Source organism: Achromobacter sp. Bel, from assembly GCF_012928505.1.
Lineage (GTDB): Bacteria > Pseudomonadota > Gammaproteobacteria > Burkholderiales > Burkholderiaceae_B > Achromobacter.
Map to the genome: position 1 here is coordinate 1 of NZ_JABBJN010000011.1, position 57,671 is coordinate 57,671.

At 64.3% G+C, this 57,671-nt stretch carries 53 protein-coding genes (1 of these 53 running past the window's edge); 27 read left to right on the forward strand and 26 right to left on the reverse strand.

Translation table 11 applies throughout. The annotated features are described in order from the left end of the window. The coding region (locus HG262_RS09360; RefSeq protein ID WP_169270745.1) for a non-ribosomal peptide synthetase at nt 1–5,782 on the forward strand (5,782 nt) is incomplete at its 5' end. A gap of 117 nt (nt 5,783–5,899) precedes the next feature. Here HG262_RS09360 and HG262_RS09365 read toward each other — a convergent pair. The 8 genes from HG262_RS09365 to fhuF all read right to left on the reverse strand — a co-directional run bounded on the left by HG262_RS09365 (nt 5,900) and on the right by fhuF (nt 15,860). Next, nucleotides 5,900–8,320 (reverse strand): TonB-dependent receptor, encoded by a 2,421-nt coding sequence (locus HG262_RS09365; protein ID WP_169270746.1) that lies wholly within the window; start codon nt 8,318–8,320, stop codon nt 5,900–5,902. 102 nt (nt 8,321–8,422) lie between these two features. Beyond that, a complete protein-coding gene (locus HG262_RS09370) occupies nt 8,423–9,439 on the reverse strand; it encodes a FecR domain-containing protein (RefSeq protein WP_169270747.1) in 1,017 nt (338 codons plus the stop codon). 5 nt (nt 9,440–9,444) lie between these two features. Continuing rightward, nucleotides 9,445–10,083 (reverse strand): RNA polymerase sigma factor, encoded by a 639-nt coding sequence (locus HG262_RS09375; RefSeq protein ID WP_211187088.1) that lies wholly within the window; start codon nt 10,081–10,083, stop codon nt 9,445–9,447. 110 nt (nt 10,084–10,193) lie between these two features. Continuing rightward, on the reverse strand, nt 10,194–11,144 hold the full coding sequence (locus HG262_RS09380) for an alpha/beta hydrolase (RefSeq protein WP_169270748.1): 951 nt from the start codon (nt 11,142–11,144) through the stop codon (nt 10,194–10,196). A 6-nt stretch (nt 11,145–11,150) separates the two neighbouring features. Then, nucleotides 11,151–12,584 carry a diaminobutyrate--2-oxoglutarate transaminase gene (locus HG262_RS09385; RefSeq protein WP_169270749.1) on the reverse strand — a complete coding sequence of 478 codons (1,434 nt, stop codon included), beginning with the start codon at nt 12,582–12,584 and terminating at the stop codon, nt 11,151–11,153. A gap of 29 nt (nt 12,585–12,613) precedes the next feature. After that, entirely contained in the window at nt 12,614–13,915 is a 1,302-nt protein-coding gene (locus HG262_RS09390) for a lysine N(6)-hydroxylase/L-ornithine N(5)-oxygenase family protein (RefSeq protein ID WP_169270750.1), read from the reverse strand. Nucleotides 13,916–13,934: 19 nt separating this feature from the next. Beyond that, a complete protein-coding gene (locus HG262_RS09395; protein WP_169270751.1) occupies nt 13,935–14,981 on the reverse strand; it encodes a GNAT family N-acetyltransferase in 1,047 nt (348 codons plus the stop codon). Nucleotides 14,982–15,107: 126 nt separating this feature from the next. Next, nucleotides 15,108–15,860, reverse strand: coding sequence for a siderophore-iron reductase FhuF (gene fhuF, locus HG262_RS09400; protein ID WP_169270752.1), 753 nt, complete (start codon nt 15,858–15,860; stop codon nt 15,108–15,110). Between the two features lie 196 nt (nt 15,861–16,056). On the opposite strand from fhuF, the gene HG262_RS09405 reads away from it, so the two are divergent. From HG262_RS09405 to HG262_RS09415, 3 genes are all read left to right on the forward strand, one after another. Further along, nucleotides 16,057–17,709 carry a cyclic peptide export ABC transporter gene (locus tag HG262_RS09405; protein ID WP_169270753.1) on the forward strand — a complete coding sequence of 551 codons (1,653 nt, stop codon included), beginning with the start codon at nt 16,057–16,059 and terminating at the stop codon, nt 17,707–17,709. A 163-nt stretch (nt 17,710–17,872) separates the two neighbouring features. Next, nucleotides 17,873–18,394, forward strand: coding sequence for a sigma-70 family RNA polymerase sigma factor (locus tag HG262_RS09410; RefSeq protein WP_169270754.1), 522 nt, complete (start codon nt 17,873–17,875; stop codon nt 18,392–18,394). Continuing rightward, complete coding sequence (locus HG262_RS09415) at nt 18,391–18,528, forward strand: hypothetical protein (RefSeq protein WP_169270755.1); 138 nt, start codon at nt 18,391–18,393, stop codon at nt 18,526–18,528. The genes HG262_RS09410 and HG262_RS09415 overlap by 4 nt, the downstream gene beginning before the upstream one ends. Before the next feature lie 71 nt (nt 18,529–18,599). Here HG262_RS09415 and HG262_RS09420 read toward each other — a convergent pair whose 3' ends face one another. Further along, nucleotides 18,600–19,331: a GntR family transcriptional regulator gene (locus tag HG262_RS09420; RefSeq protein WP_169270756.1), complete on the reverse strand. Its 732-nt coding sequence runs from the start codon at nt 19,329–19,331 to the stop codon at nt 18,600–18,602. Nucleotides 19,332–19,542: 211 nt separating this feature from the next. Here HG262_RS09420 and HG262_RS09425 point away from each other — a divergent pair, with 211 nt between their 5' ends. From HG262_RS09425 to HG262_RS09475, 11 genes are all read left to right on the forward strand, one after another. Next, nucleotides 19,543–20,409: a fumarylacetoacetate hydrolase family protein gene (locus HG262_RS09425; RefSeq protein ID WP_169270757.1), complete on the forward strand. Its 867-nt coding sequence runs from the start codon at nt 19,543–19,545 to the stop codon at nt 20,407–20,409. After that, complete coding sequence (locus tag HG262_RS09430) at nt 20,402–21,400, forward strand: ornithine cyclodeaminase family protein (RefSeq protein ID WP_169270758.1); 999 nt, start codon at nt 20,402–20,404, stop codon at nt 21,398–21,400. Before HG262_RS09425 ends, HG262_RS09430 begins: the two co-directional genes overlap by 8 nt. A 57-nt stretch (nt 21,401–21,457) precedes the next feature. After that, nucleotides 21,458–22,558 (forward strand): AraC family ligand binding domain-containing protein, encoded by a 1,101-nt coding sequence (locus HG262_RS09435; protein ID WP_169270759.1) that lies wholly within the window; start codon nt 21,458–21,460, stop codon nt 22,556–22,558. A 37-nt stretch (nt 22,559–22,595) separates the two neighbouring features. Beyond that, the gene (locus HG262_RS09440; protein WP_169270760.1) at nt 22,596–23,087 is read left to right on the forward strand and encodes an aromatic-ring-hydroxylating dioxygenase subunit beta; all 492 of its coding nucleotides are present in this window, start codon (nt 22,596–22,598) and stop codon (nt 23,085–23,087) included. A gap of 21 nt (nt 23,088–23,108) precedes the next feature. Next, nucleotides 23,109–24,377 (forward strand): aromatic ring-hydroxylating dioxygenase subunit alpha, encoded by a 1,269-nt coding sequence (locus HG262_RS09445; protein WP_169270761.1) that lies wholly within the window; start codon nt 23,109–23,111, stop codon nt 24,375–24,377. Nucleotides 24,378–24,379: 2 nt separating this feature from the next. Then, nucleotides 24,380–24,700, forward strand: coding sequence for a non-heme iron oxygenase ferredoxin subunit (locus tag HG262_RS09450; RefSeq protein WP_169270762.1), 321 nt, complete (start codon nt 24,380–24,382; stop codon nt 24,698–24,700). Continuing rightward, on the forward strand, nt 24,697–25,926 hold the full coding sequence (locus HG262_RS09455) for an FAD-dependent oxidoreductase (protein ID WP_169270763.1): 1,230 nt from the start codon (nt 24,697–24,699) through the stop codon (nt 25,924–25,926). Before HG262_RS09450 ends, HG262_RS09455 begins: the two co-directional genes overlap by 4 nt. 8 nt (nt 25,927–25,934) lie before the next feature. Continuing rightward, nucleotides 25,935–26,366, forward strand: coding sequence for a nuclear transport factor 2 family protein (locus HG262_RS09460; RefSeq protein ID WP_248293301.1), 432 nt, complete (start codon nt 25,935–25,937; stop codon nt 26,364–26,366). Nucleotides 26,367–26,415: 49 nt separating this feature from the next. After that, nucleotides 26,416–27,216 (forward strand): 2-oxo-hept-4-ene-1,7-dioate hydratase, encoded by an 801-nt coding sequence (gene hpaH, locus HG262_RS09465; protein WP_169270765.1) that lies wholly within the window; start codon nt 26,416–26,418, stop codon nt 27,214–27,216. A 102-nt stretch (nt 27,217–27,318) separates the two neighbouring features. Next, entirely contained in the window at nt 27,319–28,302 is a 984-nt protein-coding gene (locus HG262_RS09470; RefSeq protein ID WP_169270766.1) for a tripartite tricarboxylate transporter substrate binding protein, read from the forward strand. A 269-nt stretch (nt 28,303–28,571) separates the two neighbouring features. Continuing rightward, a complete protein-coding gene (locus HG262_RS09475; RefSeq protein ID WP_248293302.1) occupies nt 28,572–29,141 on the forward strand; it encodes a methyltransferase domain-containing protein in 570 nt (189 codons plus the stop codon). Nucleotides 29,142–29,168: 27 nt separating this feature from the next. Here HG262_RS09475 and HG262_RS09480 read toward each other — a convergent pair whose 3' ends face one another. Continuing rightward, entirely contained in the window at nt 29,169–30,533 is a 1,365-nt protein-coding gene (locus tag HG262_RS09480) for an ATP-binding protein (protein ID WP_169270768.1), read from the reverse strand. Further along, nucleotides 30,530–31,201, reverse strand: coding sequence for a response regulator (locus HG262_RS09485; protein WP_169270769.1), 672 nt, complete (start codon nt 31,199–31,201; stop codon nt 30,530–30,532). Before HG262_RS09485 ends, HG262_RS09480 begins: the two co-directional genes overlap by 4 nt. Nucleotides 31,202–31,429: 228 nt before the next feature. Here HG262_RS09485 and HG262_RS09490 point away from each other — a divergent pair, with 228 nt between their 5' ends. From HG262_RS09490 to HG262_RS09510, 5 genes are read left to right on the forward strand one after another with little or no spacing between them, the layout of a single operon-like run. After that, a complete protein-coding gene (locus HG262_RS09490; RefSeq protein ID WP_248293303.1) occupies nt 31,430–31,954 on the forward strand; it encodes a thermostable hemolysin in 525 nt (174 codons plus the stop codon). Then, entirely contained in the window at nt 31,951–33,444 is a 1,494-nt protein-coding gene (locus HG262_RS09495) for an AMP-binding protein (protein ID WP_169270771.1), read from the forward strand. Before HG262_RS09490 ends, HG262_RS09495 begins: the two co-directional genes overlap by 4 nt. After that, nucleotides 33,441–34,112, forward strand: coding sequence for an iron-containing redox enzyme family protein (locus HG262_RS09500; protein WP_169270772.1), 672 nt, complete (start codon nt 33,441–33,443; stop codon nt 34,110–34,112). The genes HG262_RS09495 and HG262_RS09500 overlap by 4 nt, the downstream gene beginning before the upstream one ends. Beyond that, complete coding sequence (locus HG262_RS09505; RefSeq protein WP_169270773.1) at nt 34,109–34,912, forward strand: SDR family oxidoreductase; 804 nt, start codon at nt 34,109–34,111, stop codon at nt 34,910–34,912. The genes HG262_RS09500 and HG262_RS09505 overlap by 4 nt, the downstream gene beginning before the upstream one ends. Beyond that, nucleotides 34,909–35,580, forward strand: coding sequence for a hypothetical protein (locus HG262_RS09510; protein ID WP_348984377.1), 672 nt, complete (start codon nt 34,909–34,911; stop codon nt 35,578–35,580). Before HG262_RS09505 ends, HG262_RS09510 begins: the two co-directional genes overlap by 4 nt. Nucleotides 35,581–35,608: 28 nt before the next feature. On the opposite strand, the gene HG262_RS09515 is transcribed toward HG262_RS09510, so the two are convergent. The 4 genes from HG262_RS09515 to HG262_RS09530 all read right to left on the reverse strand — a co-directional run bounded on the left by HG262_RS09515 (nt 35,609) and on the right by HG262_RS09530 (nt 39,482). After that, nucleotides 35,609–36,868 (reverse strand): putative Na+/H+ antiporter, encoded by a 1,260-nt coding sequence (locus HG262_RS09515; RefSeq protein WP_169270774.1) that lies wholly within the window; start codon nt 36,866–36,868, stop codon nt 35,609–35,611. A 42-nt stretch (nt 36,869–36,910) separates the two neighbouring features. After that, a complete protein-coding gene (locus tag HG262_RS09520; RefSeq protein WP_169270775.1) occupies nt 36,911–37,405 on the reverse strand; it encodes a hypothetical protein in 495 nt (164 codons plus the stop codon). Between the two features lie 67 nt (nt 37,406–37,472). Then, nucleotides 37,473–38,993, reverse strand: coding sequence for a tripartite tricarboxylate transporter permease (locus HG262_RS09525; RefSeq protein WP_169270776.1), 1,521 nt, complete (start codon nt 38,991–38,993; stop codon nt 37,473–37,475). 3 nt (nt 38,994–38,996) lie between these two features. Then, nucleotides 38,997–39,482, reverse strand: a complete 486-nt coding sequence (locus tag HG262_RS09530) for a tripartite tricarboxylate transporter TctB family protein (protein WP_348984378.1) — start codon at nt 39,480–39,482, stop codon at nt 38,997–38,999. A gap of 116 nt (nt 39,483–39,598) precedes the next feature. Between HG262_RS09530 and HG262_RS09535 the strand changes: the two genes are divergently transcribed. From HG262_RS09535 to HG262_RS09545, 3 genes are read left to right on the forward strand one after another with little or no spacing between them, the layout of a single operon-like run. After that, a complete protein-coding gene (locus HG262_RS09535) occupies nt 39,599–39,796 on the forward strand; it encodes a hypothetical protein (RefSeq protein WP_169270777.1) in 198 nt (65 codons plus the stop codon). Between the two features lie 29 nt (nt 39,797–39,825). Continuing rightward, nucleotides 39,826–41,211, forward strand: a complete 1,386-nt coding sequence (locus HG262_RS09540; protein WP_169270778.1) for an ATP-binding protein — start codon at nt 39,826–39,828, stop codon at nt 41,209–41,211. A gap of 14 nt (nt 41,212–41,225) precedes the next feature. Beyond that, complete coding sequence (locus tag HG262_RS09545; protein WP_248293305.1) at nt 41,226–42,518, forward strand: sigma-54 dependent transcriptional regulator; 1,293 nt, start codon at nt 41,226–41,228, stop codon at nt 42,516–42,518. A 131-nt stretch (nt 42,519–42,649) separates the two neighbouring features. Here HG262_RS09545 and HG262_RS09550 read toward each other — a convergent pair whose 3' ends face one another. The 5 genes from HG262_RS09550 to HG262_RS09570 all read right to left on the reverse strand — a co-directional run bounded on the left by HG262_RS09550 (nt 42,650) and on the right by HG262_RS09570 (nt 46,456). Further along, complete coding sequence (locus HG262_RS09550; RefSeq protein WP_169270780.1) at nt 42,650–43,384, reverse strand: helix-turn-helix domain-containing protein; 735 nt, start codon at nt 43,382–43,384, stop codon at nt 42,650–42,652. Between the two features lie 179 nt (nt 43,385–43,563). Beyond that, entirely contained in the window at nt 43,564–44,217 is a 654-nt protein-coding gene (locus HG262_RS09555; RefSeq protein ID WP_169270781.1) for a response regulator transcription factor, read from the reverse strand. Beyond that, the gene (locus HG262_RS09560) at nt 44,214–45,302 is read right to left on the reverse strand and encodes a PAS domain-containing sensor histidine kinase (protein ID WP_169270782.1); all 1,089 of its coding nucleotides are present in this window, start codon (nt 45,300–45,302) and stop codon (nt 44,214–44,216) included. The genes HG262_RS09555 and HG262_RS09560 overlap by 4 nt, the downstream gene beginning before the upstream one ends. 145 nt (nt 45,303–45,447) lie before the next feature. After that, a complete protein-coding gene (locus HG262_RS09565) occupies nt 45,448–45,972 on the reverse strand; it encodes a flavodoxin family protein (protein WP_169270783.1) in 525 nt (174 codons plus the stop codon). A gap of 28 nt (nt 45,973–46,000) precedes the next feature. Beyond that, nucleotides 46,001–46,456, reverse strand: coding sequence for a CBS domain-containing protein (locus HG262_RS09570; RefSeq protein WP_169270784.1), 456 nt, complete (start codon nt 46,454–46,456; stop codon nt 46,001–46,003). 171 nt (nt 46,457–46,627) lie between these two features. On the opposite strand from HG262_RS09570, the gene HG262_RS09575 reads away from it, so the two are divergent. Continuing rightward, nucleotides 46,628–48,028 (forward strand): MBL fold metallo-hydrolase, encoded by a 1,401-nt coding sequence (locus HG262_RS09575; RefSeq protein WP_169270785.1) that lies wholly within the window; start codon nt 46,628–46,630, stop codon nt 48,026–48,028. On the opposite strand, the gene mgtA is transcribed toward HG262_RS09575, so the two are convergent. The 5 genes from mgtA to HG262_RS09600 all read right to left on the reverse strand — a co-directional run bounded on the left by mgtA (nt 48,021) and on the right by HG262_RS09600 (nt 54,758). Beyond that, entirely contained in the window at nt 48,021–50,564 is a 2,544-nt protein-coding gene (gene mgtA / locus HG262_RS09580) for a magnesium-translocating P-type ATPase (RefSeq protein WP_169270786.1), read from the reverse strand. The two genes, HG262_RS09575 and mgtA, sit on opposite strands and share 8 nt — an antisense overlap. Nucleotides 50,565–50,580: 16 nt before the next feature. Then, on the reverse strand, nt 50,581–51,039 hold the full coding sequence (locus tag HG262_RS09585; protein ID WP_169270787.1) for a universal stress protein: 459 nt from the start codon (nt 51,037–51,039) through the stop codon (nt 50,581–50,583). 65 nt (nt 51,040–51,104) lie between these two features. Continuing rightward, nucleotides 51,105–53,489, reverse strand: coding sequence for a phosphoketolase family protein (locus HG262_RS09590; RefSeq protein WP_169270788.1), 2,385 nt, complete (start codon nt 53,487–53,489; stop codon nt 51,105–51,107). Continuing rightward, nucleotides 53,486–54,322 carry a L,D-transpeptidase family protein gene (locus HG262_RS09595; protein ID WP_169270789.1) on the reverse strand — a complete coding sequence of 279 codons (837 nt, stop codon included), beginning with the start codon at nt 54,320–54,322 and terminating at the stop codon, nt 53,486–53,488. The genes HG262_RS09590 and HG262_RS09595 overlap by 4 nt, the downstream gene beginning before the upstream one ends. 10 nt (nt 54,323–54,332) lie before the next feature. After that, nucleotides 54,333–54,758, reverse strand: a complete 426-nt coding sequence (locus tag HG262_RS09600; protein ID WP_169270790.1) for a universal stress protein — start codon at nt 54,756–54,758, stop codon at nt 54,333–54,335. 243 nt (nt 54,759–55,001) lie between these two features. Here HG262_RS09600 and HG262_RS09605 point away from each other — a divergent pair, with 243 nt between their 5' ends. From HG262_RS09605 to HG262_RS09615, 3 genes are all read left to right on the forward strand, one after another. Next, on the forward strand, nt 55,002–55,427 hold the full coding sequence (locus HG262_RS09605; RefSeq protein WP_169270791.1) for an Hsp20/alpha crystallin family protein: 426 nt from the start codon (nt 55,002–55,004) through the stop codon (nt 55,425–55,427). 97 nt (nt 55,428–55,524) lie between these two features. Further along, nucleotides 55,525–56,361 (forward strand): universal stress protein, encoded by an 837-nt coding sequence (locus tag HG262_RS09610; RefSeq protein WP_169270792.1) that lies wholly within the window; start codon nt 55,525–55,527, stop codon nt 56,359–56,361. A 59-nt stretch (nt 56,362–56,420) separates the two neighbouring features. Further along, nucleotides 56,421–56,870, forward strand: coding sequence for a universal stress protein (locus HG262_RS09615; RefSeq protein ID WP_169270848.1), 450 nt, complete (start codon nt 56,421–56,423; stop codon nt 56,868–56,870). Nucleotides 56,871–56,914: 44 nt separating this feature from the next. Here HG262_RS09615 and HG262_RS09620 read toward each other — a convergent pair whose 3' ends face one another. Then, on the reverse strand, nt 56,915–57,671 hold the end of the coding sequence (locus HG262_RS09620) for an adenosylcobalamin-dependent ribonucleoside-diphosphate reductase (protein ID WP_169270793.1). The gene runs 1,040 nt beyond the window's last position; the window shows 757 of its 1,797 coding nt (coding positions 1,041–1,797); its start codon lies off the right edge, out of view; it ends in the stop codon at nt 56,915–56,917.

Below are 57,671 nucleotides of genomic sequence, written 5' to 3' on the forward strand. Positions count from 1 at the left end.
GGTCGGCGCCAAGCTGGCCGTCGCGGAGCCGGGCGAACACCGCGACCCGCAGGCGCTGGCGGCGCGGATCGCCGCGCATGGCGTCACGGTCTTGCACTTCGTGCCCTCGATGCTGTCGGCCTTCCTGGCCGGCGGCGTGTCGCAGGATCAAGTGCCCACGCTGCGCCGCATCGTTTGCAGCGGTGAAGCCCTTCCGGGCGAGCTGCGCGACCGCTGCTTCGCCGCCTTGCCCGGCGTGGCCTTGAACAACCTGTACGGCCCGACCGAGGCGGCGATCGACGTCACCTTCCACGACTGCGTCGCAGGCGAAACGGGCGCCGTTCCCATCGGTGCGCCCATCATCGGCACGCAAGTTTATGTGCTGGATGCGGACCTGAACCTGGCCCCGCCGGGGGTAGCGGGCGAGCTGTACCTGGGTGGCGCCGGGCTGGCGCGCGGCTACCTGTCGCGCCCGGGCTTGACGGCCGAGCGCTTCGTGGCCAACCCCTTCGGCGAAGGCCGTCTGTACCGCACGGGCGACCGCGTGCGCTGGACCGACGCTGGCGAACTGGACTATATGGGGCGCCTGGACTTCCAGGTGAAGATCCGGGGACTGCGGATCGAACTGGGGGAAATCGAATCCAGGTTGCTCGGCCAGCAGGGGGTGCGCGAAACCGTGGTGGTCGCCGTCGACGGCCCCGGCGGCGGACAACGTCTGGTGGCCTACGTGGCGCCCGCAGCCAATGTCGACACCGAGGCGTTGCGCACCGCGCTTGCCCGGGAACTGCCGGACTACATGGTGCCTTCCCGGATCATCGCGCTGGACGCGCTGCCGCTCAGCGCCAACGGCAAGATCGACCGCAAGGCCTTGCCGGCTCCGGTATTCGACGATCACCCTGACGCCGCGCCGCCCGAGGGCCCGACCGAAGCCGCCATCGCCGCCATCTGGGCTGATGTCCTGGGCGTCGCCACGGTCGGCCGCGACGCGAACTTCTTCGAACTGGGCGGGGACTCCATTCTTAGCCTGCAGATCGTGGCGCGCATCCGCCAGGAAGGGTGGAGCATCAACCCGCGCGACGTCTTCGAACATCAGACCGTGGCGCGGTTGGCCGGGGTGGCTGTGCTGACAGGGGTAGACGACGGCGCGGCGGTCGACGCCCCACAAGGCAAGCTGTCCGATTATCTGGACGACGACGGATTGGCGCGTTGCGGTGTGGACGCCGCCACCCTGGAAGACGTGTATCCGGTGTCGCCGGTGCAGGAGGGCATGATCTTTCACTCTCTGGAGTCGCCGGGCAGCGGCCTGTACGTCAACCAGTTGTCCGTGCCGGTAGACCATATCGATGTGGCGCGCTTTGCGCAGGCATGGCGGGTGCTGGTGGCGCGCCATCCCGTCCTGCGCACCGGCATCCTGTGGCAGGGCGGTCTGGCTCGCCCCCTGCAACTGGTCTACCGGGAAGTCGAGGCCGTCGTGCCCGTGATGGACTGGCGGGGGCAGGACGCAAGCGATGCGCGCATCGCGGCCTTTGCCCAGGCCGAACTGACACGCGATTTCGACTATGCGCGTGCGCCGCTGGCCCGCGTTTGCCTGCTGCGCCTGGACGACGACCGCTATCAACTCGTCTGGACCCAGCACCACGCCTTGATGGACGGCTGGAGCGAATCCCGCCTGATGGGCGAGTGGCTGCGCGCGTATGCGGGGCAGACGCTGCCCGCCACAGGGCCTGGCTACGGCGCGTATGTGCGGTGGCTGGCGCGCCAGGACGCCGGGCGCGGCGAGGCCTGGTGGCGCAACCTGCTGGCCGGGCTGGACGGCCCCTCCTTGCTGGCGGCGGCCGGCCGGCCCACCGGGCAATCCGGCTACGCAAAACGCTACACCCGCCTGGATGCGGCGGCGACGGCCCGGCTGGCGGCCTTCGCGCGGCGTCAACGGGTCACGCTCAATACGCTGGTGCAGGCCGCCTGGGCCTTGGTGCTGCAACGCTACACCCGCAAGGACACGGTGGCCTTCGGCTCCACGGTCGCGGGCCGCCCGCACGGCCTGCCCGGCGTGGAACGCATCATGGGGCTCTTCATCAACACGATTCCGGTGCCGGTCGCGCACCGCCCCGAGCAATCCGTGGGCGAGTATCTGCGCAACCTGCAAGCCCTGAACCTGGACTTGCGCGAACACGAGCACACGCCGCTTGCAGACATCCAGCGCTGGGCCGGGTCCGCGGGCAGATCGTTGTTCGACAGCATCATCGTCTTCGAAAACCATCCGGTCGATGCGGTCCTGCGCGGCGATGAACGTTACGGCCTGGACTTCGGCGATGCCGACCGCCAAGGCCTCACGGGCTATGCGATGGACTTGCAGGTCATGTGCGGCGAAACGCTGCAGATCGAATATTGCTACGGTTGCGACGCCTTTGACGCCGGCTTCGTGGAGACCCTGCGCGACCACATGGAGCATGCCTTGTCGGCCATGGCCGACGACGCCTCGCGTCCGGTCGGCGATCTGCCCTGGGTGACACCGGCGCAGCGCGCCGAGATCTGGGCCTGGGGCGGCCACCGCCGGGGCGCATGGCCCCGCCAGGCGTCCCCGACCGTGCACGCCCGCATCACGGCGCATGCGCGGCGGCGTCCGGACGCGCCCGCCGTCATCATGGGCGCCCGCTGCCTGGACTACGGCACCCTGGACGCCGCGGCCAACCGGTTGGCCCACCGGCTGATCGCTCAAGGCGTCGGTCCGGAAACCCGCGTAGGTGTGCTGATGGAACGCACGCCGGAGGTCTTCGTGGCCCTGTTGGCCGTCTTGAAGGCTGGCGGCTGCTACGTGCCGATGGACCCCGCGTATCCCGCCGAACGGCTTGGGTACATGATGGCCGACAGCGGCATGGCGCTGCTGCTGTCCCAAACGCGGCCGTTGGCGCGCGACAGCGTGGCCGCCGCGCTGCCTGCCGGTTTGCCCGTGCTGACGCTGGACGGGTTGCCCGAGCCCACGGGGCCCGATCACGATCCGGCCGTGCCGTTGTCCAACGACAATCTGGCCTATCTGATCTACACGTCGGGCTCCACGGGCCGCCCCAAGGGCGTCTGCGTCACGCACGGGCCGCTCAGCATGCACTGCGCCGCGACGGGCCAGATTTACGGCATGGACGAGAACTGGCGCGAACTGATTTTCATGTCCTTGTCTTTCGACGGCGCGCACGAACGGTGGCTGACCTCGCTGATCACCGGCGCCAGCCTGGTGCTGCGCGACGACGAACTCTGGACGGCGGAACAGACACTGGGCGTGCTGGCCCGGCATCAGGTCACGCACGCGGCGTTCCCGCCTGCCTACCTGGGCCAGTTGGCCGAGGGCGCGGGATCCGAGGTGCCGCCCGTCAAACTCTACGTCTATGGCGGCGAGGCGATGCCGCGCGCCACCTACGACAAAGTGCGCCGGGCGTTGCGCCCGCAATGGCTGATCAACGGCTATGGCCCGACGGAAACGGTCGTCACGCCCATGATCTGGAAGTCGCGCGGAGACGAAAGCTTCGCGTGCGCCTATGCGCCCATCGGGCGGGTCGTGGGCGACCGCACGCTGTATGTGCTGGACGCCGACATGCAGGCCGTGCCGGTGGGGCATGTGGGCGAACTCTACATCGGCGGCTACGGATTGGCGCGCGGCTATCTGGGACGCCCCGGCCTGACCGCCGAACGCTTCGTGGCGGACCCGTTCGGCACGCCCGGCACGCGGCTGTACCGAAGCGGCGACCTGGTGCGCTGGATGCCCGACGGCAACATCGAGTACGTGGGCCGCGCCGACCATCAGGTCAAGTTGAGGGGGTTCCGGATCGAACTGGGCGAGATCGAGGCGCGGGTGCGCGAATGCCCCGGGGTGCTGGAGGCCGTGATCACCTTGCATCAGGGGCCGACTGGCGCGCAGTTGCTGGCCTATGTGGTGCCGCTGCCCGGCGTGGGTACGCAAGGCCTGGCCCGCCACGTGCGCGACTATGCCGCCGCGCATCTGCCGGAACACATGGTGCCCGGGCTCGTGGAGCTGCTGTCCGAACTGCCGGTGCTGCCCAGCGGCAAGCTGGACCGCGCGCGCCTGCCGGCGCCTGCCGCGCCGGCGGCCACGGCTTCCGCGTATGTGGCGCCGCGCGATGCACGCGAAATACGCCTGGCCCAGATCTGGGGGCAGGTGCTGCGCGTGGAAAATGTGGGAATCACCGACAACTTCTTTGAACTCGGCGGCGACTCCATCTTGAGCCTGCAACTGGTGTCGAAGGTCCGGCAGGCCAACCTGGGGCTAAGCTTCAAGTTGCGCGACCTGATGCGCCACCAGACGATCGAAGCGCTGTTGGCGCATCTGGACGAAGCCGCGCCCGCCGCACCCGCCGCGCCCGCGATACCGGGCACGCTTGCGATGTCTTCGTCTGGCGCGGTTCCGTCAGCAACGTCTTCGCAAGCGCCAAGCGCGCCGTGCACGCCCATCCAGGCCTGGTTCTTCGAAAGCGACATTCCGTCGCCGCACCATTACAACCAGTCCGTCCTGCTGACGCCCCGCGCGGCACTGGATCCGGCTCTGCTGCAGGCGGCGGCCCAGGCCGTGCAGGCGCAGCATCCCGCCCTGCGCACGCGGTTCTTGCGCGCAACCGGCGGCGACTGGTCGCAGGTGGCCGATCCGCTGGGCGTGCCGGTGGCCCCGGTCAGCGTCACGGACGTGGCCGATGCCGACGGCTTGCGCGAGCAGGCCACGCACGTGCAGCGCAGCCTGCGCTTTGACGGCGATGGCCCCATCTGGCGGTTGGCGCTGTTCCGCCTGCCGGATGGGCAGCAACGGTTGCTGGCGGTGGTGCACCACCTGGTGGTTGACGGGTATTCCTGGCGGGTGCTGCTGGAAGACCTGCAGACCGCCTATCGTCAGCTGGACCAGGGCCTGCCCGTGGCGCTGCCGCCGGCAAGCGCGCCATTCGCGGATTGGGCGCACCAACTGCACCGCACCGTCGCGACGGACGAGATCGTCGATCAGGCGGATTACTGGGCCGCGCAGGTCGCCGGCGCTTGCGGCATCCCGCGCGACCATGCCGATGTGGACACGCCTCGCGGCGCGGACGTACAGGGCATCGACATCGCGCTGGACGCGGACGACACCCGCGCCTTGCTGCGCGCTGCCCAGGGCGTCTATGACGCGGCGATCGACGACCTGCTGCTGACGGCGCTTGGCCGGTGCCTGTCGGATTGGGCGGGCGGCGACGTGCTGGTGGACATGGAGGGCCACGGGCGCGAGGGCGATGCGGCCGATATCGATCTGAGCCGCAGCGTGGGTTGGTACACCACGGTGTATCCGGTGCGCCTGTCGGGCGCAGGCCTGCCGTTGCGCCAGGCGGTGGCAGCCACCCGCGATGCCCTGCGCGCCGTGCCCGGCAAGGGCGTGGGCTTCGGCGTGCTCAAGTACCTGGGCACGGCCGGGCAGCAGGCCCGCCTGCGCCAGGGCGCCGCGCGCGTCACGTTCAACTATATGGGCCAGTTCGACCAGGGCTTCGATGCCGACGCGCTGTACGCGCCGGCCGACGAGCATGGCGGCGCGGAGAAGGACGCGGCCGCGCCGCTTGCCAACTGGCTGGAAGTGGTGGGCCGGGTCTATGGCGGCGAACTGTCGTTCAGCTGGCGCTTCAGCCGCCGCATGTACCAGGCGGAAACCATCGAACGACTGGCCACCGGCTTGCGCCGCGAACTGCTGGCCCTCTTGAGCGAGGACGCGACTCGGCTGCCCGCAACGCAAGCGTCCGCAGCCGAGCCGTCCGCACCGCGCCAGACGGCCGCCACGCTGTAAGGCGCGCCACGCCCAGGCGAAAAAAAACCTCCCCGGCGTTCAGGCACGCCGGAGAGGGAAACGCAGCTTCTTTCGAAGTGCCGGCTTTGATGAATGCCGCGCCGGCGCCAACGCGCCTTAGAAGTCGATCGACGCCGACAGCATCACCGACCGCGGCGAACCCAGGCGCAGATAGCCTTCGGATGCCGAGGACCAGTAATCCTTGCCAAACACATTGTTGACCGCCGCGCGCAGCGTGACCGGGTGGTCGAAGGCGCGGGTGGCGTAGCGCATGCCGATGTCCCAGCGCGTCCAGCCCGGAATGCGGCGGGTGTTTTCCAGATTCTGGTATTGCCAGCTGGTCGACAGCGCGCGAGCGGTCAAGGTCAGGCCCGGCGCGAACGATGGATCCCATTCCATGCCGACGTTGGCCATCCAGCGCGGCACGCCGACGGCGCTGTTGCCTTCGGTGGCCGGGCTGGCGGTGCGGGTCATCTTGGGTTGGATGTAGGTGATGCCGCCCAGCAGGCGCACGCCGCGCGCAAGCTCGCCGAACGCATTCAGCTCCACGCCGCGGTTGCGTTGTTCGCCGCTCATCTCATAGCGGGTCACGCCGTCGCTGACCGTCGTCAGGCCGGAAGGCTGCTTGATCTGGAACAGGCCGAGCGTGGTCGTGACCGACCCGAAATCGACCTTCACGCCGGCTTCGACCTGTTTGGTCTTGATCGGCGCGAAAATCTCGCCGGCGTTGGACGTGCCAGCCGGGGCGATGGGGCCCGCCGTCAGGCCTTCGATGTAGTTCGCGTAGAACGACACGTCGTTCCACGGCTTGACCACCAGCCCGACGGCCGGCGTCACGGCCGACTTATCGTAGTGGGAGGTTTCCTGGCCGGTGGTATAGCTGTAGTTGGTGGACTTCACCGTCTGGTAGCGCACGCCGGCGGTCAACTGGACCCGGTCATCGGCGAACGACAGCGTGTCGGCCAGCGCGATCGTCGGCAGCTTCAGCAGCGAGGTGCGGGGCGGCGAACTCGAGAGGCCGTCGGTGGACGGCTTGGGGATCTCGGCAGGGTCGTACAGGTTCGACGGCGACAGGCCGAAGATGTAGTAATCGTAATAGCCGGCGCGCTGTTCGAAGGTCGAATAGCTCAGGCTGACTTCATGCTTGACCGATCCTGTGTTGAACTTGCCGCGCGCGCCCCAAACGCTGGAGACGTTCTGCTCCCAACTGGGCCAGTAGTACGGGCGCATCAGCAGTTCGCCCTCCGAGCCGACCACGATGGGGTCGGCGTACAGATAGCGGTTGTTGCTGCGCCGGTAGCCTATGCCGCCGAAGACGGTCAGCTGCGGGGTGATGTCGTACTCGGCGTGCAGCACGCCGTAGTTGTCGCGCGACTTGGAATAGCCCCAATCGGGCGAATAGCCCTTGGAGGCGTCCGGGGCGCGCGGCACCGGCAGGTTGTCGCCGAAGATCAGCACGCCGGAATCGCCGGGCGCGTCGATGTTGTTGGTCTGGTGGCCCGCGTCCAGCGAGACGCGCAGCTTGTCGCTGCGGTAGTCCAGCCCGATGACGGCCGTGCCCATCTGGTTGGACTGGTTCTGCACGGCGGTATCGCCGTCGCGGTATGAACCGTTGAATCGGATGCCGAACTCGTTGTTCTCGCCGAAGCGCCGGCCCATGTCGACCATGCCGCCGAAGCGGGAATCGGACTGGTAGGTCGCGGTCAGGCGGGTCAGCGGCTCGTCCCCCGCGCGCTTGGGCACGACGTTGATGCCGCCGCCGACGCTGCCCCGCGGGCTCATGCCGTTCAGGAGGGCGGTGGGGCCCTTGAGCACCTCGACGCGTTCCACGCCGTCCATCGCGATCGTGCGCAGCGGCAGCATGCCGTACAGCCCGTTGAAGGACACGTCCTGGTTGCGCACGGGGAACCCGCGGATCTGGAATTCGTCGCCCGTGCCGGCGACGGAACCCTGGCCGTCGTTCACGGTGCGCACTGAGGAATCGTTGGCCAGCACGTCGGCGATGGTGTTGGCTTGCTGGTTCTGGATGAGTTCGGACGTGTAGCTGGCGATATTGAAGGGCGTGTCCATCACGTCGCGTTCGCCCAGCATGCCGACCCGGCCGCCTCGGGCGACCTGGCCGCCCGCGTAGGGCTCGGACAACTGCGAGCGGCCCGTCACCAGGACTGGCGCCAGCGTGGTCACCGCCGGCCCCGATTCCGGCGCCGTGACCGCGAAGCCGCCGCCGGGCGTGGCGGCACTGGCCAGCCCGGAACCCGCCAGCAGTCTCGACAGCGCGTCCTGGACCGTCATGCGGCCGGAAACGGCGGGCGCATTGTGCGAAGTGACCCGCGAGCCGCCCGCCATGATGGGGGTGTTGGTCTGCCGCGACAGCGCCGTCAGCGCCGTGTTCAGCGGCTGCGCGGCCAGGTTGATGCTGTAGAGCCGTTCGGTCTGGGCCTGGGCCTGGGCGCCGGTGGGCGTGGCGGCCAGCGGCAGGCCGAGCGCGCCCGCCAGCGCCAGGGCCAGCGCAGACCGGCGAATACCGGATTGGTGCATTTCAACTCCGTCTATCGAGAAAATCGTCGCCCCCATGGGCGGCCTATCGATACAGAAGACGGATGAGGCGCCGAAATGGATACACCTCTGGCGAAAATAATTTCAGCGCAGCCGCAATGCCACGTCGCCGTTGGCGCGGGTTTCGGCCCGCAGCGGCAGGATAGCTTCGAGCAGGGCCTGCACGCCGTCGGCGTCGGCGCTGCGGAATCGGCCGGTCAGGCGCAGGGCATTGACGGCCGGGCTGCCGGTGGTCAGCGGCCGGCTGCGGAAGGCGTTGATCGCGGGCAAGGCCTCATCCAGGCGCTGGTTGTCGAACCAGAGCCAACCGTTGCGCCAGGCCGCCACGCTTTCGGGGTCGATGCGGCGGACGGGCTCGACGTCGCCGCCGCGCCAACTGACGGCGGTGTTGGCACGCAGATCCAACGGGGGGCCGCCACGCTTGACCGTATACCAATGGGCGTCGTGCGGCGCGGGGTGGAAGCGGACGTGGCCTTCTTCTACGGCCAGCGATATGGTGTCGCCCCGGTCGCTGACGGTGAACACGGTGCCCACGACCTCGACCTCGCCGCCCCGGGTGCGGACCCGGAACGGGCGCGCGGTGTCGGGCGTCACGGTGAACAGCGCTTCGCCGTGGCTCAGTTCCACCACGCGTTCGTGCCGGTAGAGCCTGACGGTCAGACGCGTCCGCGCGCTGAGGTCGATCCGCGTTCCCAAACCGCCGCCCTGGGCGCGGTCAGGCACCTGGGCCTGCGCAAGCTGACCGGACCCGGTTTCGTAAGACGCCTGGTACAGGGGCTGGCGCCAGTACCAGCCCGCGCCAAGCAACGCCGTACAGGCGCCTGCCGCCCCCCAGCCCAGCAACGCCCGGCGGGACACGCCGCGGTCCGCGGTAAGGGGGATGTCCTGGTGGAAGTGTTCGCGCATTTCCGGTGCAACCACGCCCAGCAGTTTCCAGCGCCGCACGGCTTCGATGTAGGCGGCTTCGTGCTGGGGCGTGCGGGTGCGCCACGCCGCCAACCGCGAGGCGGCCTGGCGCGCGGCGCGCGCAGTTGCGATTTCCGAAGTGGCGATCAGGCTGAGGGCCTGATCGATGAGTCCCTCGTCGGGTACTTGCTGCATGATTGTCAGTTGCCGTCGTCCGTGACCAGATCGTACTCGGTTTGCGGACGGTCGCTGGCGCCAGCGGGGTCGGCGTCCAGGTGCAGGTTGCGCAGGGCGCGGGCGCAATCCAGCGTGCCGCGCACCAGGTGCTTGGCGACGGCGGCTTCCGTGATCCCCAGCTGTTGCGCGATTTCGGCACGGCTGTGGCCATAGGCGCGGAAAAGCAGGAACACCTGCATCCGCCGCGCCGGCAGGGACGCCAGCACCTCGGCCACCCGCTCGGCCATTTGCCGCTGCGACACGATCTGCTCGGATGACGGCGCCGTCTGGTCCGCCTCAAGCGGGGCATGTTCGGTCAGCCAGGTCTGGGCGACCTTGCGGCGGCGCGCTTCGTCGATGCAAAGATTGTGGGCGATGCGAAAGAGCAGGCCGCGCGACGACTCGACGCCGGGGCCGTTCTTGCGGGCCTCGTCCAGGCCGCTGGCGTAGGCGCGTTCAAAACTGGTCTGGGCGATGTCGGCGGCGTCGTCCGGATTGCGCAGATGGTAGCTCAGGTGCCGGTACAGATCCCGGTAGTGGCTGAGCAGGTCGTCGACGAACTCGCGCACTGCCGAGGCGGTGGCGGTCCGTTTGGCGGGACGGATCGGGGAGGGCGCTGACATTGGGGCAAAGAAAACGCCGCCCCGGCCAGCGGAGCGAAAGTAGGGGTCATATTCAAGAATGATTCCCATTATTATTTTTTACTCCGAGGCATGCAAGCAATCGTTTACCCTCACGGCCCGATCAGGACGGAATGCAGCGCGCGCGCCACATCCACGCGCACCTGCGCGGTATCCGGCGCAACATCCGCCAGGCGGGCGAAATCGTGGATCATGCCCGGATACACCCGCACGTCCACGGAAACGCCCGCTTCGCGCAGGCGGCGTGCATACGCCAGGCCTTCGTCATGCAAGGGGTCGTATTCGGGCAGCGCCACCAGCGCGGGGGCCAGACCGTGCAGATCGGCCGCCTCCAACGGCGCGAAACGCCAATCGTGGCGATCGGCGTCGTCCCGCAGGTAGTTGGCGAACATCCATCGCAGCGTGTCGCCTTCCAGCAGGTGCCCCTCGGCGTAGCGCCGGTGCGACCCGGAGTCCTGGCGGGCGCTGGTGCAGGGGTACAGCAGCACTTGCAGCAGCGGCTGCTGCTGGCCCGCGTCGCGGATCGCCAGGCACAAGGCCGTGGCCAGCGTTCCGCCCGCGCTGTCGCCGCCCACCGCGATGCGTGCGGCGTTTACGCCCAGCACCGGGGGGGCCTGCCCGCGCAACCAGGCATGGCTGTCGACGGCATCCTCGAACGCCGTGGGGAAGCGGTGTTCGGGCGCCAGCCGATAGGCCACCGCCAGCACTGCGCAGCCACTGCGCAGCGCCAGGTCTCGGCACAAGGCGTCATGGGAATCCAGGCCACCTACGCAGTAACCGCCGCCATGGAAATACAGCAGCACGGGGCGGACGCCGCCGGCGTGCCGGTAGAGCCGGGCGCCGATGCGCGCGCCGTCGCGCACCGGGATGTCCAGTTCCCGGACGTCGTCCAGTTCGACGGGGCTGCTGTCCAGCATCCGTGCGCTCTGGTCATAGTCCTGCCGCGCCTGGCGGGCACTCATTGCGTGCATGGGCGGGCGGCCCTGGTCGCGGCCCGCCTGGACCAGCTCAAGAAAGGCTTCGATGTCGGGATGCAGCGGCATGGGGGCTCAGTGGGGAAGGACGGCTTGAGTGGCCTGGGCCAGCGCGACCGCCAGGATGTCGCAGACCAGGTCAAGCTCGGCTGCGGTGATGATCAGCGGTGGCAGCAGGCGCAGCACGCTGCCGTGGCGTCCGCCCAGCTCCAGGATCAGGCCATGGCGCAGGCATGCCGCCTGCACCGCGCTGGCCAGCGCCGGCGCGGCAGGCGGATAGCCCAGGGCGTCGGTCCCGCCGTCGGGATCGACCAGCTCCACGCCCGCCATCAGGCCGCGTCCGCGGATGTCGCCGATGCACGGGAATTCTGCCTGCAACCCCGCCAGCCGCCGGCGCAGGTGCGCGCCCAGTTCGGCGGCGCGGTCGGCCAGGCCTTCCTCGCGGATCACGCGCAGCGTCGCCGAGCCCGCGGCCATGGCCAACTGGTTGCCTCGGAACGTGCCGGCGTGCGACCCCGGGCGCCATTGGTCAAGCTCGCCCCGGTAGATCACGACCGACATCGGCAGGCCCCCGCCGATCGCCTTGGACAGCACCAGCACGTCGGGCAGAACGCCCGCGTGCTCGAACGCGTACAGTTTGCCCGTGCGGCCCAGCCCGGTCTGGACTTCATCGATGATCAGCGGCGTGCCGGATGCGGTCGCCAGGTGGCGCAGGCCGCGCGTCCAGGCGTCCGGCGCGCACACCACGCCGCCTTCGCCCTGGATCAGTTCGGCCACGATGCCCGCGGGCGCGGGCACGCCGCTTTCCGGATCGTTCAGGACGGTGCGCAGATACTGCAGCCCCGCCTGGGCGCCGGCGTCTCCGCCCAGTCCGAACGGGCAGCGGTAGTCATAGGGGTAGGGCATGAACTGCACGTTGGACAGCGTGCCATGCAGCGCGGCCTTGGGGCCCAGGTTGCCCATCAGGTTGAGCGCGCCCTGGGTCATGCCGTGATAGGCCCCATGAAACGCCAACACCGTGCTGCGGCCCGTGCTGATGCGGGCCAGCTTCAGCGCGGCTTCGATCGCGTCCGCGCCGGTCGGGCCGCAGAACTGGATTTTGGCGTCGCGGGCAAAGTCGGCGGGCAGCGAATCGAACAGGTCCTGCACATAGCGGTCCTTGACCGGCGTGGTCAGGTCCAGCGTATGCAGCGGCAGGCCGTCGTCCAGCACCTGCTGGATCGCCGCGCGCACCGCCGGATGGTTGTGCCCCAGCGCCAGGGTGCCGGCGCCGGCCAGGCAGTCCAGGAACACGCGGCCGTCCACGTCTTCGACATACGCGCCCGCCGCGCGTCGCAGTGCCAGCGGAATGCGGCGGGGGTAGCTGCGCGCATTGGACTCCTGTTCGCTCTGGCGCTGCAGCAGCGCGTTGGACGTCAGGCTGTAGGGCTGGCTCAGGGCGTGGTGGCGCCGGGCCAGTTCGGTGGCGGATTCAAGCGAGGGCAGGGAAGAAACCGGTAGGCTGGACATGTCTGGGGCTCCGCGGAAGTCGGAAAAAGTCAGTGGGTGGCCAGCGCCGGCGCGCTGCGCGCCGCGTCGTGGCCCTGACGGGCAAGGGCGGCATCCAGCGCGCGGCTGATTTCCGCCGTGCGCACCGATGTGATCGACAGCAAGGTGTCGGACAGGCCGTGCGTGGGTTCGCAGCACCCTTGCAGGTAGATCGCCGGCAGGAACTCGGGGCCGGTACGGATGCGGTAGTTGCGGTCGACATCGAAGTCCCCCAGGTAGGCCGCCATCGGCGCCAGCAGACGCTGATGGGTGACGCGCTGATAGCCCGTCGCCAGCACGATGGCCTGATAGCAGGCGGTGTCGGCGACGCCGCGGTCCAGGTCTTCCAGCGTCAGGCAGATGCCCTGGTCGGTCGCCAGCACGCGTTTCACGTCATGCCGGCGCAGGAACCGGTGCTTGGGGTCGCCAGACACCTTCTGGCGGTAGAGCACTTCATAGATGGCCTGGATCAGGTCCAGGTCCGGCGCGGCGTAATTGGTGTTCATGAACTCCTGGATCAGCGCGGCGCGTTCGCGGTCGCCATGGCCATAGACATAGTCGGTGTATTCGGGGTTGAAGATCTCGTTGACAAAGGGGCTGTCGTCGGACGGCTTGATCGAGCGCGCCCGGGTGATCAGGTCCACCGAGGCCTGGCCGCGGTTGTGCAGGTCAAGGAAGATCTCGGCCGCGCTCTGGCCGGCGCCGATCACCGCGATCTTGTGCGCGCCGCCGTGTTCGCGGATGGCGTCCAGATAGCGGCTGCTGTGGAAGACGCGGGCATCGTCGCCGAACGGCAAGAAGGCGTCGGGCACGTTGGCGGTGCCTCCCACGCTGATCACCAGCGACAGCGTCCGGCGTTCCGTCACGCTGCCGTCGGCCGCGCGGGCGCGGACGCGCAACGCCTGCACGCGGCCTTGGTGGATTTCGGGCACCACTTCCAGCACCTCTTCGCCGTAGGCGCATTGGTCCGTGAAGTGGCCGGCCGCCCACGACAGGTAGTCGTTGAACTCGTGCCGGCTGGGAAAGAAGGTCTTCAGATTGATGAAATCCTGCAGCCGGTTCTTCTCGTGCAGGTAGTTCAGGAACGTATAGCGGCTGGACGGGTTGCGCGGGGTGGCCAGATCCTTCAGGAAGGAAATCTGCATGTGCGCGTGGTCCAGCAGCATGTGCGGGTGCCAGGCGAAGTCCGGCTGGCGTTCGATGAACAGGGCATCGACGTCGCGTCCCCCGGCCTGCGCCTGCTCTTCCAACGCGATCGCCAAGGCGACGTTCGACGGGCCGAATCCAATACCGATCAGGTCATAAGTGTGCATGATGAGTCCGAAGTGAGAATCAGGAAGCGGACGGGGCGGGCGCCTCGGGCGCGCGCAGCCAGGCCGCATCGTCGAAAAAACGTTCGCGCAGAAGCATGCCCAGCGCCGCCCGCTTGTGCGGAAAATCGAATTCCTTAAGAATCGCGTAGCCGCCTTTCAACAGGTTGCGACGCATCTTGTGGTTGTCGGCGCGCGGCTCGATCACCAGCCGCGTCGTGCGCGGATCGTCCAGGAACAGGTAATGCGCCACGCTGGGCTGCCAGGCAGTCACGAAGGGGCGGCCGCGGCAGCCCGCCTCGCCGATCAACACATGCCAGCCGCGGTCATAGTCGCGGGCGTCGTAGTACGGCGCGATGCGGTCTTCTTTGGCCCAGTACGCCTCGACGTAGCCGAACGCGCGGCCGTCCAGGCGCAATACCAGCGGGTCGACGCGGGGATCGGCCAGCAAGCCTTCGATATAGGCGCGCTGCTTGTCCAGGCTGCCTGTTTCCTGCCAGAAATGCGCCACCACCGGATCGTTCATCCAGCGGTGCAGGTCGGGCAGGTCCGATTGCAGGTCGAAGGCGGTCAAGGTGAGCGTCTTGCCCAGCCAGGGGATATGGCGCGCATAGACCTCGCCTTGCGGCCGTTTGGGCCGCGCTGGATGCCGCTTGCCATGGCTCATCGTCCAGCGTTCCGCGTAGGGCGGACGGGGTTGGGCCAGCCACGGCTCGGGCTGTTGCAGCAAACCCGTGCGCAGGACGGTCGTGCGGCCGTCTTCGTCCACGGCCGCGCCCCGGGCCGCCAACGACGCGCACCAGTTGGCGGGCGCATCCAGCGCCAAGCGGCTGTCGCGGGGATGGAACACGAACGCCGCGGCCAGCGCCGCCCAGCCATCGTCGGCAATCGCCTGGCCGTCGCGCCAGTGCAAGGCCGGCATGTCCGCGCCGGCGCGCAATTCCCAACGGCTGTGGAGGTGGCCGTCGGCGCCGGTCACCGTCAGGGCGCCGGCGCGGTTCTCAACGCGCCAGTCGCGCCCGGCGATTCGCACGGCATGGGCCAGCGGCCCGTCTATCGGAGCATCCATGTGGGGCAGGCTCTTGTCTTTAAGCAGGTTCCGGCGCAGGGCGCGCCGAGGCAGTCGTGAAAGGACCATGGGCGAAGGCGTCCGCCTTGGGTCTTCCCCTAACTGACGAATCACGTCGGCGCATGTTTAGGGCAGGGGTGAAATTTCTTTCACCCTCGTCGCTACGCGCGGCGCGGACTGCCGGGCCAAGGGGCAGGCCATGCACTGGGTCTGGCCCGGCAGCAGGTAATACAGGCAACACTCCCGGTACACCGGCCCCTGCGCGTGGGCGGGCGGCGTGCGCACCGGCAGGCACAAGGGGTTGTCGCGGCCATCCCGTGCCCAGGACGCGGTCTGCAACAGATGGCGCCGGTCTGCGGCGACGTCGCAGCCCATGGCGTGCAGGGCGTCGAACAAGGCTTCCAGATACCGCACGGCGCCCGCCCAGACGACCTTGCGGGGAAGGCGGCTGGCCGCATGGATGCCGTCGGCCAGCGGCCGCAGGTGTTCCCAGACCAGTGCGCCGTAGCGCTCCCAGGTATCGGCGTCCGGCCGGTCCCGCCCCAAGTCCGCGACGGTGAAGGCCACGGGCGCGTTAACGCCATCCAGTGCCAACCGCATCGTTGCCGCCGCGCAGGGCAGCACGCGTCTTGCCCCGCTGGCGGCGGCGACGGCAGGCGCCAGCAAGGCCCACAGGTAATGCAGCGACCAGGCCGAGGCCGCGGCGCGCGCATCGGCGCCGGGCCATTGCCGTGCGCGGTAGTGCTCCAGTGTCTGGCGCAGGCGGCCCGGGTCATCCAGCAGCGCGCGCGCGGCCGGGCCGCCTGCGGGGCCAAGCCGCAACGATTCTCCATGGCTGCGCCATTCCCCGGGAAAGTAGGGCGCCAGAAAAGGGATCATGGCATCGCCACGCGCCACCGGAGGGGCGGGGCGGCCTCCGCGCAAAAGACAGTCGACATGACCCATAGACGAACCAGGCCGCAGGAATTTCAGTCTTGGGGGTGGGCCCGCGACGGATGCCCGCAAGCATGCGAACTAAATTTTCCGCGCGCTGCTTCGTCTATTGCTCATACCGATACTTGTCATCGAGGTGCCTGTGCTGTCGTATCTGATTGCCCAGTCGCGCGCGCTGTTTACGGCCGCGACGCTAACCAGCGTCGTGTCCGGCGCTTGCGGCGTGTTGCTCATCGCCCAGATCAATCTGGCGCTGACCGCCGACGCGGCCCAACGGGCGGGGCACTGGCGCATCTTCGCGGGGGTGGCGGTTTTGTCGTTGCTGGCGAACATGGTGTCGGCCGTGCTGTTCGAAAGGCTCAGCCAGCGCGCCCACGCGGCGCTGCGCGGCTATGTGTCCAACCGGGTGCTGGAGGCGGATTTCCGCGGACTCGAACAAACCGGGGCCGCGCGCATCCAGTCGGCGCTGTCCGAGCACAGCGCCAATGTGGCGCAATTCTTCGTCAGCCTGCCGGCCATCCTGACCAACGCCGTCGTGGTGACGGGCTGCCTGGTGTACATGGCCATGCTGTCCTGGCAGGTCTTCCTGTTCGCCCTGGGCGCGATCGGCTTGGGATCACTGGGCTACCACTTCGCCCACTTGCGGGCGATCAAGCACCTGAACCTGGCCGCCGGCGAACAGGACCGGCTCTTCGGCCATTTCCGCGCGCTGACCGACGGCGCCAAGGAATTGCGGCTGAACCGGAGCAAGCGCGACGCCTTTGCCGACCAGGTCCTGGGGCAGGCGATCGAGACCGTGCGGCGCGAGCGCGCGCTGGGCATGTCGATCTTCGTCACCGCTTCGTCGTGGGGAAATTTCCTGATCTACGCCTTCATCGGGCTGGTGCTTTTCGCGCTGGTGGGCGACGCGGCCGACTCCACGCGGGTGATGACCGGCTTTGCGCTGATATTCGTCTATATGGTTGCGCCGCTGGAGGTGCTGCTGATGAACATCCCGCGCGCCAACCTGGCGCAAGTGTCGGCGCGGCAGATTCAGTCCATCGTCGACCAATTACCCGCATCGCCCGCCGCGCCGGTCCAGAAGGCGCCTGAGCCGCTGAGCGAGCTGGCTTTGCGCGGCGTGACGCATCGCTACTACCACGAGCAAAGCGACGACTTCTTCACGCTGGGCCCTATCGACCTGAGCTTTCGCGCAAGCGAAATCGTGTTCCTGGTGGGCGGCAACGGCAGCGGCAAGACCACGTTGGCCAAACTGCTGGTAGGGCTGTACGCGCCCGAAGGCGGCGCGGTCACGCTCAATGGCCGCCCGGTCCAGGATGCCGACCGCGACAACTACCGCCAGTACTTCACCGCCATCTTTTCCGACTTCCATTTGTTCGACCGCTTGCTGGAAACCGGCCGTGCGGACCTGGACAAAGAGGGCAACCGGCTGATCGAGCGGCTGCATTTGCAGCACAAGGTGCAGGTGCGCGACGGCGCCTTCACCACGCGCGCCTTGTCGCAAGGGCAGCGCAAGCGGCTGGCACTGGTGGTGGCGTATCTGGAGGACCGGCCGTTCCTGATCTTCGACGAATGGGCCGCTGACCAGGACCCCATCTTCAAGGACGTGTTCTATCGCGAAGTGCTGCCCGAACTGCGTGCGATGGGCAAGAGCGTGCTGGTGATCTCCCACGACGACCGCTATTTCCATCTGGCGGATCGTCTGCTGCATATGGAAAACGGCCGCTTGCGGCCATCCCCGGCATCCCACGCCGAGACGGCAGGCGAAGCGCTTGCCGATGCGCTGCCGGCCTGAGGGCCACGCGCGGCGCCACCCCGTCCGGCGTTCTGCCGGGCGGTGAAAGATGTAACTTTTTGCCCCGAATCTGTCTTGCGTCAAGCGCCGTCGTTACTCTAGGCTCCGTAATCGGAATGATAACCACTCCTATTTATATTCGTTTCATAAAGAGGTACGCTTCATGAATGTCGAACTCTTGAATCCGGATATCCATAGCACCTTCCTGGCGTACCGAACGAAGCTGCGCCAGGCGGCCTTGAAGATTCTGGGTTCGCGCGAGCAGGCAGAGGATGTGGTGCAAGAGGTCTATCTGAAAATCGTGGAAGCCACCAGCACGTTCAACGTGCGCCAGCCGGTCGCCTACCTGTACCAGACCGTGCGCAATCTATCGATCGATCACCATCGCCGGGCGCAGCTTGAATCGCACATCTTTTCGGAAGAGGACGGGGCGGAAGTCTCAAACGGCACGCACACGCCGGAGCGTATCGCCATCGCCCGGCAAAACCTGCGCCAGATTGTCGCCACGCTGGACCTGCTGCCCGAACGGACGCGCATCGCGTTCGAACTCTATCACTTGTCGGGCCACACGCAGCGGGATATCGCCGCCAAGCTGGGCGTATCGACCACGCTCGTCAACTTCATGCTGCGCGACGCCGGCCAGGCGCTGGAAGAATGCCGTGCGCAGATGCTGCGCGACGATTGAGCTTTAAACAGGCCGCCCACAAGACAGGGGCGGCAATTCAGCCGGTCGAGGGGCCGGCCTTCCATGCGTGGCTGAAAAACGAGATCGACGTCTGGCACGGCGTCATCGCCAGATCCGGCATCTCCCTGAACTGACCTGTTGATCCGATCGGGCGGCTGCCACGGGGTTGAACCGATCATGCCGCCGCGGCGCCAGCCCCTCCGGGCTACGCGCTGTGGTCGGCCAATAGCGGTTGCGCCGACAGGGCGCCCCGTAGCGAATCCAGCAGGACGCGCTTGTTTTCCCGGCTGCGATAGGCGTGTTCGCGCATCAGGTTTTCAGCGCGGACGGCCTCGCGCCGCGCGATGGCGCGCAACAGGTCTTCGTGATCCGCCTGCGCCCGTAGGACAAAGGGCGTCTCCAGCAGTGACGGGGTGGACGGCAGCGTCAGCGCGGCGGGGCCGGCCAGCGGCGTCTTGTTGTTGTGCTCCAGCGCCGACAGCAGAGCCCGGTTGCCGGCGGCTTCGCACAGGATCTCGTGGAAACGGCGGTTGATCTGGCCCCATGCCCGCGCATCCACGGTGGTGTTCGGGTCGCGGCGGGCCGGCGCCAGCAGGCTGCGGCCTTCTTCCACGGCTTGCGACAGTTGTTCAAGCACTTCTTTCGACGCGCCGCGCTCGGCCAGCAGGCGCGCGGCCATGCCTTCCAGCACGCCGCGCACATCCACGGCGTCGCCAATTTCGTCGACGGTGAACGACCGCACGCGGAAGCCCCGGGACGGCAAGCGTTCCAGCAAGCCTTCTTTTTCCAGCTCGGTCAGGGCGATCCGCAATGGCGTGCGCGAGACGCCGAGGCGGGCGGAAAACTGCAACTCCACGATCCGTTCGCCAGGCTGCAGGGCGCCGGAAAGCACCATGTCCCGGAGTTCGGAAATAACTTTGTCGATCTGAGCGGCCATAGCGAAGCGTCGGCGGAATAGGGACGGTAGGGCCTCCAGTGTACCTACAAAATTGCATGCAATAGCGCACAAAAAACCTGTCCAGGTCTTGCGATTCATCAAAATTGCATGCAATAATTCGGAAAAACGGCGCTTGAAGCAGTTTCTGCCTGCAAATTGCATGCAAAGAAAACAACCGCTGCATGCCGAACGGATAGGTACAGGAGACAACATGAAGCTGATCAGCTTCGAGCAAGCAGGCCGCAACGCCTGGGGCGTGGTGCGCGGCACCGAGGTGGTGGTCCTGACGCAGGTCTGGCCCGACCTGGTCGCCGCGCTGGAGGCGGGCACGGACCAGATCGCCCTGGCGGCACAGGCTGACGGCATGCCGTGCAAGCCCTTGGCCGGCTTGCGGCTGCTGCCGCCGGTGCCCGCGCCCCGGAAAATCCTGTGCGTCGGCTTGAACTATGGCCGGCACGTGGCCGAGGCCGGGCGGGAGCTGCCCGCCCATCCCTCGATGTTCGCCCGCTTTGCGGACAGTTTCGTCGGGCACGGCGAGCCCGTGTGGAAGCCCCGCCTGTCCGACAAGTTCGATTACGAGGGCGAGCTGGCGGTAGTCATCGGACGGGCTGGCCGCCACATCGCGGCGCGCGACGCCTTGTCGCATGTGGCGGGCTACACGTGCATGGCCGAAAACTCGGTGCGCGACTTCCAGAAGCACAACGCCCAGGTCACGCCGGGCAAGAACTTCGAACGCAGCGGAGCGATCGGGCCATGGCTGGTCACCGCCGACGAGATCGGCGACCCGGCGCGCCTTCAGGTCATTTCGCGCCTGAATGGCGCCGTCATGCAGCAGGGCGACGTGTCCGACCTGATCTTTCCGATTCCCGAACTCATCGCATACATCAGCGCTTTTACGCCGCTGTCGCCGGGCGACGTTATCGCCACGGGCACGCCCGAGGGCGTGGGGTCCAGCCGCAAGCCACCACGCTTCCTGGCGGCGGGGGACACGCTGGAAGTGGACATTCCCGGCATCGGGACGCTGGCCAACACGGTGGCGGACGAACCCGCCCAGGCACAAGGAGACGCGCATGACTGATGCGCTGCGGTATCTGACGGAACGGGACGTGGTCTCGGTGCTGGACATCCATCGCGCGATCGACGCGCTGCACGCCATGCTGGTCGCGCAAGGCAAGGAGCAGGCGCGCAACCTGCCCAAGGCGTTGGCCACGTGGGGCGACGGCAGCTCGATGCATGCCTTGGGCTCGGTGCAGACCGGGGCGGGCGGATATGCGGGCTTCAAGACCTGGGTCCATACCAAGGCCGGGGGTGGGTCGTTATTCAGCCTGTTCGACGCCGGCACCGGCTTTCTGCGCGCCATCATCGAAGCGCGCGCGCTGGGCATGCTGCGCACGGCGGCGATCAGCGGCGTGGCGACGCGAGCCCTGGCGCCGGAAGACGCGGCGCACGCCGCACTGATCGGCACCGGACCGCAGGCCGTCACGCAGTTGGCAGCCTTGGCCGCGGTGCGGCCTTTGCGGCGCGTCCGCGTCTACAGCCCGACGCCCGAAAAACGCAACGCCTTCGTCGCCAGCGTGGCGGGCAAATACGCGTTCGACATTGAAGCGTCGCCCAACCTGGAACATGCGCTGGCGGGGGCCGAGATCGTGACACTGATCACGCGCGCCGTCGATCCGTTCGTGGACGCCGCCATGCTGGCCGATTGCCGCCACTTGAACGCGGTGGGGGCGATTCTGCCCGCCAAGGCGGAATTCGCGCAGGACGTCTTCGACCTGGCCAGCATGGTGGTGGTGGACGACCTGGAGAACGCCCGCCGGGGCTCGCGCGAACTGCGTGAGCACTATGGCGCAGACGGCGGGCCTTGGCAGGGCGTATCCGTGCTGAGCGGCCTGCTGGCCGCCGGGCAAGCCCGGCCGGCGGATGCGCGCCTGACGATCTTCAAGGGCATGGGTATGGGCCTGTCCGACCTGGCGATGGCGCGCGTGGTGTACGAGCAGGCCCGAGACCAGGGACTGGGTGTGGCACTGCCGCCGCAAACCCGGGAAAACCTGCTGCTTGCGCAGCCCTGAACCGAATCCAATCAACGAGACAGCCGGCCGCCGCGCCGGCGGCAACAGGAGACAAGCATGTTCGTCGACGTCAGCGGGGCCAGCCCCCGCGAACAGAACAAATGGCCGTCGATCGTGATCCCGAAAGAGAGCATCGATCTGGAAATCGCCCGGCTGATCGACGCGCCCCGGCCCGACAACGGCCGCCGCGCCTCACTGATTGTCCACCCCGAGGCGACCGCACCCGGCCTGGGCCTGGCCCCCGGCACGGACGTGACCATCAACGTGGTGAATCCCGGCGAATGCACGTTCAATCTGCGCAAGAACTCCAACATGCTGGAGATCTGTATCAGCGGCGAGGGCGTGGCCACCGTAGCGGGCCGCGATATTCGCGTCGGCCACTGGGACGTCTGGAACACGCCGGCCATGCAAGTGCATGCCTACCGCAACGACGGCAAGACGCCCTGGGTGCGGCTGTCGTACTCCAATGCGCCGTTGCTGGAAAAACTGGAAATCCATTACGTCGAGGAGTTCGAGGGCGATGTCCCGCCGGTGGACGCCAACACGAAGCCCGTGCCGGCCCGCAGCGCGGACGGCCCGCGGTCGCGCGACCTGGCGCTGCGCGAGCAGATCACGCCCGACGGCGCCTGGCTCATGGGTTACGAATGGCTGATCGATATCGACGTGCTGGAATCCAAGGCGCTGCACTGGCCCTGGGCGGACGTGTCCCGCTACCTGCCCACGGTCGAAGACATGGCGCGCGGCTACAACGGCCGCCGGCTTTTCGTGCTGTACAACCCGGCCACCGAACGCCGCATCGGCACCACGCACAGCTTCTTCGCGACCATATCCTCGTCGCCGCCGGACAACCACCATGTGCCGCATCGCCACAGCTCGTCCGCCATCAATTACTACCTGCGGGGCAATGGCTACAGCAAGGTCAGCGGCACGCGCCTGGATTGGAAGGCCGGCGACCTGATCCTGTCGGCGCCGGGCTGGGCCATGCATTCGCATCACTCGGGCACAGAGACTACCTCGGCGTTGACGGTGCAGGACCACCCGCTGCAGATCGCCATGGAATCGTTGATCTGGCAGGAACGCATGCAGGAGCCCATCCTGGCGCTGGGCAGCCAGAGCGGTTTTGAGAGCAACCGCGCGCAACTGGCCGCCGCGTCCTGAGCGGGCGCCTTCCCACGAATCGACTTCCGGAACCCCCATGACCCTGACTGATCACTCCGATGTGTCGTCGTTGCGTGCCCGCCTGCGGGACTTCTATGACGACTATGCCTATTGCCTGGACGAGAACCGGCTTGAAGAATGGCCCGATTTCTTCACCGAGGACTGCCACTACCGTGTGCTTTCCCGCGAAAACCACGACGCGGGCCTGCCGCTGGGCCTGATCTATTGCATGAATAAGAACATGCTGCGCGACCGTGTCACGGCGCTGCGCGAAACCACCATGTTCGAACCGCGCTCGCTGCGCCACTTCATCAGCGGGGTGCGCGTGATGGAGGTGCAGGGCGACCACATCGTGGCGCAGGCCAACTTCGCCGTCATGGAGTCGCTGTCCGACCGGGAGCCCACCTTGAACATGGTGGGACGCTACCTGGATGTGCTGCACGCCGCGCCCGGCGGCCTGGCGCTTGCCCGCCGCGATTGCGTCTATGACAACTACCGCGTGCGCACGTCGTTGATCGTGCCCATTTGAATCCGCTGCTAGGAAAACGCCATGACCTGTTCCGACTCCACCGTGATGGACGCGCCCGCCGAGGCCGTCATCCATATCGAGCGCCGTTGGCCTGAAGAGGGCTATACGCGCATCCCCAACTGGGTCTACACCGATCCGGCCATTTTCCAGAAGGAAATGGACATCTTCTTCGCCGGGCAGACCTGGAACTACGTCGGCCTGGAATGCGAAGTGCCGCAGACGGGTTGCTACAAGCGCAACTGGATCGGCAACCGTCCGGTCGTCATGGTCCGCACCGAAACGGGCGACATCGCAGTGCTGGAAAACCGCTGCGCCCACCGCGGTGCGCAGATCTGCTGGCACAACACCGGCCGCGTGACGGACTTCACCTGCCCGTACCACCAGTGGAACTACGACCTGAACGGCAATCTGCAAGGCGTGCCGTTTCGCCGCGGCGCGATGGGGAAGGGCGGCATGCCGAAAGACTTCGACCCCAAGCAGAACGGCATCCGCAAGCTGCGCAGCGTGAACCGGGGCGGATCGATCTGGGCGACCTTCTCGGAAGACGGACCGGGTTTCGAGGACTACTGCGGACCCGAGGTGCTGGCCGAGATCGACCACATGCTTCCCGGCAAGCCGCTCAAGCTGCTGGGCTATAGCCGCCAGCTGATTCCCAGCAATTGGAAGATGTATCTGGAGAACCTGAAGGACCCGTACCACGCCACCTTGTTGCACACGTTCTACATCACGTTCGGCCTGTGGCGGGCGGATTCCAAGTCAGAGTGCATCCCGACGGGCGGTGGCGCGCACAGCGTCATGGTGTCGCACAACGAAGGCAAGAAAAAGACGGCGGCCACGACGGAAATGAGCCGCTTCCGCGACGACCTGGAACTGCTTGACCTGGAAACCGTGACACCGCGCGCGGAGTTCAACCGGGGCCGCGTGGGCGGCGCCTGGGTGTTCCCGGCGGCCCAGTTCGGCATCCAGGCCAATTCCCTGAAGACCCGCCACGTCATTCCGCGCAGTCCGACCGAACACGAACTGGTGTTCACCTATTACGGCTACGAAGACGACGACGAGGAAATGACCCGGCTGCGCCTGAAGCACGCCAATCTGCTGGGCCCTGCGGGGTTCGTGTCGATGGACGACAGCGAGATGCTGAACCAGGTGCAGATCGGCGTCACCGGCTATCCGGAGGCGCGCGGCATCGTCGAAATGGGCGGACGCGATACCGAGCCGGCCGACTACATGGTCACGGAAGTGCTGATCCGTTCCTTCTACGACTACTACCGCAAGGCAATGGGGCTGTAACCATGGAAACCTGGAAACCCGTCGCCCAGGTCGACGAGATCTCGTCCGACACCGGAACCTTGCGCGTCGTTCTCGACGGCGAGGCGGTCTGCCTGTACGACCTGCAAGGCGAAATCTGCGCTACCCAGGACCGCTGCCCGCATGGCAACGCCAGTCTGGCGGAGGGTTATGTGGAAGACGGCACGATCGAATGCCCACTGCATCAGGGCGTATTCGACATCCGCACCGGCAAGCCGCAATGCCCGCCCGTCACGACGGATCTGCGCCGTTACGCGGTGCGGGTCGAGGCGAACACCATCTACCTGAAGGCGGAGGCCGCGTGAGCGCGGGCGCCATCGTGATCGTGGGCGCCGGGCAGGCGGGCGGCTGGGCCGCCGCCACGCTGCGCGAGCGCGGCTATGCCGGCCGGGTGGTGCTGCTGGGGGACGAACCGCATGCGCCCTATGAACGGCCGCCCTTGAGCAAGGCCGTGCTGGGCGGGCAGGCGGCGCCCGAGAGCACGGAACTGTTCTCGGCCCAGCGGCTGGCCCAGCTGCAGATCGAATTCCAGCCGGGCGTGTCCGCGACGCGCCTGCGGTTGCCGGAATGCCGGGTGGACACGTCCGATGGCGGCTCGCTGGGCTACGACAAGCTGATCCTCTGCATGGGTGGCAGGCCGCTGGTGCCTGCGCTGCCTGGCGTCGACGGCCCCGGCGTGCATGTGCTGCGCACGCGGGACGATGCCATGCGCCTGCGCGCGGGCCTGGGACCCGGCAAACGCCTGATCATCGTCGGCGGCGGATGGATCGGGCTGGAAGTCGCGGCGACGGCGCGGCAGATGGGGGGAATGGTCACGGTGCTGGAGCAGGCGTCGCGGCTGTGCGCCCGTAGCGTGCAACCGGGTGTGTCCGCCCACCTGGCTGCGTTGCATGCCGCGCATGGCGTGGATATCCGGGTCAAGGCCGGATTGCGCGCCGTGGTGGCGCAGGCCGACGGCAAACCCGTGGCTGAACTGGTCGACGGCACCCGTATCGTCGCGGAGGCGGTGGTGCTTGGGGTGGGCTTGCAGGCTAACGATGCGCTGGCGCGCCAGGCGGGCATCGCCTGCGAACGCGGCGTGCTGGTGGACGAGTATTGCCGCACGTCGGCGCCGGACGTCTACGCCGCAGGCGACGTGGCGGTCTCCGTTCACGCCGCGGCCGGCGGCCGGGTCCGCCTGGAATCCTGGCAGAACGCACAAGACCAGGGCAGGGCGGCCGCCTTGTCGGCGCTGGGCGAGACGGCGGCATATGTACCGACCGGTGCCGTCTGGTCGGAGCAGTACGACGCCATGGTGCAGATCGTCGGCTTCCCGGCACTGGCGGCATGCGAAGTATTGCGGCCACAGTGCAATGGCCGGGAGCTGCTGTCCATGGCGCTGGATGACGGCGGCCGCCTCGTGGCGGCCGTGGCGGTGAACGCGGCGCGGGATCTCCGCCAGCTGCGCAAGTGGATCGCGCAAGGCGCGGTCCTGGACCCGGCGTTGTTGCAGCGGCCAGACGTGCCGCTGGCCAGCGCCCAGATCGGATGAGGACGCCTTTGGAACATTCAAACCACTCCGTGCAGGTCAAGGCTGCTTGCGTAGCGGTCGTCCTGGAGTTTTTCCATGCGCTGGACACCCGTCGCCACGAGGCCGCGGCGGCGCTGATGGCGCCGGACGGCGTCTGGGTGCGGCAAGGCAAGCGCCTGTGCGGGCCGCAAGACGTTCTGGCCGCGCTGAACGCCCGCGCGCCCGAGCGCACGACTTGCCATGTGGTCACCAACCTGCGCCTGACCGCGTGGGACGGTGCGCACGCCACCGTTGCCTATTTCCTGACCGCTTACGAGAGCGTGCCGCACGAGCAGGGTGGGGCGCCCAGGCTGGTCGCCATCCGGGACTGCCAGGACGCGTTGGTGGACACCGGCGTCGGTTGGCGCCTGGCCGACAAGCGTAGCCGGCGTCATCTGCCGCCCGAACCCCAACCTGAATAGAAGCCCGCTCTTCAAGAGGCGGGATAAGCAAGAAAGCCAAGGAGACAACATGGATACCCCCACCATCAAGGCGCTGGCGCGCAGGCTGGACGAAGCGGAACAGAGGCGGACCCAAGTGCGTCAGCTATCGCTGGACCATCCGGACATCACGATTGCCGATGCCTATGCGATCCAGCGCGAATGGGTTGCGCAGAAGATCGCGGCCGGCCGTCGGCTGGTCGGGCACAAGATCGGGCTGACGTCGCGCGCGATGCAGCTGTCCTCGCAGATCGACGAACCCGATTACGGCGCGTTGCTGGACGACATGCTGTTCGCCGACGGCGCCGAGATCCCGCGCGACCGCTTCATCGTGCCGCGCGTCGAGGTGGAACTGGCCTTCATCCTGGACCGGCGCCTGCAAGGGCCGGGTGTGACCTTGTTCGACGTGCTGGACGCCGTGCGCTACGTGATTCCCGCACTGGAGATCATCGATGCGAGGTCGCACCAGATCGATCCCGAGACCAAGCGGCCGCGCAAGGTATTCGACACTATCGCCGACAACGCGGCGAACGCCGGTGTGGTGATGGGAGGCCGGCCGGTGCGCGTGGGCGACATGGACTTGCGCTGGGTGGGCGCCATGATGTCGCGCAATGCGGTCATCGAGGAAACCGGATTGGCGGCGGGCGTGTTGAACCATCCGGCCAACGGCGTGGTGTGGTTGGCCAACAAGCTGGCCGAACACGACGTCACGCTTGAAGCCGGCCAGATCATCCTGAGCGGATCGTTCACGCGGCCCGTCTTTGCCCAGGCAGGCGACACCTTCCATGTGGATTACGGTCCGCTGGGTTCGGTGAGCTGCCGCTTCGTGTAATGCAACCGCCAGGAGACGCCTGACCCGTTCGAATCCAACCACGCGCCCGACATACCTACAACGCAGCGGACGCGCGTTTATGCATCCCTCAGGAGACAACCCATGAACCCCTCGAAGACTCTCATCCACTTGGCGGCAGCGGCCTGTGTGTCGCTGACAACAGGCGCCGCGCTTGCGCAGCAGGCCGACTGGCCCGCGCACGCCATCACACTGGTCGTGCCCTTTGCCGCCGGCGGCGGCGGCGACACGCTGGCCCGCCTGGTGGCCGAACCGCTGTCGCGCGAACTGGGCCAATCCATCATCGTGGAAAATCGGCCGGGCGCGGGCGGCAACATCGGCGCTTCCATCGCCGCGCGCGCCAAACCCGATGGATACACGCTGTCCTACGGCACCAACGGCACGCAGGCCATCAACCACTGGCTTTATAAGTCGCCCGGTTATGCGCCCGGCGACTTCGAGCCGATCTCGCGCTTTACCGTCATTGCCGCGGCGCTGGTGGTCAACGGCACGGACGACCGGTTCAAAACGCTGGCGCAGCTGCTTGACTATGCCAAGTCGCATCCCGGCGAACTGACCTGTGGGTCGGCTGGAAACGGCACCTCGTCGCACCTGGCCTGTGAACTCTTGAACCAGATGGCGGGTATCCGTGTCATGCACATTCCGTACAAGGGCGGCAGTGCGGCCATGACGGACCTGCTGGGCGGGCGCATTTCGTTCCTGATCGATGTGATGCCCAATGTATCGGGGCAGATCGCCGCCGGCAAGCTACGCGCGCTGGGCGTCACCACGCCCGAGCGGGTGGGATCGAACCCGGATGTTCCCACGATCAGCGAAGCCGGCGTGAAGGGCTACGAGTTCTTCGCCTGGGATGGCCTGTACGCGCCGAAGGGCACGCCCACGGCCGTGCTGGACAAGCTGAATGCCGCTGTGAACCAGGCATTGCAGCGTCCCGACGTCCGCAAGTCGCTGGAGTCGCGCGGCGCGGTGCCGTCGCCGACGACGCGTCAATCCTTGGCGGACTTCGGCGCCGAGGAATACACGCGGCTGGGCAAAGTGGTGAAGACGGCGGGCGCGGCGATCGACTGATCTCCCCGAAGGGACTTGCAACGCAAGCTGTCAGCGGCGGCCGCCCGCTGGGGTGGCCAGCCGGCCGGCCGCCGCCATTTGATAAGGGTGCTTACGTCCGGTTGCCGGCGGAGGCTGTCCGGTGCAGGTAATGTCTGCGTAGTTCTCCCGTGCCGCGCGGCAGTCCCTCGTGCAAGGAGTCCTGGCATCCAGAGATAAAGGCACCCATGCATTCTTCGTCGTCGTCATGCAAGACCGCCAACCGCCACAGTCATCCGTCTCATTGGCGGATGAGCTGGCTGCAAGAGCGCAAGCAGTTCGTCAAAGCCCTGTTGTCCAACCCCTCGGCCATCGGCGCCGTGTCGCCTTCCGGCCCGGCGCTGGCCGCGGCCATCACCGCCTCGGTGCCTGCCATGGCGGGCAAAGTCCTGGAATTGGGTTGCGGCACGGGCGTATTCACCCGCGAACTGCTGCGAAGGGGCGTCCATCCTTCCCGCCTGGTCCTGGTCGAGCAGGATTCAGGCATGAGCTCCAGCCTGCGGACGCAGTTTCCCGAAGCGGCCGTGCTGGAGGTGTCGGCGCAAGACCTGTCCCGCCATCTGCATCCGGAACTTGACGGTATCGACGCCGCAATCTGTGGCTTGCCGCTGCGCAACATGAGCGGGGCGCACCACCATCAATTGCTGACCGCCGTCTTCGAGGCCATGCGGCCTGGAGCGGCCATGCACTTCTTCACTTATGGCGTACGGTGCCCCATCTCCAGGCACGTGCTTGACGCCTGCGGGCTGTCGGCGCGCAGAGAGCGCTTCGTGCCGCTGAATCTGCCGCCCGCGTCTGTGTACAGCCTGAACCGGCGGTAGACGGCAGAAACCAGATTTGCGGACACGCTAGCCGCTAGCCGCGCGGCTTAATGTCACTCGCAACCCTGGACCGAAATCACTGTCTTTATTGCGCATCGCGAAAGTGATATTCAATCCATGCGTATGTGCGATGCGGCGCGCGATAGACACCCCCAGGCCGCTACCTGCCTCCTCATTTCCGGCGGCTCGCAGAAACCTGTCTCCCAGGCGAGGCAGCACTTCGGGTGAAACACCCGGTCCTTGATCATCGACCGTTATGAGCGAGGGTGAGAACGACAAACGCACCAGACCATGCCGCGGGCCATAACGGATCGCATTGTCCAGGATGTTCTTTAACATAATGATTAGGGCGTCTGTGTCTCCGGCCATCGGTATTGGCAGCTGACCCGGCGCCGGCCATTCGACGGCAATATCAACATCTCGTCGGTTGGCAATCCAAAGACAATCGCTTACCGCCTGCTTCGCCACGGCGCTCCAATCAACCGACCCGCGGAAGTCGGTGTGATTAGCGTTGTCCAACCGAGCCATCGTCAACAACTGCGACACCAGCCGGTCGAGTCGCTCCATCCCCCGGGTGACGCTCGTTTGCACTTGGCGCAGCTCGTCCGGGTCATGCGTGCGCTGCATGACGTCCCATTGCGCGCGCACCGCGGCCAGCGGCGTGCGCAGCTCATGAGCGGCATCCGCCGTCAGCCGCCGTTCTTGGTCGATCAGCGCTCCCACTCGGGCCAGCAATCCATTCATTGCCGCCACGAGCGGCTTGAGTTCGCCCGGGACGTCCATCATCGGCAATGGCGTGGCGTCTTCCGGACTACGCCGTTCCAGCGCGGTCGACAGCCTGCGGACAGGGTGCATCGCCTGGCGCACAGCGTAGATCAGCAGGGCGAGCAGCACCGGCAGCCCCAACAGCCACGGCAGAATCTGACCGGCGACATAGGCGATGACTAAATCGTTGCGTTCACCGATGCGCTGTCCGACGGCTACCCGCGTGTGGCCGGACGGATCGTTCAGGTAGACGAGCCGCCACGGTTCACCATTGACGACGGCAGCGGCGAACCCTTCGCGGTCGCCATCACGGGGAAACTGCATGGCTTCAGGGTCCAGAACCAGCGGAGCGCCTGAGCCGCGCCAAATGGCCACCGACAGATCGCCGAGGCCCGCGTCGCCCGAATCAGCAGACGATGACAATGGTGCCGGCGTCGGTTGCGCCGTGTCAGCAGGGGGGATCAGTGCGGAGATGGCAAGGGTCTGCTGCGCCAGTCGGACCATGTCAGTGTCGTAGAGCTCGTTGATTTCATGCGTGGCGCGCCAGTACGTGCCACCAATGGTGATCAGCCACGCGATGGGCGTTGCCAGCAACACGGCAACGATAAGCCTGCGCTGCAGTGTCATGAATCGGCTTCCACTTGGCCTAAGGCGTAGCCCGAACCGCGCACCGTGCGCACGATCTTGGGATGGATCTTCTTGCGCAAGTGATGGACGAAAACCTCCAACGCGTTGCTCTCGAGCTCGGCGTCCCAGTCGTATAGCTTGTCGCGGATGAAGTCGCGCGTGAGCACGCGGTTTGGATGCGTGAGGAATAGTTCCAGCAGCAGGGCTTCCCGTGTCGTGAGGTCCACCTTCTGGCCCTTCCAATGCACTTCGTGCAGGGCGGGATGGTATTCAAGGTCGCCGTGACGCCAGACGGGCTCCGGCTTGCCTGCCACGCGCCGCGTCACAGCCCGAAGGCGCGCCGCCAGCTCGTCTAGAGTGATGGGCTTGATGAGGTAGTCGTCAGCGCCGGCATCCAGCCCGGCAATGCGACTTGCGACGGCTTCGCGCGCTGTCAGGATGACAACCGGCACGGTGCGTCCGGCCCGGCGCCAGCGGTTGAGCAAGGTCACACCATCTTCGCCGGGAAGGCCAAGATCGAGTACGACGGCATCGTAGTGCACGACGTCCATTGCCTGGTCGCCTTCCCGGCTGTTGGTGAACCAATCCACGGCATAGCCCAACAGCCGTAAGCCGGATTTCAGGCCGTCGCCAATGAGCGGGTCGTCTTCAATGATGAGAATTCTCATTTATCGCGTTCTCGCCTTGTTTGACTGAGATTACCACCGCGCTACTGGTTAATTTCTCATTAAGGTTCGATGCCTAAGCTGCGGCCCATCGTATCGGGAAATCGAGTGCTCAGCATGGAACCAGGCATGCCCCAAAACAAATATTGCGCGCCGTCCACGTGGACGGCAAGGGCGCCCCGACCTCGGGATCTACCCGCAACGCTGCATATCCACCCTGTGGAAGATCCCATGCGCGCGCGCATCGCATCCTACATCCAGCGACGTTACCAACAGCGATTCGGCGCCACGCTCAAAGAATGGCTGCCGATCCTGGTCAGCGTCCAGAAAGACGGAGAAATCCTGGCGGCCGCGGGCTACCGCAGCGCGGACGATCCTTTGTTCCTTGAACGTTATCTGTCTGCGCCTATCGAGCAGTACGTGCGTGACCAGGACGCACCGGTGGCGCGCAACGTCATCGTCGAGGTCGGACAGTTCGCCGCTGTCCGGCCTGGCGCTGGCCGATTGCTCGTGCCGCTGCTGGCACGGCATCTGCACGGCGAGGGGTTTGACTGGGCCGTGAGCACGCTCACCATTGAGCTGCACCATCTGTTCAGCCGGATGGGGCTGGCGCATCAGCCTATTTCGGCCGCCACCTGGGGGCATTTGAACGAGCAGGAACGCAAGGACTGGGGCAACTATTACGCGCATGCGCCCACGGTGTTCGCGGGGCGACTCAATGCCATTCTTGATCGCCTGCCGGAGCTGCACGCATGAACGCCTCCGACTTCTTTACGCTATTGCGAGAACCGGTTCGCGCGCGCACGTTGGCGGTGCAGTCCTCGGCCGAGTCACTGGACTATGCCACCCTGGTGGAGCGGGTGGACAGACAGGCCGGTTTATTGGCGGCGCAACGGGGGGCCGTGGTCGCCTCGTTGATGGACAACGGCCCCGACTGGATCGTCCTGGACCTGGCCTGTCTGCATGCCGGCATGGTTCACGTGCCGTTGCCGCTGTTTTTCACGCCGGGCCAATGGCGCGACACGCTGGATGCCGCGGGTGTGAATACCGTTGTCGGGCCGGCTACGCTGCAGCCCATGCTGCAGGCGTTCGGCTTTGAACGTGCCGCGCAAGGGCTGGCGCAGGCTGCCATGTTCCGTCGCGGCGTTCCCGCCGTGTCGTTGCCGCGAGGTACGGCGAAGATCACATTCACCTCCGGGTCGACGGGTAGCCCCAAAGGTGTGTGCCTGGGCGCCGGCGAGATGCTGGCGGTTGCTGACAGCCTGGCACGCGCGACGCGGCCCCTTGATATCCGTCGCCACGTCACGGCGCTGCCGCTGCCGGTCCTGCTCGAGAACATCGCCGGCGTCTACGCGCCGTTGATTGAGGGCGCCACGGTGTGCGCGAACGCTTTGAAAGACGTGGGACTGCAGGGATCATCCCGCTTTGATCCCGCCGTCTTCCACCGTGTGCTCGTGGCATCCGGGGCGCAAAGCGTCATCGTTCTGCCGCAGATGTTGCGCGCCTATACGGGCTGGCTGGCGGCGGCTGCGATTACGGCGCCTGAAACGTTGCGCTTTGTCGCGGTGGGCGGCGCGGCGGTAGGGACCCACCTGCTGGAAAGCGCTCGCGCTCGCGGGGTTCCCGCCTATGAAGGCTATGGCCTGTCTGAAGCCTGCTCCGTGCAAACCTTGAACCTGCCCGGCGCGGACTGCCCTGGCTCGGCGGGCCGGCCATTGCCTCATGCGCGCGTGCGCGTGGCCACCGACGGTGAAATCGAGGTGGCCGGCACCCATGCGTTGGGGTACCTGGGTCAGCCCGCTACCCCTGCGGCATGGCTGCCGACGGGCGATTTGGGCAGCATGGACGAAGACGGGTTTCTGCATATCCGTGGACGCAAGAAGAATGTGGTGATCACGGGATACGGACGAAATGTGTCGCCCGAATGGGTCGAACTTCGGTTGGCGAACCAGCGCCTCATTGCCCAAGCCGTCGTGCTGGGCGAAGGCCAGGCAGAACTGGGCGCGGTGATCTGGCCGCTGGGCGACCCGGAAGACAGCGATATCCAGGCTTGTATTGACGACGCCAACACTGGCTTGCCCGACTATGCCCGGATCGGGCCCTGGATGCGCGCCCGCGCCGAATTCTCTTCAACGAGCGGCCTTGCGACGGTCAATGGACGACCGCGCCGCGAGGCCGTCGCCAAGCTACATTTTGATCTCTTTTTCAAGGACTTCCGCTCAACCGCTGATGTGGACCCATCATGACCTATTTCGAACAGTTGCTTGATCAAACCCGGGAAGCCCGGGAGTCGTTGGTGGCCACGCCCATCATCCAGGAGTGTCTGCGCGGCCAGGTAGCGCTGCCCGCCTACGTGGCATTCCTGCGCGAGGCCTATCACCATGTCAGCCATACCGTGCCCTTGATGTACGCCTGCCGCGCGCGCATGCCGGCTCGCCTGGACTGGATGCAGGAGGCGATCGATGAATACATCGAGGAGGAAACCGGCCACGACGCCTGGATACTCAATGATCTGCGCGCGCTGGGCCAGGATGCCGACGAGGTCCGCCGTGCGGGTCCTGGCGAGGCCACGGAGGTCATGGTGGCCTACGCGTACGACACCATCGCCCGCAAGAATCCGGTGGGCTTTTTCGGTATGGTGCACGTGCTCGAAGGCACCAGCGTGACGCTGGCCTTGAATGCCGCTGACCAGATCCAGCGCACGCTGGCATTGCCGCAGGCTGCCTTCAGCTATCTGCGGTCGCACGGCACGCTGGATCAGGAGCACACCGCGCATTTTGCCGAGCTGATGAATCGCCTGGATGACGACGGCGACCGGGCCGCAGTCGTCCGCGCCGCCAATATATTCTATGGACTGTATGGAGCAATTTTCCGCGCATTGCCGCAAAGCCAGCCCCATGGGAAGGTCGCATGAGCCCCCGCGATGCCTCTGTCGTGCTGACGGGCGCCGCGGGTGGTCTGGGCAGCGCGATCGCGCGCCGGCTTTTCGAGGAACGCGCCAGCTTGTTGCTGGTCGGCCGTAGCGAAGCGCCGCTGCTGGCGCTGGCGCAGTCGCTGAGCGTCGGGGCTCGCGACCGCTCGCGCGTGGACGCGCTGGTGGTGGACGTGACCACCGAGGCGGGCCGCGCCGCGGTCATCGACGCCGCCGGCGCCCGGAACGCAAACGTGTTGATCAACAACGCGGCGGTCGCTGCGTTCGGGCCTGCGCAGGCCCTGCAATCCGAACAGGTACGCCGGCTGATGGACACGAACGTCGTGGCGCCCATGATGCTGACGGCAGGAATGCTGCCGATGCTGTTGACGCGGCGGCGCGCGCAGGTGCTCAATATTGGATCCACCTTGGGCAGCCTTGGCGTGCCTGGATTTTCGGCCTATGGCGCCAGCAAGGCGGCGCTTCGGATCTACTCCGAGGCCTTGCGCCGGGAGCTTGCGGGCACTAGCGTGCGTGTGCAGTACTACGCGCCTCGGGCGATTGACACGCCGTTCAATTCCGCGGAGGTCCAGGCATTCAATAGAGAAACGGATTCCGCCAGCGATAGCCCCGAGAAGATTGCGCAGGGCGTGTTGCGCATGCTGAAAAGTGAATCTGTTCAACGCTACGCCGGCGGTTTCGAAGCCATCGCGGCGCGATTGAACGGTCTTTGTCCTGAATGGTTGGATGCCGCGTTCGCGAAGCATCGCCGCGCGTTGATGTCCTTGAAATTTCCTACTTGAGCCTCATCATGAAACAATATATTGGCTTGCGCAACGCAACCGCCGGCGTGCTGGCGGGCATGGCGTGTTTCTTCTCCGCGTTTGCGGTGGCGGCGTCCACCGATCTCGACCAGGGCATCCGTGCGCTGCAAGATGATTGGGCCGTGATTCAGTACAAGACCCCTCCCAATGAGCGCGCGGAGCGCTTCGAGGCCTTGTCGGTAGAGGCGCACGCTCTGACCGAGCGATACAGAAACAAGGCCGAACCGCATATCTGGGAAGGCATCATCCTGAGTTCTTGGGCCGGGGCCAAAGGGGGGCTGGGCGCCCTGGGCCTGGCGAAGCAGGCAAAGGCCGAGTACGAAACCGCCATTCAACTCGACAGCAGAGCGTTGGACGGGTCTGCGCTGAACAGCCTGGGCGTGTTGTATTACAAGGTGCCGGGCTGGCCCGTGGGGTTCGGCGACAACAAGAAGGCAGAGGCGTTGCTGAAACAGGCGTTGTCCATCAACCAGGATGGAATCGATCCTAATTATTTTTACGCGGACTACCTGGTGTATCGCAATCGCAAGTCCGAGGCGATTCCCTACCTGGAAAAGGCCTTGAAGGCCCCGTCCCGTCCAGGCCGGGAAGTGGCCGACGAAGGTCGTCGAGAGGAAGCCAGGGCGCTATTGAAAGAGGCCCGGTAATGCGTTGCACGCATTTTCCTTGAGATGTTCACAGGAAAAAAAGGAAAGCTGCCGCGATGACTGTGGGTACCAACGCACCCGCCAGCAAACCGAGCATACTGACCGCGCCGTTGGCAAAGCTGCCGCGCAGCAGCGCGACGCCCGCCGGGTTGGGTGCGTTGGCGATGACCGTCAGCCCACCACCGGCCACCGCGCCGGCCACCAGCATGTATTGTGCCTGGCTGGAGATTCCGTCGATAAGTGATCCCAGGTAGGTCAGCGCGGCATTGTCGGTAATGGCCGTCAGCGCCAAGGCGCCCACGAACAGCACCTTGGGTTCCAGCCCGCTGACGATGGGTTGCAGCCACCATTGCTGCATGCCGCCCAGCACCACCAGGCCGGCAAGGAAAAAGCCCACCAACAAGGCCTCTTTGATAATCAGCGGGCTTTGATGCGCCTTGTACGCTTGCGTGTACCCGATGAAGAACAGGAACAGGCCCAGGAAGATGACTGGGTGATGCGCGCTGAGCACGACAGCGGCCAGGAAGAACAGGTGCACGGCGATGACCACCGGCGACATCGGCGGGGCGGACGCGTTCAGCGACAGCACGTCGCCTGAACGCAAATAGGGCCGCAACAAGACTGTCACCAGCGTGGCGTTGACGACAACCGCCAACGCCGCCTTCCAGCCGAATGTGCCGAACATGAAAGCGCTATCCCACCCCCAGGTCGAGGCCACCATCAACACCGGCGGCGCGGCGTACGACGTCAGCGTGCCGCCAATCGAGATGTTGACGAACAAAACGCCCAGCGCCAGGTACTTCAGCCGTTCTGGCATGTCGCGATGAAACACCTGTGGCGCCAGCATCATTGCGGCAATCGTCATGGCGGCCGGCTCGGTGACCAGCGATCCGGCCAGCGGGACCAGCGCCAGGCACAGCCAAGCCTTGGCGGTCTGGTCTTGTACGGGCAACAGGCGTGCCACGCGTTCGACCAGGCGCATCACGACCGTCAGCACCGGCAAGGACGCCGCGATGACCATCACGACAAAAACGAAAGCCGGTTCGGTATAGTTGCGTGATTCGGCATAGGCAAGGGCCGCGCCGCCAGACGCGGCCAACGCCATCAGGATCAGCAATATCGCCGCCCAGAATCCGAACACGACTTCGACTTCACCCAGCAGGTGCAGCAGGCCGCCATGACGCTTACTGCGATGCGCCAGGCGCAGAAAAATCGGCGCTGAAAAGGTATGCAGCAAGGCGACGGCGAAAACGACGGCGGCAATGATCTCCAGCCCGGACTCTGTCACGTTTCAGTTCCTGTACATATAGACGGTGGATATTCCCGGGGGCTAGCCCCTGGGAGAAGACACTCGTGCAACTTCCACCCACAGGCGCGTCATGACGACGTGCCTGACCAGCTCGAAAAGATGCGCGGGCGCGCTGGCAGGCACCAGTACGCGCCGGATCAGCGCTTGCAAGTCTACCCGCACGCAGGGCAGTGGCGCTTTGCGCCCGCGCTGCCTCGACACCGTGCGCAGGCGCACGCGGCTTTGAGACGGCATGTCGATCTTCAGTTCGGCGTTCTCGGGCGCCAGCACCGCATGATGCAGCGCGTCCACCGTGGTGCAAACATACACCGAACCCGGCTGCGCAGCATCATCTTCGATCTGACGGCGCCATTCCTGCGAGCCTACCAGGGTGGACGTTGAACCTTTCTTGGGCAGGTCGAAACGCAGGTGGCTGAATTCAAGCAATTCAATGAATTCCACAAAGGGAAGCTCACGAACCACGGTCAGCGCCCCGTACGGCTTGTCGCCGGCACTATGCTTGGCCAATTGCCTCATGACACGCTCCCATCAATTGAAAGGGGGCCTGCCCGCGGCCCCGTTCCTGCACGACGTCGGTACGCGATCAAGCTCCGGCCTGGGCCTGCTCAAGCTCGCGGACACGCTTGCGGTTGCGCACCGTCGAGAACACCAGCCAGGCGGCGAGCGCCAGGATGGCGTAGACAAAGCCGGCGCTGATCGGACGATCGATGAACACACTCATGCTGCCGCGCGACAGCAGCAGCGCACGGCGGAAATTCTCTTCGACCATCGGACCCAGCACGAAGCCCAGCAAAAGCGGCGCGGGCGAAAAGCGCAGCTTCAGAAACAGATAACCCACCAGACCCAGTGCCAGCACCATGCCCACATCGAACAGGTTGTTGTTTGTGCTGTACACGCCCACGCACACGAAGAACAGCGCGGAGGGGAACAGATACTTGTAGGGCACCTTCAACAGCCTTGCCCACATACCGATCAGCGGCAAGTTCATCACGACCAGCATGATGTTACCGATCCAGAAGCTGGCAATCAGCCCCCAGAACAGGTCGGCGTGCTCGGTCACCATCTGGGGACCCGGCTGAATGCCATGGATGATCAGCGCGCCCAGCATCAAGGCCATCACCGAGTCGCCAGGAATACCCAGGCTCATGGTGGGGATGAAGCTGGTTTGCGCCGCCGAGTTGTTGGCCGCTTCCGGACCCGCCACACCTTCGATGGCGCCGTTGCCAAAGCGCTTGGGCGTCTTGGACACGCGCTTTTCGACCGCGTAGGACATGAACGACGCAATGGTCGCGCCCGTGCCCGGCAAGATGCCCAGGATTGCGCCGATGGCGCTGCCGCGCGCAATCGGCATGGCCGACTTCTTGATGTCGCCGGGTTCGGGCCGCACCGACATCTTGGGTCCAGCGCCCACGGTGGTGGCCTTGCCGATGCGATTCACATTCGCAAAGAAATCCGCCAAACCGAACAGGCCCATGGCCAGCGCCACCAGCGGCACGCCGTCGCTCAGTTCGATGACGCCAAAGCCGTAGCGGATGGTGCCCGTGTTGACATCGGTGCCCACCACGCCCAATAACAAGCCCAGGAACACCATGGCGATGCCTTTGATGGCCGAGCCTTTTGCCAGCGTGGCGCCTGCGAACAGACCCAGCATCATCATTGAAAAATACTCGGCCGGACCGAACTGAAACGCCACCTCGACCAGCAAGGGCGAGAACAGGATCATGATGATGATACCCACGCTGGCGCCAACGAATGAGGCCATGACCAGCATGAACAACGCTGACCCGGACTTGCCTTGCCGGGCCAGTGGATTGCCGTCCAGGCAAGTCACCGCGTGTGACGGCGTTCCAGGCAAGTTAAGCAGGATGCAGGTGATACCGCCGCCATACTGGGCGCCGTAGTAGATGCCGGCCAGCATCATCAGCGCGGCCACCGGAGTCATCGCGTAGGTCAGGGGCAGCAGGATGGAAATCGCCGCCAGCACGCCCATGCCCGGCAGCACGCCGATCATGTTTCCCATGAATACGCCGAACAGCGACCACAGCAGGTTCTCCCACTGCAACGCTACGGAAAAGCCATGCAATACGTTGTCGAAAAGATCCATTTCCTACCCCCAGCGCAGCATCGGAAACTGCAATTGCAGCGCCCACGAAAACACCACCGCGCCGAACACTGTCATCGCAATGGCGAGGATGGCGGCGGACTTGACGGAGTTCGACGTATCGCCCAGCGCCGAGACGAACACGAGCGCGAACGTAGCGGGCAGGAATCCAAGGAAACTGCCCAGAATGATGAAGAGCGCGATGCCGGCCGCGATGCACGCCATGCCGCGCACGCGTTCGCGGCGCGAGGGTTGAGGCAGCTGTTCTTCGATGAGTTCTTCCTGGACTTCATCGGGGTCCGGGCTAAGCGGAACCAGGATGCCCAGCGCGACCAGAAAGCAACCAATCATCAGCGGAAAATAGCCCGGTCCCATCCGCGCCAGCTCTCCGATGTTGTATGACGTTGCTTCAAGAATGGTTAGCGCCCCGCATAGGGCGATGAATGCTCCGCCCCAAAGATCGCGCTTTCTGGAAAATATGGTGCTGCCCACGGCTTGCTCCCCTGTTTGTTGTCGACATGCTTCGGCGCGCGTGATGCCGCAAGCCGAAGGAGGGGGCACTTTAAGGACGACGCCTTGCAATCCGCTTTCACGGCTTGGCGGGCGCCATGCGGGAAAACCAGCAGGACGAAAGACGCGTGTTCGCACGGCTGAACAAGCGTGAACATCGGTTCACATCGGATGTTCACAAAAGTGAACATCGAGGCGGGATTTGTCGCTGGAAAGCGGGCTGGCATGCTTTTTTCCCGCGCCTCGACCGCTTGCCAATTCTTGCAAATGCGGCGGCCGATCCCGCCCAGGCATAATCGCGTTTTTGTGCTGCTAACGTGTCGCCATGCTTCGACTGCCTCTAACCGCGCGAATTCCGCTTGCGGTCTCGCTGCTCTTCCTGGTGATCTCCGCCGCGCTGATTTCCCTGGCGCTGCACGGCGTGTCCCGCCAGTTCGACAGGCAGGTCGCCAATCTGGGACAGGTCTATCTGGACGGATTGTCCGCCGCGATCCTGCCTGCGGTGCGAGCAGAAGATTCCGTGCAGATGGTCGATGTGCTTAACCGGGCGCTGGATACGCACTTGGGAGTGGTCGACCGAACGCTTGCCGTCGTCACTGCCGATCATCGCCTGCTGGCGCACGTGGCGCGCTACCCCGAGGTTGAGCCGATTCCGCTGGCATCGTTTTCGGACGCGTTCGGCACGCTGGAAAGCCCGCGTTCGGCAGGGGTGTGGACGTGGCGCTTACTCGATGACGATCGGCCGGCGCTGGGCACCTTGGTAGCCAATCTTGATGTCAGTGATTTCCTTCGGCAACGCCAGGAACTGGCCTGGGAATTGGGCCTGGTGGGAATGGCAATCAGCCTGATCGGCGCAGCGCTCTGTTTCGGCATGGCGCGACGGCTTCAACGCCCGATCATTTCCCTGACCGAAGCCCTGCGTGCCGGGCCGGAAGATCGCCTGCGTCCCATGCGCGTGGACACCACGGACCCCGAACTGATGGAATTGCTGGCGGCATACAACTGGATGGTTGAAAGCGTGTTGCAACGTGAAGCGCTTACTGAACGTAGTGCACGCATCGAACGCGAGGCGGTGTTGGGACGGATGGCGGCGGCGCTTGCCCACGAAGTCCGCAACCCCTTGGGGGGGCTGCGCACCGCCGTGCAGACGCTAAGGCAATTCGGTGAGCGGGGCGACGTTCGTAGCGAGTCGCTGGGCTTCATCGAACGCGGCGTCGAAACGCTCCAATCCGTGGTAGATGCGAGCCTGCGCACCTTTCGTCCAGGCAATGCGCGGTTGCGCGAAGCAGACATTGCCGATATTCGTTTGATGGTGGGGGCACAGGCCAGCCGGGGCGGCGTACGCGTCGAACTGCACTGTGGAGGAATGCAAGAACGGCGTCTTGCGCTGCCCGCCGGTGCCGTCCGACAGGTGTTGCTGAATCTGGTGCTCAACGCGATCCAGGCGTCAGCGCCGGGCGAGCGGGTGCTTGTCTTCGCGCGCGCCGGTCGCGATGCACTGACGCTGCATGTGGCCGATGCCGGCAGCGGCTTGCCACCTGGGGCAGGGCGCGCGTTGACGGGCGGCCCAACTGAAGGCGACGGCATGGGTTTGGGCATCGTGGCAGATCTGATAAAAACCATGCGAGGCCGTCTGCGCGTCACGTCCCTCGCGCGCGGCACGCGTATCTCCGTGCGTCTGCCCTTTGGTACACAGGAAGAAACGCCTTGAACGACATACAGGTATTGCTGATCGAAGACGACGAACTGCTGGGCGGCGCGTTGTTGCAGCGGCTACGCCTTGAGGGCATTTCGACGCAGTGGGTGCAAAGTTGCGCGCAAGCGGTCGAACTGTTTCGCAGGACGCGCATGCGGCCGGCGTTTCTGCTGGCCGATATTCGGCTTCCTGATGGCTCCGGCGAAGAGCTTTACCGGCGCTTGATCCCGCATCTTGCCAGCACCACGGTGGTTTTCGCTACGGCCTATGGCGACATCGCCCAGGCCGTACGCCTTGTCTCGGCCGGCGCGAACGATTACCTGACCAAGCCCTACGACACCGACACGCTGGTGGCCCGCATCCGATCGGTCATCGCCGCGCAGCCCGCCGGCCAGCACGACGAGATCCGCGAAAACCCCTTCGCGATACACGAAGAGACCTTTGCGGTGGCGCAGGAGCTTGAACGGCTGGCCGCGAGTTCCCTGCCGGTGCTGCTCGAAGGCGAGACGGGCTCGGGAAAGGATCGAGCCGCTCGCTACATGCACGCGCGCTCGCGCTACTTGTCGGGTCCTTTCGTGGCGGTTAATTGCGCGACGTTGGGGACAGACCTGATTGAAAGCCTGTTGTTCGGACACTTGAAAGGGGCCTTCAGCGGCGCTAGCGCGACGCGAGAGGGCTTGTTTTCCCAGGCAGCTGGCGGCACGCTTTATCTCGACGAAGTGGCTGAACTGACGCCTCGGGCGCAAGCAGCGCTATTGGGGGTGCTTGAGAATGGCCTGTATCGTCCTCTGGGCGACAGCGCCGCCCGACTAACGGATTGCCGGATCCTGGCCAGCACCTGCTCGGACCTGCAAGCGGCGATAACGCAAGGCACGTTTCGCGCTGACCTTTTCTATCGGCTAGCCGTAGCAAGAATCGCGACGCCGCCGCTACGGCATCGGCCCGGTGCATTGCCCGGCCTGGCGCGTGCCATCTTGGCTGCGCAATCCACGGCAGGGGCCTCGCTGTCGTCCGATGCCCTCCAGGCCATGCACGTGTACGCTTGGCCTGGCAACGTGCGCGAGCTGAAGAATCGCATTGCGCGCGCGGCGGTCATGGCGGATGGCGCCATGCTGCAAAGCGGCGACCTCTTCCCTGAAAGCAAACTTGTGGAGAAACCAGACTTGGCTGCTACCCGGTTCGACGCCGAACAGCGCGCCATCCAGCAGGCCATTTCCGAATCCGGTGGCCATATGGGCCAGGCGGCAAGGCTCCTCGGCATTTCGCGAACAACGTTATGGAAGAAGCTGCGAGCAGGGCGGGACGATGGTGGGGAGAATTGAGGCGTTGTTGATCCATCCGATGCACGCCGGCCCACTGCGGTCGGCGTCAGGAACCATTGACGAAAATAGTTTGTGGCTACGGCCATCGCAGTATTGAGGCCATGCTTGTTTTGGAGTTGGAGCGAAGCGGCTTATCCGCAGCTCATCTGCCGCAAGGCGTCTACGTTGCGTATCTTCAGTTGCCTTCTGCTCATCTTGACCATTGACGCCAGCTGCAGACGTGAGAACACGCGGCAGACCGTTTCAACCCTCATGCCCAAATGGTTGGCGATGTCCTCGCGTGTCATCTTCAACGTGAATTCCAGGGGCGAATAGCCATTTGCTGCCATTTGCTCGGACATTCCGATCAGAAATCCCGCGATTCGCTCTTCGGTCGTCATGCAGCCTAGGGTCAGTAAGAGGCGGCAATGTTGGTTGGTGTTACTGACGAGCAGTTTGTTGAATTCTTGCGCCGCGCCGAAGTCATCATGACAGTTATCCATCAGTTCCGCGTAGGGAAGAATGCAGACTAGCGAGTCTTCCAAGGCAATGGCGTCGCAGCTGTATACACCCGTTTCGATCCCGTCAAGACCCAGCAAGGACCCGGCAATGGGGAACGCCGTTATCTGCTCCAGCCCCGACAGACTGGTGACTCGTACCTTTGCTGATCCGGAATGCAGCTGATACAGATTCAGAAATGGATCGCCGGCCCGATAGACGTGCTCTCCGCGATGAATCAACTTCTGGCCATGAAAGGGCGTGGAGCGGAGAGCTTGATGTCCTTCGAGCGCCGGATGGCACAAGCGCGCCGTTACACAATGCTCGCAATTCGAGGGTATGGTCGTCCGCCGTGCTGTGCTGCTAGAGTTGACAACGATATTGTCCATGGCTGCATCTCGCTAGGCTGGTGATCGATCGGGAGATCCTCGTCCGAGGTAAGGAGCGCTGCGTAAAGCCGCAGGCTTGATGCAGTATGAGATACACGCATGGATCGAGCTATCAGCGCATGTCGCCAGTTCTTGGCAGCGGAACCTTACGACTGTAGGAATATTCCTACGATGCCCGCTTAATGATCCGGGAAATCCTGATCGTCGATCAGACGATGCCGGATCGCATAACGAACCAAATCGGTCTGATTGCGCAGGCCCATTTTCACCAAAATCCGACTCTTGTAGGTGCTGACAGTTTTGACGCTCAGAAACAAGCGTTTCGCGATATCCGAATTGTCCAGGCCAGACGCAAGATGCCGGAATACCGAGAGCTCTCGATCTGACAGCAGCAAGTGGGGGAGCGCATTGTTTTTTTTCTGCCGATCAAAAGCGATGTTCTCGGCCAGCGATGGGCTCAGATAGCGGCCTCCGCCGGCGACCTTACGGACGGCCTGAACCAACTCCTCAGCGGCACTGTCCTTGGTTAGAAATCCCGACGCGCCGGCTTTGATTGCCTGGATCGCGTATTGTTGCTCGCCGTGCATGGTAAGCACGAGAATCGGTACTTCCGGGTGGCTATTCTTGATGTGACGGATAAGATCCACGCCGTCGCGTCCCGGCATGGACATATCGAGCACGAGCAGGTCCCATTTTCGCTGGGCCAGCAGTTGCATCGCTTCGTCCCCATTTCCTGCCTCTCCCTGAACGGAGATGTCGCCCGCATGCTCGAGCAAGCGCCGAAGTCCTTCCCGCAGTAATGTGTGGTCGTCCGCCAGTATGACTGTGATCAAGATGCCTCCCAGGGTGATTCCGGATGCTGAGCGGGCATTTGGGCATCCAGGCGGAATCCTCCTCTGTTGCGGGTATTGATCGTTACTTCACCATTAAGAAGTCGAATCCGCTCACGTATGCCTTGCAGCCCCAGCGACATGGGCAACTTCTTGGTCAGACTTTCGGCCGCGGCGCCAACGCCATTGTCTTGCACGGTCAGCGTGCACTGCGTTTCGTCACAGGCCAGACGCACCTGGACTTTGGTCGCCTGGGCATGCTTGGCGATATTGGTCAGCGCCTCTTGCACCACCCGGAACAGGGTAGTGGCCACGCGTTTGGACGGCTCGGTCGGGCCGACGCGTATTTCCGCATCCGTGTCGATGCCATATCGAGATACAAAATTCGCTACGAGCCATTCGACCGCGGCGGCCAAGCCCAGATCATCAAGCATGACGGGCCGCAAGTCGGAGGCAATACGCCGCAGCGACGCAAAGGTGCTTTTGATCACCCGTCGCATTGCGCGGACCCGATCCCGTGCGCTGGCGTCATCCGGACGGAGGTTGGATTCCAGCTGCGCAAGCTCCATGGTCAACGCAGTCAGGCTCTGGCCGAGGTCATCGTGCAGCTCGCGGACGATATGTTTTTTTTCCTGTTCGCGCACGTGCAGCAAGGCGTTGGACAGTCGGGTCAGTTCGTCCCGCGAGGCGCGCAGGGCTTGGTCGATACGCTGTCGCTCAGTAATATCCCGGAGGAATATCGACAGGAATACTCCCGTTTCGGTGCGAGTCTGTGAGATAGAGGCTTCCATCGGGAATTCCTCGCCGTTGGAGCGCAGCCCCCACAGTGGCGCACCCAACCCCATTTTGCGGTCTGACATACCGGTATCTTTGAACCGGCTGACATGTTGCGCATGGACCGAGCGGAAGCGCACCGGAATCAGGATATCCAGGCTTGCACCAATGGTCTGATCGGCTTGGCGCAGAAACACGGCCTCTGCCGCCGGGTTGAACATCACGATGCGTTGATGCTCATCGATCGTGATGATCGGCTCGGTCGCGGAGTGGATGATATCAAGCAGCGGTGGTGCGCTGGGTGAATCTGTCATGGCAAAAGGCGCGATGTGTCCGACCTGACCTGGACAGACGATAAATCATTGCAGCACAGATTGCCGGGTGAAGCCATAGGTGCGACGCCACTGTGCCAAAAGCACTAGTGCTTTAGCAGAAGTGACCATGGGCGGGATGGATGCCTTAGTCGATCGAGGGAAGCAAGGGGAGGGGGTCGCCGCCGCCGGGGCGATCGGCGGCCAGCGTCTGCTCCCTGAAACGGCAGAGGGACGCATCGCATTCTTCGGCGAGCACGTCGTATTGTTTCAAGAGCAAAATGGAGCGTGGCTTCGAGCCTATGATGGCCGCCATATCATCCACGGCGCGGAACCCGCCATCACCCGACATGACGCAGATCACCGAATAGGCGCTGATAAATCGACCCTGCGTTTTCAAGAACGATCGCATGGGCGCGGCCAGCGCACGTAGCCATACGGGCGCAATCAGGACCACGTGGTCGAAGTCGTCCAGGGAAGGGCCGTCATAGTGAAATGCGGGGCTGCGTTTGAGCAGGTTGTCGACGATACAGCGCACATCTCCCGACAAACCGTAACGCGGCGCGGCATCCCGTATTTCGTAGCTGGGCCATCCGCTGACAGAAGCCAAGCGTTCAGCGACGGTTCGGCCCGTTCCTGTACGAGAATAGAAGAAAATGCCGATGCGTGCCATTTTTTGTCTCCTTGCCGCGATCGCGGCGTCACGCCTCTTGAGCCAGCAGCGCCCGCAGAATGTCACGTCGGCTGACCACGCCGACTAATCTTCCGGCTCGGGTGACCGGAACGCGTTTGATTCCACGCTTTAGCAGTACGTCGGCGATAGCGGACAGATCTTCGGTTTCTTCCACCGTGATGGCGGGGCTGGTCATTACCGCGGATGCGGTTTGCTCACTGAGTTGCAGGCTGTGCAGGAATTCCAGATTCAGCGCTTCCCCTTCGGCTAGCAACGCCAGCCAATGGTCCAGTTTCCTCTGGTGCACAGTGTCCTGGCGCCGAATGAGATCACCCTCGGTGACCACGCCGATTAATCCGCCATCGTCGCCAATCACCATTACGGCGCTGATATCGTGGTCCAGCATGGCATGCATGATCTGGGAGACAGGCGTTCTGGCCGTAACACAAAATGGATTGGCGGTCATGAGTTCGTGCGCAAGCATGGCTTTTCTCCGGGGCAGCAGACGCGTACCCTGTGCTAAGGAATTGTTGTTCCTATAGTGATCTTTCATGCGACGCATAACTTGATTTTGGTCAAGCAAGGGTTCTGGGCCTGTCGCGAGAGCGGGGCGGGACGTGCGAAGCTGCTGGTAATCCGAACGCCGGGAGGAAGCATGTCGAAGAACTTGCGGTTGCGTTTCCTTGGGGCGGCCGGCACAGTCACCGGTTCGCGCCACCTGCTGGATGCAGATGGCCGCCTGATATTGCTGGATTGCGGCCTGTTCCAAGGCGTCAAGCCGCTGCGGCTGCGGAACTGGGCGAAGTTTCCGGTCTCACCTGCGCAGATCGAAGCCGTCGTGCTGTCGCACGCTCACCTGGATCATTCTGGCTATCTGCCCAAGTTCGTCCGGGAAGGCTTTCGCGGGCCCATCTATTGTTCCGAGGCCACGCTGGACCTGTGCCGGCTGTTGTTATTGGACAGCGCGCATTTGCAGGAAGCCGATGCAGATTACTTGAACCGGCACGGCATTTCCAAGCACCAACCGGCGCTGCCGCTTTATACCGTGGCCGATGCCCAGCGGGCGATCGCGGCATTGCGCCCCGTCGCTTTCGATACCGCGACGGACCTGCCGGCCGGCCTGCGGTTTGAACTGACCCGGGCGGGCCATATCCTGGGCGCCGCCATCATTGAGCTTACCTATTCGGGCGGAAAGCTGGTGTTTTCGGGCGATCTAGGCCGCTACAACGACCCGCTGATGCCGCCGCCCGAGCGGGTCGAGGAGGCGGATTATCTGGTGATCGAGTCCACCTATGGCAATCGCCTGCACGGGACGGAAGATGTGCAAGACGTCTTGGGCGAAATCATCGTTCGGACCGTCAAGCGGGGCGGCACCGTCGTGATTCCCTCGTTCGCAGTGGGGCGTGCCCAGTTGTTGCTGTTTCATCTGCGGCGCCTCAAACAGATGGGAACCATTCCCCGGGACCTACCGGTGTACCTGGACAGCCCGATGGCCAGCAGTGCGGTGGATCTGTATGTGCGCCACGCCGCTGACCAGCGGTTATCTCCGTCGGACGCCCGCGCCGCCTATGGCGTTGCCGTATGCGTCAGTGACGTGGAGCAGTCCAAGGCGCTTGATGCGTCGCCCATGCCCAAGATCATCGTGTCCGCCAGCGGCATGGCAACTGGCGGCCGCGTTCTGCACCATTTGAAGCACTATGTGAGAGATCCTCGCAACACGGTGGTGTTCGCCGGCTTTCAGGCCGTGGGCACGCGTGGCGCGGCGATGCTTGACGGCGTCCGCACGGTCAAGATCCACGGGGAATACGTGCCCGTCCGGGCTGAAGTGGAAAACCTTTCCATGCTGTCGGCGCATGCGGACGCCGATGAAATACTCCGCTGGCTGCGCGGATTCTCCTCGGCTCCCAAAGAGACGTTCATCGTGCATGGCGAACCGGCCGCAGCCGACGCCTTGCGCCTGCGCATCAAAGACGAGCTCGGTTGGCGCTGTCACGCCGTTGAACAGGAAGAAACCGCGGTACTGGACGCATCGGGAGGGGCACGCGAATCTACCTAGGAGGGATGGCCGAAAAAAACCTGAGTTTGACGGCCTGCACCACTACCAGGTAGCTGATGATCAGCGGCGCAAGCATCAAGTAGAAGGCATCGGGCGGCGGTGTAAATGAAAAGAAATCGGCCAGAGGACTGACAGGCAGCCAGAGCGCGACGGCCACGACGAGGCATGAGGCCGCGACCAGTATCGCGTTGGGACGGCTCTTGAACGGGTTCCCCCGAGTACGGATCACAAAGATGACAAGCACCTGTGTGCACAGCGATTCCACAAACCAGCACGTCTGAAACGTGGACTCGTTCGCATCGAGTACGTGCAGCAGGAGGTAGAACGTAATGAAGTCGAAAACCGAGCTTATCGGACCCACGATCAGCATGAACTTGCGGATCGACGCGATCTCCAGCCGGCGGGGGACAGCCATGTCGCTTGAATCGACATTGTCCAGCGGAATTGGGAGCTCTGAAATGTCGTAAAGCATGTTGTTCAGCAGTATTTGAACGGGCAGCATTGGGAGGAAGGGCAGGAAGAGCGCCGCGCCTGCCATGCTGAACATGTTGCCGAAGTTGGAACTGGTGCCCATCATGAGGTACTTGAATACGTTCATGGAGGTGCGGCGCCCCTCCATGACGCCATCGTGCACTACGCTCAGGCTGCGCCGCAGCAGAATGACGTGTGCAGCATCCCGGGCCACGTCGGCTGCGGACTCGACTGACATCCCCACGTCGGCCGCATGCAGGGCGGGCGCGTCATTGATCCCATCGCCCAAGTAGCCGACGGTGTGCCCTAGATGCTTGCAGGCAAGCACGACGCGTTCTTTCTGGGAGGGTGTCATGCGGCAGAAGAGGGTGGTGCTTTCCACCTTGCTCCGCAACGCCGCGGCGTCCATGGATGCCAGTTCAGCGCCGGTCAGCACGCCCTTGACTGGCAGGTGCAATTGCGCGCACAGGTGGCGCGTCACCAATTCGCTGTCGCCGGAGATGATCTTGATCTGCACACCGCTTGAGCTCAAGGCCTTCAGCGCGGCGGCGGCACCGCGTTTTGGCGGATCCATGAAGGCCGCGTAGCCATGTAGCACCATGTTCGACTCGTCGCTGACGTCGACGGCGTTGCGCGCGTCCGGGATGGACCGCAATGCGACCGCCAGAACACGGAACCCCTCATTCTCAAGGTTGCGAAACGTCTGCGCGGCGCGTTGGCGGGCGGTCTCGTTCAATGCTTGCGGTGCATCGCCTTGCCGTGGCGTGTAAGTAGCGCAGACACGTAGCACGTCTTCGGGCGCGCCTTTGACGATCAGTAGCCGGCCGGCGGGACCCTGCACAAGCACGGCGGCGCGACGCCGTTCAAAGTCAAAGGGCAGTTGGCCCAGGAGCGCCCAGTCGCTGCACGTGGCACCTTCGACTGACAGCACCGCATCATCCAGGGCGGTCTTTGCGCCGCTTGCGAAGCGGCTGTTGACGTACATTAGCGCGGCAACGGCCGGGCTGAGGCCCCCTTCAGGGTCTATCGTGCGATCGAGGCGGATTTTCGCTTCGGTCAGCGTGCCGGTTTTGTCGGAACAGAAGATGTCCATGGTGCCCAGATTCTGGATTGCCGACAACTGCTTGACGATGACATGCTTGCGCGCCAGGCGCATGGCTCCCCGGGCCAGCGTGACGGAAACAATCATCGGCAGAAGCTCCGGAGTGAGGCCGACGGCAAGGGCGACGGCGAACATGAAGGACTCCAGCCAGGGACGATGGAATAAGGCGTTGATCAGTAAGACGAACAAGACCAGAAATAGGGTCAGGCGCATGATGAACATGCCGAATCCCTGTATATCCATATAGACCGCTGTGGGTTTTTCGCGTTTGGCGATATCGGTGCCGATCTGACCGAGTTCAGTATGGGAGCCCGTCATAACGGCAATGGCGATTGCACTGCCGCTATGGACGGCGGAGCCGGCGAATACCGCGTTCGGGGCGTCCATTGCCGTCTGCCCGGGGTTAGGGATGACGCCGGAGCGCTTCTCCACAGGGAAGGACTCTCCGGTCAGCGGCGCCTGGTTGACCAGCAGATTGTCCGCCGTCAGGAGTCTGGCGTCGGCCGCGACAATGTCACCTGCGCGTAGCTGCAGCAGATCGCCAGGAACGACTTGCGCGGCAGCGATGCGGATCGGCTGACTGTCTCGCACCACCGTCGTCCAATGCGCCAGCGACTGTTTCAGCCGCTGCGCGGCGGCTGCGCTTCGGGCCTCCTGATACGCGTCCAGCATGACGCTGATCAGGATGATGCTTCCAATAATGACGAAGTTGGCGATTTCCCCAAGGAAGGCCGATATGGCGCCCGCGATCAGGAGGATGAGTACGAGCGGGTTGGCGAAGCGGCGCAATAGCGCCATCACCCCGAGCCGCACGGAGGCAAGCAATGACAGGGGAGGCTGTGGAGGTTCCTGACGCAGTGCTGCGGCCTCGGCACTCAGGCCTGCGCGCGTGCAGCCCAACCGAGTCAGGAGCGTGTTGTCGTCCTGTTCCCACCAGCGGGGGCTGTCGTTTGGGGCTTGCATCGCATGTCGGACGCGGTCACGACGTGCCGTCTGGCGCGCGCACCAGCAGCACGGGAACCGTTGCGGTTCGCAGGATGCCCTCAGCGCTGCTGCCCAGTACCATGCGGCGCACCCCGCGGCGGCCGTGCGTGCCGATGACGATTAGGTCCGCTCGCCAATTGATGGCTTCGTCCACGACGCGCTGCTGAACGGTCTTCGCCAGATTTTCATAGAGGACCGTGTCGACTGGGAGTCCTTGTGCTTGTACCGCGGCCTGCGCCTTCGCCAAGAGTTCGGCGCCGTTTCGCTGCAGCAAGTCCAGCAATTCCCCTGCGTAATAGCCGTAGGAGTCGGCGGCCAGGGCAAACGACATTTCGTCGATCACATGGATCAGGCGCAGGCTGGCGTGAGTAATGGTTGCCAAGCGCATCGCCTCTTTCAAGCCAAGTTCTGAGGTCGGACTTCCATCAATGGGCACAAGAATGCGTTCATACATGGCGAATCTCCAGGCGGGGGAGATATCGAGTATCGGCCCACCGCGGGACGCGACATTGACAGAGATCAATGTCGCAGCGGGCTTGCCGCCGGCCACTGCCAGCTCCGAATGTCTTCCGGGTCGATACCTTCCGCCCGCGCATGGGACAGAGCCTGGGTTTGCCGCGCCAACAGGGATTGCATAGGTTCCGCCGTGCAGGTGCGAAGACGTGGAACTCGCTTGAACACATCCATCGCGAGGCTGTAGCGGTCGATGCCATTCAGGATTGCTAGCTCAAATGGCGTATTGACGTCGCCTTGCTCCCGGTAGCCGTGCACATGGAAATTGGCGTGATTGCGGCGTCGGTAGCAGAGTTTGTGTATCAGGGCCGGATAGGCGTGAAAGTTGAAGATGACGGGCTTGTCCAGCGTGAATAGGTGGTCGAATGCGTCGTCTGTCAACCCGTGCGGGTGATGATGATCGGACATCAGCGTGAACAGGTCCACCACGTTGACGAAGCGAATTTTCAACCCTTTGATCATCTCCTTGAGCATCGCCACGGCCGCCAGCGCTTCCTGGGTTGGAACATCCCCTGCGCACGCGATGACGACATCAGGTTCGTGAGGCACGAACGTGCTGGCCCATTCCCAGACACCGATGCCTGCTTGGCAATGACGTATGGCGTCGGGCCCGTCCAGATAGGTCAGGTGCGGCTGCTTGTCAGCCACGATGACGTTGATGTAGTCGACCGAACGCAGGCAATGATCCGTCACGCTCAACAGGCAATTCGCGTCTGGTGGCAGGTAGATTCGGACGACATCGGGACTTTTGTTGGCCACGATGTCCAGAAAGCCGGGATCCTGATGGCTGAATCCATTGTGGTCTTGCCGCCAGACCAGCGAGGTGATCAGCAGGTTTAGCGACGGCACGGGCGTGCGCCAGTCTACTAGGTGCTTTGCCTTATCCAGCCATTTGGCATGTTGGTTGAACATCGAGTCAATGACGTGGGCGAATGCTTCATAGGTGGAGAGCAGGCCATGCCTGCCCGTCAGCAGATAGCCTTCCAGCCAGCCTTCCAACGTTTGTTCGCTCAAAATTTCCATGACCCGGCCCGCAGGCGACAGGTTGCCGCCGTCCGCATCGCTGTCCAGCACTTGCGCCATCCAGGTCTTGCCCGAGGCGTCATAGATCGCGGACAACCGGTTGCTGGCGGTTTCATCAGGCCCGAACACGCGGAACCGGTCCAAGTTCCTGCGCATCACTTCGCGCAGGTATTCCCCAAGAATTTGCGTCGCCTGCGCGCTTTGCACGCCAGGCTGCGGCACGGCGATCTGTTGCCCGGCGATGTCGGGAAGGTCGAGCGGCTGGCGCAAGTCTCCGCCATTGGCGTGGGGATTCGCGCTGATACGCCGGTTGCTCTCTGGCGCCAAGGCGCGCAATTCGGGGATCAACCGCCCCGTCGCATCAAACAGTTTTCCGGGCTGATAACTGTTCAGCCACTCTGCCAGGACATGCAGTTCGTCAGCGCGGCCCACGGGGTCGGAAACCGGTATCTGGTGCGCCCGCCACGAATCTTCTATCGCGTGGCCATGTACCCGCTGAGGGCCTGTCCAGCCTTTTGGCGTGCGCAGCACGATCATTGGCCAGCGCGGCCGCGCATTGCGGCCATGCGTGCGCGCCTGCGCCTGGATCGCCCTGATATCCGCCAGGCACTGGTCGAGCGCACGCGCCATCTTGCGATGCATCGCGGGCGGGTCGGACCCCTCGATGAAAGTCGGTCGATATCCGCAGCCTTCGAAAAGCGCAAGTAGCTCAGCATGCGGGATCCGCGCCAGAATGGCCGGGTTCGCGATCTTGTATCCATTCAGATGCAGGATGGGAAGCACCACGCCGTCTCGCGCAGGATTCAGGAACTTGTTTGAATGCCAGGAGGCGGCAAGCGCTCCGGTTTCGGCCTCGCCGTCGCCGATCATCGCGGCCACGATCAGGTCGGGATTGTCGAACGCGGCGCCGAACGCGTGCGACAGGCTGTAGCCTAGCTCGCCACCCTCGTGGATTGAGCCGGGGGTATGGGCAGAGCAGTGGGAGCCGACGCCCCCCGGCGCTGAGAACTTCTGGAACAACCGAAGCATCCCGGCCTCGTCCTGCGAACATTCCGGATATCTTTCCGAATAGTGTCCATCCAGGTAAGCATGCGCTAGCACGGCCGCCGCGCCATGCCCAGGACCGCAGACGTACATCAGATTGAGGTCGTGCTCGACAATGAGCCGGTTCAGGTGCGTGAGCGTAAAGGACTGCCCCGGGCAGGTACCCCAATGGCCCAGGATGCGGCGCTTGATGTGATCGGCGTGCAGCGGTCTTGTCAACAACGCGTTGTCACGCAGATAAAGCATGCCGGCACACAGGTAATTGCTCGCCTGCCAGTATGCGTGGATGCGGTTCAACTGGGCGTTCGACGGTACGGAAGTCATGGCGTTCCCTTGACGGCGCTAGGGGCCGGCGACCAAGCGGGGCGCGTATCGCGCAGGGTTTCAACGACGATTAGGTAACGTCCCGCGCCATAGACGGGCGTCCGATCTCGCCGCAGCACCCAAGGCGTGGACACGAGGTCGGCGGCGAGCTCATAGTCCGCATCCAGCAGGCCCAGCCGGTCGATCAACTGGTTGAGCGTTGCCGGGATGCGGATGCATCCTTTGGACTGCGGAGTGCCCAGCCTGGTCTCTAACTGATAAGGGTCCGTCGCATGCATTTGCAACCGCATCGTGCTCACGCCCTCCTTGGTCCAGCCCTGGCGGGCCTGTTGCCAGCCAAAGTCGTAGACCCGCATGCCCTTGGCGCCATACCCCAGGATGCCGTTGGCGTTTTTCGTCCCTTCGGCACGGAAATCAGGGTTGTTCAAGTTATGCGCAAATACGCCCATCGGCGTTTCGAAATGGTCGAACCGGCCAATCCGGCCCGTGGACACTGGGGCTGCACCGATGTAAAGCGACGGAGCGCCGAGGCGCATCCAGAAGAGCATTGCCGCCTGGACTTTCACATGACGATCCACCACGAGGACGTATTGGGGGCCCAACAAGATAATGCCAGCAGCTTGTAGTGCTTGCAGGGCCAGGTTTGCATATCGCTCCCGCTCGTCGTCGGGCAGGACCAGCGCGGGAGAGACCTCCTGGCGGAAGGCGCGTGCGACCTCATCGGGCGGGACCTGCGCCCACGTCGGCCCCGGGCAAGCCAGGGGCGCGACGGCAATTGCGCCCGCCATCATCCAAGTATGCGTGGCACGGAGGACGTCATTACGTCGAATCATGGGCCTTGGCTTAATTGATCAGGACGACGGGGATATGGCTGATGTGCAGCACTTTCAACGCGACCGATCCCAACAACAAGCTTCCCGCCGCCCCCAGGCCACGCGAGCCCATGACAATGTGGTCGCATTGATGCGCGGTAGCGTATGTCTTGATTGATTCGGCAATGGGGCCAACCTGAAGCGCTTCTTGATACATGACCCCCGCCTTGTCCAGCGCCGCCTTCGCGTCTCCAAGCGCCGTCTTGGCCTCGTCATCGTAGTAGTCCTGAATCATCTCCTGGGAGATAAACGCGAGTACCGTCCCCGACACGATGGGTGATTGCACGTTAAGCAGATGAAGTGTGCACGGGCCATTTTCCCGGACATGGTCGATCATGTAGCGCACGGCGCGCAACGAATTGGCAGATCCATCTATGGGAATCAGGACGTTTTTCACGATGCCTCCTGGGCGCTTAGGTGGCCTTTATCAGAAGGCCGTTACGAGTTTGAACTCCATCATGGCACTGCGGCGTTTGATTCAATTGACGGCGGTCAACTTCATTGAAGGAAAGCAGAATTGCGGCCGGGCGACGTTCGTCCCCATTTTTGGATTGACAAAGGTCAACATGTGGCGAGCCTGACAGAGCAGGATATGACTCAAGGTGGGCGGTGGCCTACCGTTCTAGCAAAGGAGATAGCTATGTCGCGGTTGAGTCAATACAGTCCGTTTGCGTCCGACCCGTTCTCGGATGTCTTTCAGGCATTCCTCAGGCCGGTTCGCCAGCAAGCCGACGAACAGAATCCCCGGATGGACATCGATATCACCGAGGTCGGCGACAAGTACGTGTTGAAAGCGGAGGTCCCTGGGATCGAGAAGAAGGACATCTCGGTACAGATCGACGGCAATACCGTCATGATCTCTGCTAACAAGGAAAGGAGCAGCGAGGTAAAGGAAGCGGGCAACGTGGTGCGTCAGGAACGGTTCTGGGGACAAGTCCAACGCTCGGTGACGCTGGCCAGCCCGATAGACCAGGCCAACGCCAAAGCCGTATGCGAGAACGGCGTACTCGTCTTGACACTTCCCAAAGCACAAGGCAATCAGAACAAGACCGTGCAGATCGAATGAACTCCACACCTTCGCTAATCTGGCGTGGCACGAGATGCGATGGCTGCCGTGCGAGGCCTGCCGTCCGTGATCGTTCCGTCACTCCGTGGAGGTAGCTATGTTTCGCCGTATTGCAGTCCATTTGGATCACGGCGTTGATTGCCCGCGCCGGATTGAGTTTTGCTTGCACATCGCGAAGGCGCATGATGCGCATCTGACAGGCATATTCACCAGCTACGTCTCGCCGGGATATTTCTCCGACGAAGCGGGTCTATGGGCCCGAACCACGGAGGGGGCGATGGAGATCACTACGAAAAAAAGGTCCGCACTGCAGCAAGCCTTCAGTGAGGCGGCCCGACGCGCAGGCGTGACGGAATCATGGCGGCAAGGCGAGGGTTCACCAGCGGAGTGTGTGTCTAGACATGCACGCTATTCGGACGTGCTCGTCATCGGCCAGCAGAATGCCTACGATCTACAGGCAGCGACGGGTAACGATTTTGTGGAACAGACTTTGCTTTTCGTCGGTCGGCCGGTCATCGTATTGCCGACTGCAGGGATGTTCGAGACTCTTGGGACGCGAGTGCTGTACTGCTGGAACGGTGGGCGCGAAGCGGCGCGAGCGATTGCCGATGCGGCGCCGCTCCTGCGCCATGCAGATAGCCTACGCGTCTTGACGATGGATGAAGCAGCCGACTCAAGAATCGAGATCGAAACCCTATACGAGGATCTTGCGGTCTATTGCACTTGCCACGGATTCCCCGAACCGGAGCATGAAACGCGCGGCACGCGCGACATTGATGTCGGCGATGCTATTTTGAGTTCGGCGGCGGATTTTGGCGCTGACCTTATTGTCATGGGAGCATATGGCCACACTCGAATGCGCGAACTGGTCATGGGCGGTGCCACTCGCTCATTGCTCAAAGCGATGACCGTGCCCGTGCTGTTCTCTCACTAACTGCGCAGTCTGGGCGCTCGCGGGAAGGGCGGTTGCGCTGCACAATCGGGGGCAAGATGATGTATTCACGCATTGTTGTCGCGGTGGACAGTAGCCACGCGTCGAATCGGGCCTTGGACGAAGCCATCAAGATCGCGAAGGGCTCCGACGCGACACTGCGCATCATTCATGTGCTGGATGATCTGTCGGTCTACCTTGCCGCCAACCCCTACGCGGGTTACTACACCGGCGAGCTGATCGAAAACCTGAGGCGGGAAGGAGCGAAGATTCTGGAGCAAGCGCGCATGCGCGCCACAGCGGCAGAATTGCAGGTTGAAACGGTCCTTTACGATGACCTGGGACTGCCGGTAGAAGAACGAATAGTGACGGCCGCTCAAGATTGGCCCGCCGACTTGATCGTGATGGGCACACACGGACGGCGTGGCGTGAAGCGCGCGATGCTTGGCAGCAGCGCCGAAGCGGTGCTGCGAACATCCCCCATGCCCGTGTTGCTGGTTCGAACGCCATGACGGGGGCCAGGCGCCCCCGGCGTCCTGCAAGCTACCCAACTGCCTCAGCCGCAGGTGCCGCAACCTTGTGTGATGCGCGCAGATGGGCGTGCGCGGAAAGATGGATTGATGACCGCGGCGAGACGCCTGTCTGGGCGAAAAATCGTTACGCCTTTCAATCCCATTTTCCAAGCCTGAATAAAGAGGGCTTGTGCGCGTTCTGGGCGGTAGTCGCCGGGAACCGGTATGGTTTTGGAAATCGAAGCGTCTACATAAGGTTGCAAGGCCGCTAGCATGGCCAGATGATCTTCCGGGGCGATATCGGCGCTTTTCTGGAAGTACCCGGGCAGCGGTAGATCGGACGCATGTGATTGTTTCCAAAGCCGCCATGCGTGGTTCTCCACCGTCATGTCGACCGCAATGGCGCCTGGCAATTGAATCTGGCGACGGTAAACCCAATCGAAGGCTGGCTCAATGCCGCTGGAGCATCCATCGGCGAAGGCCAAGCTGACGCTGCCCGTAGGGGCGAAGGAAACCAGATGGCTATTGCGCAGTCCATGCGCTTTGATCGCTTTGACGACATCAGGCGGGAGAAAGTCGCCGATTGCGCCCGCCGCCAGATAATCGTCGGCACGGTAAAGGGGAAATGGTGCTCGTTCTGCGGCCAGCTCCGCCGACGCGGCATAGGCGTTGTCACGAATACAGCATGCGACCGATCTTGCTGCCAGCCGGCCGGCTTCGCTGGCATAGTGCAGTTGCAACATTGCTAGCATGTCGGCCAATCCGGTGATTCCTACTCCGATTCTGCGTTTGGAAAATGCC

Bases quoted from the DNA above. Each gene is read 5' to 3' on its own strand.
- HG262_RS09470 (WP_169270766.1), top strand. From the start codon at position 27,319: ATGAACCCCTCGAAGACTCTCATCCACTTGGCGGCAGCGGCCTGTGTG.
- HG262_RS09430 (WP_169270758.1), top strand. From the start codon at position 20,402: ATGACTGATGCGCTGCGGTATCTGACGGAACGGGACGTGGTCTCGGTG.
- HG262_RS09385 (WP_169270749.1), bottom strand. From the start codon at position 12,584: ATGTCCAGCCTACCGGTTTCTTCCCTGCCCTCGCTTGAATCCGCCACC.
- HG262_RS09565 (WP_169270783.1), bottom strand. From the start codon at position 45,972: ATGGCACGCATCGGCATTTTCTTCTATTCTCGTACAGGAACGGGCCGA.
- HG262_RS09380 (WP_169270748.1), bottom strand. From the start codon at position 11,144: ATGCCGCTGCATCCCGACATCGAAGCCTTTCTTGAGCTGGTCCAGGCG.
- HG262_RS09440 (WP_169270760.1), top strand. From the start codon at position 22,596: ATGACCCTGACTGATCACTCCGATGTGTCGTCGTTGCGTGCCCGCCTG.
- HG262_RS09365 (WP_169270746.1), bottom strand. From the start codon at position 8,320: ATGCACCAATCCGGTATTCGCCGGTCTGCGCTGGCCCTGGCGCTGGCG.
- HG262_RS09585 (WP_169270787.1), bottom strand. From the start codon at position 51,039: ATGTATGAACGCATTCTTGTGCCCATTGATGGAAGTCCGACCTCAGAA.
- HG262_RS09615 (WP_169270848.1), top strand. From the start codon at position 56,421: ATGTATTCACGCATTGTTGTCGCGGTGGACAGTAGCCACGCGTCGAAT.
- HG262_RS09535 (WP_169270777.1), top strand. From the start codon at position 39,599: ATGCGGGAAAACCAGCAGGACGAAAGACGCGTGTTCGCACGGCTGAAC.
- HG262_RS09375 (WP_211187088.1), bottom strand. From the start codon at position 10,083: ATGTCAGCGCCCTCCCCGATCCGTCCCGCCAAACGGACCGCCACCGCC.
- hpaH (WP_169270765.1), top strand. From the start codon at position 26,416: ATGGATACCCCCACCATCAAGGCGCTGGCGCGCAGGCTGGACGAAGCG.
- HG262_RS09540 (WP_169270778.1), top strand. From the start codon at position 39,826: ATGCTTCGACTGCCTCTAACCGCGCGAATTCCGCTTGCGGTCTCGCTG.
- HG262_RS09420 (WP_169270756.1), bottom strand. From the start codon at position 19,331: ATGGCCGCTCAGATCGACAAAGTTATTTCCGAACTCCGGGACATGGTG.
- HG262_RS09590 (WP_169270788.1), bottom strand. From the start codon at position 53,489: ATGACTTCCGTACCGTCGAACGCCCAGTTGAACCGCATCCACGCATAC.
- HG262_RS09525 (WP_169270776.1), bottom strand. From the start codon at position 38,993: ATGGATCTTTTCGACAACGTATTGCATGGCTTTTCCGTAGCGTTGCAG.
- HG262_RS09560 (WP_169270782.1), bottom strand. From the start codon at position 45,302: ATGACAGATTCACCCAGCGCACCACCGCTGCTTGATATCATCCACTCC.
- HG262_RS09520 (WP_169270775.1), bottom strand. From the start codon at position 37,405: ATGAGGCAATTGGCCAAGCATAGTGCCGGCGACAAGCCGTACGGGGCG.
- mgtA (WP_169270786.1), bottom strand. From the start codon at position 50,564: ATGCAAGCCCCAAACGACAGCCCCCGCTGGTGGGAACAGGACGACAAC.
- HG262_RS09390 (WP_169270750.1), bottom strand. From the start codon at position 13,915: ATGCACACTTATGACCTGATCGGTATTGGATTCGGCCCGTCGAACGTC.
- HG262_RS09505 (WP_169270773.1), top strand. From the start codon at position 34,109: ATGAGCCCCCGCGATGCCTCTGTCGTGCTGACGGGCGCCGCGGGTGGT.
- HG262_RS09490 (WP_248293303.1), top strand. From the start codon at position 31,430: ATGCGCGCGCGCATCGCATCCTACATCCAGCGACGTTACCAACAGCGA.
- HG262_RS09605 (WP_169270791.1), top strand. From the start codon at position 55,002: ATGTCGCGGTTGAGTCAATACAGTCCGTTTGCGTCCGACCCGTTCTCG.
- HG262_RS09370 (WP_169270747.1), bottom strand. From the start codon at position 9,439: ATGCAGCAAGTACCCGACGAGGGACTCATCGATCAGGCCCTCAGCCTG.
- HG262_RS09570 (WP_169270784.1), bottom strand. From the start codon at position 46,456: ATGCTTGCGCACGAACTCATGACCGCCAATCCATTTTGTGTTACGGCC.
- HG262_RS09550 (WP_169270780.1), bottom strand. From the start codon at position 43,384: ATGGACAATATCGTTGTCAACTCTAGCAGCACAGCACGGCGGACGACC.
- HG262_RS09610 (WP_169270792.1), top strand. From the start codon at position 55,525: ATGTTTCGCCGTATTGCAGTCCATTTGGATCACGGCGTTGATTGCCCG.
- HG262_RS09425 (WP_169270757.1), top strand. From the start codon at position 19,543: ATGAAGCTGATCAGCTTCGAGCAAGCAGGCCGCAACGCCTGGGGCGTG.
- HG262_RS09445 (WP_169270761.1), top strand. From the start codon at position 23,109: ATGACCTGTTCCGACTCCACCGTGATGGACGCGCCCGCCGAGGCCGTC.
- HG262_RS09480 (WP_169270768.1), bottom strand. From the start codon at position 30,533: ATGACACTGCAGCGCAGGCTTATCGTTGCCGTGTTGCTGGCAACGCCC.
- HG262_RS09410 (WP_169270754.1), top strand. From the start codon at position 17,873: ATGAATGTCGAACTCTTGAATCCGGATATCCATAGCACCTTCCTGGCG.
- fhuF (WP_169270752.1), bottom strand. From the start codon at position 15,860: ATGATCCCTTTTCTGGCGCCCTACTTTCCCGGGGAATGGCGCAGCCAT.
- HG262_RS09595 (WP_169270789.1), bottom strand. From the start codon at position 54,322: ATGATTCGACGTAATGACGTCCTCCGTGCCACGCATACTTGGATGATG.
- HG262_RS09435 (WP_169270759.1), top strand. From the start codon at position 21,458: ATGTTCGTCGACGTCAGCGGGGCCAGCCCCCGCGAACAGAACAAATGG.
- HG262_RS09575 (WP_169270785.1), top strand. From the start codon at position 46,628: ATGTCGAAGAACTTGCGGTTGCGTTTCCTTGGGGCGGCCGGCACAGTC.
- HG262_RS09475 (WP_248293302.1), top strand. From the start codon at position 28,572: ATGAGCTGGCTGCAAGAGCGCAAGCAGTTCGTCAAAGCCCTGTTGTCC.
- HG262_RS09500 (WP_169270772.1), top strand. From the start codon at position 33,441: ATGACCTATTTCGAACAGTTGCTTGATCAAACCCGGGAAGCCCGGGAG.
- HG262_RS09495 (WP_169270771.1), top strand. From the start codon at position 31,951: ATGAACGCCTCCGACTTCTTTACGCTATTGCGAGAACCGGTTCGCGCG.
- HG262_RS09450 (WP_169270762.1), top strand. From the start codon at position 24,380: ATGGAAACCTGGAAACCCGTCGCCCAGGTCGACGAGATCTCGTCCGAC.
- HG262_RS09485 (WP_169270769.1), bottom strand. From the start codon at position 31,201: ATGAGAATTCTCATCATTGAAGACGACCCGCTCATTGGCGACGGCCTG.
- HG262_RS09395 (WP_169270751.1), bottom strand. From the start codon at position 14,981: ATGGATGCTCCGATAGACGGGCCGCTGGCCCATGCCGTGCGAATCGCC.